The 57,671-nt window shown below is 73.0% G+C and carries 51 protein-coding genes, 2 tRNA genes and 1 pseudogene (2 of these 54 running past the window's edge); 31 read left to right on the top strand and 23 right to left on the bottom strand.

All coding sequences use genetic code 11. The annotated features are described in order from the left end of the window. From AB0F89_RS03620 to AB0F89_RS03595, 6 genes are all read right to left on the bottom strand, one after another. Positions 1–3,178, bottom strand: partial view of a hypothetical protein gene (locus AB0F89_RS03620; RefSeq protein WP_367132510.1) — the 5' portion only. Its footprint begins 284 nt before the window's first position; 3,178 of the gene's 3,462 nt are visible here — the first part of the coding sequence; it begins with the start codon at positions 3,176–3,178; the stop codon falls past the left edge of the window. A 31-nt stretch (positions 3,179–3,209) separates the two neighbouring features. After that, positions 3,210–4,181 (bottom strand): ribose-phosphate diphosphokinase, encoded by a 972-nt coding sequence (locus AB0F89_RS03615; RefSeq protein ID WP_367138684.1) that lies wholly within the window; start codon positions 4,179–4,181, stop codon positions 3,210–3,212. Positions 4,182–4,194: 13 nt separating this feature from the next. Next, a complete protein-coding gene (glmU, locus tag AB0F89_RS03610; protein WP_367132507.1) occupies positions 4,195–5,691 on the bottom strand; it encodes a bifunctional UDP-N-acetylglucosamine diphosphorylase/glucosamine-1-phosphate N-acetyltransferase GlmU in 1,497 nt (498 codons plus the stop codon). Positions 5,692–5,758: 67 nt separating this feature from the next. Next, positions 5,759–7,405, bottom strand: coding sequence for a GGDEF domain-containing protein (locus tag AB0F89_RS03605; protein ID WP_367132505.1), 1,647 nt, complete (start codon positions 7,403–7,405; stop codon positions 5,759–5,761). A gap of 92 nt (positions 7,406–7,497) precedes the next feature. After that, a tRNA-Gln gene (locus AB0F89_RS03600) sits at positions 7,498–7,568 on the bottom strand. A gap of 258 nt (positions 7,569–7,826) precedes the next feature. Continuing rightward, on the bottom strand, positions 7,827–9,011 hold the full coding sequence (locus AB0F89_RS03595; protein WP_367132503.1) for an alpha/beta hydrolase family protein: 1,185 nt from the start codon (positions 9,009–9,011) through the stop codon (positions 7,827–7,829). A 154-nt stretch (positions 9,012–9,165) separates the two neighbouring features. On the opposite strand from AB0F89_RS03595, the gene AB0F89_RS03590 reads away from it, so the two are divergent. Together AB0F89_RS03590 and AB0F89_RS03585 are read left to right on the top strand one after the other, a co-directional pair. Then, complete coding sequence (locus AB0F89_RS03590) at positions 9,166–10,125, top strand: acyl-CoA desaturase (protein WP_367132501.1); 960 nt, start codon at positions 9,166–9,168, stop codon at positions 10,123–10,125. 132 nt (positions 10,126–10,257) lie between these two features. Further along, complete coding sequence (locus AB0F89_RS03585) at positions 10,258–10,851, top strand: TetR/AcrR family transcriptional regulator (protein ID WP_053719425.1); 594 nt, start codon at positions 10,258–10,260, stop codon at positions 10,849–10,851. A gap of 48 nt (positions 10,852–10,899) precedes the next feature. Here AB0F89_RS03585 and AB0F89_RS03580 read toward each other — a convergent pair whose 3' ends face one another. After that, positions 10,900–12,018 (bottom strand): sorbosone dehydrogenase family protein, encoded by a 1,119-nt coding sequence (locus tag AB0F89_RS03580; RefSeq protein ID WP_367132499.1) that lies wholly within the window; start codon positions 12,016–12,018, stop codon positions 10,900–10,902. Between the two features lie 37 nt (positions 12,019–12,055). Continuing rightward, a complete protein-coding gene (locus AB0F89_RS03575) occupies positions 12,056–12,580 on the bottom strand; it encodes a DUF4291 domain-containing protein (RefSeq protein WP_367132497.1) in 525 nt (174 codons plus the stop codon). Positions 12,581–12,724: 144 nt separating this feature from the next. Here AB0F89_RS03575 and mfd point away from each other — a divergent pair, with 144 nt between their 5' ends. The 5 genes from mfd (at position 12,725) to AB0F89_RS03550 (ending at position 22,412) form a co-directional block, all read left to right on the top strand. After that, positions 12,725–16,303, top strand: coding sequence for a transcription-repair coupling factor (mfd, locus tag AB0F89_RS03570; protein ID WP_367132495.1), 3,579 nt, complete (start codon positions 12,725–12,727; stop codon positions 16,301–16,303). A gap of 13 nt (positions 16,304–16,316) precedes the next feature. Then, complete coding sequence (locus AB0F89_RS03565) at positions 16,317–17,267, top strand: SurA N-terminal domain-containing protein (protein ID WP_367132493.1); 951 nt, start codon at positions 16,317–16,319, stop codon at positions 17,265–17,267. Beyond that, a complete protein-coding gene (locus AB0F89_RS03560; RefSeq protein WP_367132491.1) occupies positions 17,264–18,178 on the top strand; it encodes a MazG family protein in 915 nt (304 codons plus the stop codon). Before AB0F89_RS03565 ends, AB0F89_RS03560 begins: the two co-directional genes overlap by 4 nt. Before the next feature lie 108 nt (positions 18,179–18,286). Next, positions 18,287–21,460 carry a PDZ domain-containing protein gene (locus tag AB0F89_RS03555; protein WP_367132489.1) on the top strand — a complete coding sequence of 1,058 codons (3,174 nt, stop codon included), beginning with the start codon at positions 18,287–18,289 and terminating at the stop codon, positions 21,458–21,460. Positions 21,461–21,575: 115 nt separating this feature from the next. Beyond that, a complete protein-coding gene (locus AB0F89_RS03550) occupies positions 21,576–22,412 on the top strand; it encodes a lytic transglycosylase domain-containing protein (protein ID WP_367132487.1) in 837 nt (278 codons plus the stop codon). 38 nt (positions 22,413–22,450) lie between these two features. Here the strand turns inward: AB0F89_RS03550 and AB0F89_RS03545 are convergent, their stop codons facing one another. Together AB0F89_RS03545 and AB0F89_RS03540 are read right to left on the bottom strand one after the other, a co-directional pair. Next, the gene (locus tag AB0F89_RS03545) at positions 22,451–22,828 is read right to left on the bottom strand and encodes a tetratricopeptide repeat protein (RefSeq protein WP_367132485.1); all 378 of its coding nucleotides are present in this window, start codon (positions 22,826–22,828) and stop codon (positions 22,451–22,453) included. Positions 22,829–22,895: 67 nt separating this feature from the next. Then, complete coding sequence (locus AB0F89_RS03540; protein ID WP_367132483.1) at positions 22,896–23,612, bottom strand: alpha/beta fold hydrolase; 717 nt, start codon at positions 23,610–23,612, stop codon at positions 22,896–22,898. A gap of 401 nt (positions 23,613–24,013) precedes the next feature. On the opposite strand from AB0F89_RS03540, the gene eno reads away from it, so the two are divergent. From eno to AB0F89_RS03515, 5 genes and pseudogenes are all read left to right on the top strand, one after another. Then, positions 24,014–25,300, top strand: a complete 1,287-nt coding sequence (eno, locus tag AB0F89_RS03535; protein ID WP_367132481.1) for a phosphopyruvate hydratase — start codon at positions 24,014–24,016, stop codon at positions 25,298–25,300. Next, positions 25,300–25,953 carry a septum formation initiator family protein gene (locus AB0F89_RS03530; protein ID WP_367132479.1) on the top strand — a complete coding sequence of 218 codons (654 nt, stop codon included), beginning with the start codon at positions 25,300–25,302 and terminating at the stop codon, positions 25,951–25,953. The genes eno and AB0F89_RS03530 overlap by 1 nt, the downstream gene beginning before the upstream one ends. Next, positions 25,950–26,441 carry a DUF501 domain-containing protein gene (locus tag AB0F89_RS03525; protein WP_367138682.1) on the top strand — a complete coding sequence of 164 codons (492 nt, stop codon included), beginning with the start codon at positions 25,950–25,952 and terminating at the stop codon, positions 26,439–26,441. The genes AB0F89_RS03530 and AB0F89_RS03525 overlap by 4 nt, the downstream gene beginning before the upstream one ends. Positions 26,442–26,625: 184 nt before the next feature. Further along, positions 26,626–27,975 (top strand): lytic transglycosylase domain-containing protein, encoded by a 1,350-nt coding sequence (locus AB0F89_RS03520; RefSeq protein ID WP_367132477.1) that lies wholly within the window; start codon positions 26,626–26,628, stop codon positions 27,973–27,975. Then, a pseudogene (locus AB0F89_RS03515) lies at positions 27,972–28,229 on the top strand (hypothetical protein); the annotation flags it as partial. The gene AB0F89_RS03520 and the pseudogene AB0F89_RS03515, both read left to right, overlap by 4 nt. Before the next feature lie 46 nt (positions 28,230–28,275). Here AB0F89_RS03515 and AB0F89_RS03510 read toward each other — a convergent pair. Continuing rightward, positions 28,276–28,509: a hypothetical protein gene (locus tag AB0F89_RS03510; protein ID WP_367139195.1), complete on the bottom strand. Its 234-nt coding sequence runs from the start codon at positions 28,507–28,509 to the stop codon at positions 28,276–28,278. Between the two features lie 155 nt (positions 28,510–28,664). Between AB0F89_RS03510 and AB0F89_RS03505 the strand changes: the two genes are divergently transcribed. The 8 genes from AB0F89_RS03505 (at position 28,665) to AB0F89_RS03470 (ending at position 37,190) form a co-directional block, all read left to right on the top strand. Beyond that, positions 28,665–29,615: an exopolyphosphatase gene (locus tag AB0F89_RS03505; protein ID WP_367138680.1), complete on the top strand. Its 951-nt coding sequence runs from the start codon at positions 28,665–28,667 to the stop codon at positions 29,613–29,615. Between the two features lie 170 nt (positions 29,616–29,785). Then, the gene (locus AB0F89_RS03500) at positions 29,786–31,408 is read left to right on the top strand and encodes an ABC transporter substrate-binding protein (protein ID WP_367132475.1); all 1,623 of its coding nucleotides are present in this window, start codon (positions 29,786–29,788) and stop codon (positions 31,406–31,408) included. A 107-nt stretch (positions 31,409–31,515) separates the two neighbouring features. Beyond that, positions 31,516–32,439 carry an ABC transporter permease gene (locus AB0F89_RS03495; protein WP_367132473.1) on the top strand — a complete coding sequence of 308 codons (924 nt, stop codon included), beginning with the start codon at positions 31,516–31,518 and terminating at the stop codon, positions 32,437–32,439. After that, a complete protein-coding gene (locus AB0F89_RS03490; protein ID WP_367132471.1) occupies positions 32,432–33,331 on the top strand; it encodes an ABC transporter permease in 900 nt (299 codons plus the stop codon). Before AB0F89_RS03495 ends, AB0F89_RS03490 begins: the two co-directional genes overlap by 8 nt. A gap of 10 nt (positions 33,332–33,341) precedes the next feature. Then, entirely contained in the window at positions 33,342–34,316 is a 975-nt protein-coding gene (locus tag AB0F89_RS03485) for an ABC transporter ATP-binding protein (protein WP_367132469.1), read from the top strand. Continuing rightward, positions 34,309–35,304 carry an ABC transporter ATP-binding protein gene (locus tag AB0F89_RS03480; RefSeq protein WP_367132467.1) on the top strand — a complete coding sequence of 332 codons (996 nt, stop codon included), beginning with the start codon at positions 34,309–34,311 and terminating at the stop codon, positions 35,302–35,304. Before AB0F89_RS03485 ends, AB0F89_RS03480 begins: the two co-directional genes overlap by 8 nt. Positions 35,305–35,925: 621 nt before the next feature. After that, a complete protein-coding gene (locus AB0F89_RS03475; protein ID WP_367132465.1) occupies positions 35,926–36,417 on the top strand; it encodes a SigE family RNA polymerase sigma factor in 492 nt (163 codons plus the stop codon). Then, on the top strand, positions 36,414–37,190 hold the full coding sequence (locus tag AB0F89_RS03470) for a hypothetical protein (protein WP_367132463.1): 777 nt from the start codon (positions 36,414–36,416) through the stop codon (positions 37,188–37,190). Before AB0F89_RS03475 ends, AB0F89_RS03470 begins: the two co-directional genes overlap by 4 nt. A gap of 45 nt (positions 37,191–37,235) precedes the next feature. Here AB0F89_RS03470 and AB0F89_RS03465 read toward each other — a convergent pair whose 3' ends face one another. Then, positions 37,236–38,723: a S10 family peptidase gene (locus AB0F89_RS03465; protein WP_367132461.1), complete on the bottom strand. Its 1,488-nt coding sequence runs from the start codon at positions 38,721–38,723 to the stop codon at positions 37,236–37,238. A gap of 30 nt (positions 38,724–38,753) precedes the next feature. Here AB0F89_RS03465 and AB0F89_RS03460 point away from each other — a divergent pair, with 30 nt between their 5' ends. From AB0F89_RS03460 to AB0F89_RS03410, 11 genes are all read left to right on the top strand, one after another. Beyond that, on the top strand, positions 38,754–39,467 hold the full coding sequence (locus AB0F89_RS03460; protein WP_367132459.1) for a uracil-DNA glycosylase: 714 nt from the start codon (positions 38,754–38,756) through the stop codon (positions 39,465–39,467). A gap of 45 nt (positions 39,468–39,512) precedes the next feature. Next, positions 39,513–40,175, top strand: coding sequence for a DUF4129 domain-containing protein (locus tag AB0F89_RS03455; RefSeq protein WP_367132457.1), 663 nt, complete (start codon positions 39,513–39,515; stop codon positions 40,173–40,175). Beyond that, entirely contained in the window at positions 40,172–40,639 is a 468-nt protein-coding gene (locus AB0F89_RS03450) for a hypothetical protein (protein WP_367132455.1), read from the top strand. Before AB0F89_RS03455 ends, AB0F89_RS03450 begins: the two co-directional genes overlap by 4 nt. Continuing rightward, positions 40,636–41,616, top strand: a complete 981-nt coding sequence (locus AB0F89_RS03445) for an AAA family ATPase (protein ID WP_367132453.1) — start codon at positions 40,636–40,638, stop codon at positions 41,614–41,616. Before AB0F89_RS03450 ends, AB0F89_RS03445 begins: the two co-directional genes overlap by 4 nt. Further along, a complete protein-coding gene (locus AB0F89_RS03440; RefSeq protein WP_367132451.1) occupies positions 41,613–43,007 on the top strand; it encodes a DUF58 domain-containing protein in 1,395 nt (464 codons plus the stop codon). The genes AB0F89_RS03445 and AB0F89_RS03440 overlap by 4 nt, the downstream gene beginning before the upstream one ends. Positions 43,008–43,224: 217 nt before the next feature. Next, positions 43,225–43,731 (top strand): hypothetical protein, encoded by a 507-nt coding sequence (locus AB0F89_RS03435; RefSeq protein ID WP_367132449.1) that lies wholly within the window; start codon positions 43,225–43,227, stop codon positions 43,729–43,731. Positions 43,732–43,901: 170 nt separating this feature from the next. Further along, a complete protein-coding gene (locus AB0F89_RS03430) occupies positions 43,902–45,227 on the top strand; it encodes an NAD(P)/FAD-dependent oxidoreductase (RefSeq protein WP_367132447.1) in 1,326 nt (441 codons plus the stop codon). A 195-nt stretch (positions 45,228–45,422) separates the two neighbouring features. Continuing rightward, positions 45,423–45,545 (top strand): hypothetical protein, encoded by a 123-nt coding sequence (locus AB0F89_RS03425; protein WP_267935188.1) that lies wholly within the window; start codon positions 45,423–45,425, stop codon positions 45,543–45,545. Positions 45,546–45,548: 3 nt separating this feature from the next. Continuing rightward, on the top strand, positions 45,549–46,667 hold the full coding sequence (locus AB0F89_RS03420; RefSeq protein WP_367132445.1) for a RimK family alpha-L-glutamate ligase: 1,119 nt from the start codon (positions 45,549–45,551) through the stop codon (positions 46,665–46,667). Next, positions 46,648–47,718, top strand: coding sequence for a SagB family peptide dehydrogenase (locus AB0F89_RS03415; protein ID WP_367132443.1), 1,071 nt, complete (start codon positions 46,648–46,650; stop codon positions 47,716–47,718). The genes AB0F89_RS03420 and AB0F89_RS03415 overlap by 20 nt, the downstream gene beginning before the upstream one ends. 87 nt (positions 47,719–47,805) lie before the next feature. Next, positions 47,806–47,879 (top strand) — tRNA-Leu (locus AB0F89_RS03410). 65 nt (positions 47,880–47,944) lie between these two features. Here the strand turns inward: AB0F89_RS03410 and AB0F89_RS03405 are convergent. The 11 genes from AB0F89_RS03405 to AB0F89_RS03355 form a co-directional block, all read right to left on the bottom strand. Further along, positions 47,945–49,582, bottom strand: coding sequence for a DUF885 family protein (locus AB0F89_RS03405; protein ID WP_367132441.1), 1,638 nt, complete (start codon positions 49,580–49,582; stop codon positions 47,945–47,947). Positions 49,583–49,634: 52 nt separating this feature from the next. Further along, on the bottom strand, positions 49,635–50,282 hold the full coding sequence (locus AB0F89_RS03400; RefSeq protein ID WP_367132439.1) for a LuxR C-terminal-related transcriptional regulator: 648 nt from the start codon (positions 50,280–50,282) through the stop codon (positions 49,635–49,637). Next, a complete protein-coding gene (locus tag AB0F89_RS03395; RefSeq protein ID WP_367132437.1) occupies positions 50,234–51,517 on the bottom strand; it encodes a sensor histidine kinase in 1,284 nt (427 codons plus the stop codon). Before AB0F89_RS03395 ends, AB0F89_RS03400 begins: the two co-directional genes overlap by 49 nt. Before the next feature lie 61 nt (positions 51,518–51,578). Next, on the bottom strand, positions 51,579–52,445 hold the full coding sequence (gene pqqB / locus AB0F89_RS03390; protein WP_367132435.1) for a pyrroloquinoline quinone biosynthesis protein PqqB: 867 nt from the start codon (positions 52,443–52,445) through the stop codon (positions 51,579–51,581). A gap of 220 nt (positions 52,446–52,665) precedes the next feature. After that, the gene (gene pqqE / locus AB0F89_RS03385; RefSeq protein ID WP_367132433.1) at positions 52,666–53,721 is read right to left on the bottom strand and encodes a pyrroloquinoline quinone biosynthesis protein PqqE; all 1,056 of its coding nucleotides are present in this window, start codon (positions 53,719–53,721) and stop codon (positions 52,666–52,668) included. Continuing rightward, entirely contained in the window at positions 53,714–53,983 is a 270-nt protein-coding gene (gene pqqD / locus AB0F89_RS03380; RefSeq protein ID WP_367132431.1) for a pyrroloquinoline quinone biosynthesis peptide chaperone PqqD, read from the bottom strand. Before pqqD ends, pqqE begins: the two co-directional genes overlap by 8 nt. 24 nt (positions 53,984–54,007) lie before the next feature. Continuing rightward, positions 54,008–54,697: a pyrroloquinoline-quinone synthase PqqC gene (gene pqqC, locus AB0F89_RS03375; RefSeq protein WP_367138678.1), complete on the bottom strand. Its 690-nt coding sequence runs from the start codon at positions 54,695–54,697 to the stop codon at positions 54,008–54,010. Positions 54,698–54,789: 92 nt separating this feature from the next. Then, positions 54,790–54,885: a pyrroloquinoline quinone precursor peptide PqqA gene (pqqA, locus tag AB0F89_RS03370; protein ID WP_360453379.1), complete on the bottom strand. Its 96-nt coding sequence runs from the start codon at positions 54,883–54,885 to the stop codon at positions 54,790–54,792. 82 nt (positions 54,886–54,967) lie between these two features. Continuing rightward, positions 54,968–56,125 (bottom strand): polysaccharide deacetylase, encoded by a 1,158-nt coding sequence (locus tag AB0F89_RS03365; RefSeq protein WP_367132429.1) that lies wholly within the window; start codon positions 56,123–56,125, stop codon positions 54,968–54,970. Between the two features lie 66 nt (positions 56,126–56,191). Continuing rightward, positions 56,192–56,908: a class F sortase gene (locus AB0F89_RS03360; RefSeq protein WP_367132427.1), complete on the bottom strand. Its 717-nt coding sequence runs from the start codon at positions 56,906–56,908 to the stop codon at positions 56,192–56,194. Further along, positions 56,905–57,671: the 3' portion of a hypothetical protein gene (locus AB0F89_RS03355; RefSeq protein ID WP_367132425.1), read on the bottom strand. 658 nt of this gene lie beyond the right edge of the window; 767 of the gene's 1,425 nt are visible here — the last part of the coding sequence; its start codon lies beyond the right edge, outside the window; it ends in the stop codon at positions 56,905–56,907. The genes AB0F89_RS03360 and AB0F89_RS03355 overlap by 4 nt, the downstream gene beginning before the upstream one ends.

Below are 57,671 nucleotides of genomic sequence, written 5' to 3'. Positions count from 1 at the left end.
GCGCTCCCTCGACCACGCGCCACAGCGCTTGGCTCCGGTTGTCGTGACAAGTCCTGGCGACCTGTTCGGCGAGGTCGAACTCTCCCGCACCCACCAGCGCGTCGACCACGGACATGACGGACATGAGCGTCCAGGGCCGAGCGAGCCGGTTGGCCGACGGGCGATGGCAGATGGTGGTCAGCACCGCGATCTTCTGCGCCCTGTCGCAGGCGTCGGTCGCCACCACGGCCGTCACCAGTGCCTTGATCGCGGTGCCGCGTGCGGACGGGTGTGCGATCGAGGACGTGAGAGCCGCGGCGCGGATCAAGTCACCCAGGGCGATCGCGCTCGTCACCTCGTCAGGTACCACCGGTGAGGGGAGGTGCGGTTCTTCCGCCACCACAGGGGCGGGGGGAGTGGGTGCCGCGTCCGCCTCCTCCACGTCCGAGGCGCGATCGAAGCGGGCGACCGACGACAGGGCCAGCTCATGGAACCGGGATGTGCTCAGTGAGTCCGTCAGGGCCTTGGCTTCGGCCAGATCATCCTGGCCCGCAGCGGCCCGAACTATGGCCACCAGCGCCCGGTCACGTCTCTCGACGTTCGCGGTGGAGCGGGCGGCGGTTGTGGCAGCGGCCCGCAGTCGGCGGGCGGCAGCCGGATCGCGGCGCCGCCAGGCAGCACGGCTGACCGCGGTCAACGCGCCGGCCCGGTCCGCAGGGTCGGCGATGGAACGGGACAGCGCCTCTGCCTGACGCAGGTCACCGGCCCCGGTCACGGTGGTGGCCAGCGAGAGCAGCACGCGGTCCCGCCACGCGGTGTCCCCGTCGCCGCGTGCCGCGACCTCGGTCCGGTGCAGCGCCGCGACCGCCCGGTCTTGCCGGCCGGCCGCGATCAGCGCCGGTATCAGGACTGCCAGCGCGTCACGGCGTCGCCAAGGGTGCGAAACGGCGGAGGTGAGCGAATCGGCCTGGGCGAACTCTCCTATCTCGGCCAACCCTCGGATCACTTGGACGAGGGCCGCCTCGCGGTCCATGAGGCCGGGGATGAGATTCCCCCTCTCACGGGCCCGTTGGAGGTCGCTGGCGGCTGCGGCCGGAGGACGGGGGTCGATGCGGCCGGGCTCCTCGCCCTGCCCCGCGTCGTCGAGGAAGCCCTTCAGCTCGTCGGCGCGGGCCTGATCACCGACCAGGACCGCCAGTTCGCGCACCGCGACCACCGCGTTCCGGTCGGACGTCACCGCACAGCCCGGCCCGGCGAGCCGTGCCAGCACCCTCCGGGCCTGGTCGACGTCCCCCGACTCGCCGAACGCGATCGCGACCTCGGCGGTCACCCGGACGCGCGTGGTCGAGTCGGTGACCTGCTCGGCGAGGGCGAGCGCGCGGTCGAGGTCACCGCCGGCCACGACGGCCAGGGCGATCGAGCCCTGAGCGCGCACGCGCACCGCGTCGTCGGCGATCGACTCGACCAGGGCGGTGGCGCGGTGGAGGTCACCCAAGTGGGCGGTGGAGCGGGCCAAGGCCGCCAGTTCGCGGTCTCGCGTCGACCCGTTCTCGATGAGCCGCACGGCTGCCTCCTGCCGGTCGAGCAGGTCCTCGACGTTCTCGCGCACCGCGCCGATCCGACCCAGCACGGCGAGCGCGCGGTTGCGGTGAACGACGTCGTTGATCTTGTGGGTCAGTTCGACGGCCCGGGTGGTGTGGAGGGACCTGTTCGCGCCGAGCCGGCCGATGGCCCGCACGACTGAGAGGTAGGCGGCGTCCTTCTTGACCGTCTCGGCGAACGACTCGGCCAGCGCCACGGCCCTGGCGACCCGCCCGAGCGACGCCCAGAGCCCCGGCAGGTTGCGCGGCAGCGAGGTGTTGCGGGTGGCGAGGCGGTCGCGGTGGACGGCGAGGCGGCCGATCGCGATCAGGTCCGGCGCCTCCTCGGCCACTAACCAGAACTGCGTGGCGAGGATCTCCGCCAACGCGACGCCGTCACCGCCGAACCGGTCGAGCAGGAGGTGGTGCCGGTCCGGGTCGGTGGCGCACGCGAGCATCCGCGCGACGTCGTCGGTGAGCCTGAGCAGGGCGAAGTAGTCGTGGAGGAGGTACTGAGGAGTGTCGTCCGGCCAGCGGCGGGCCCGGTGGCGGTCCGCCCACTCGTGCAGTCGACCACGATACGCGTCGAGGCGGTGCCCTAGCGCCTCGACGGCCATCCTGTGCAGTTCTTCGTGGCCGAGCGCGTAGGCGTCCGAGTGGTCGCCTTCCCGGCGGCTGAAGCTGCGGCCCGTCACCGTCCGCAGGTGGTCCTCGACGTCCCAGGCGGACAAGCCCGCAAGCTCCGCCAGATCGGTCGCGGTGAGACCGCCGCCGGCCGCGGTGAGCAGGCCGAGCAGGTCCTGTTCGGTCGACGTGCCGCGAAGGAGGCGCTTGAGCTCGCGTTCCAGGCCAGGGCGCTCGGCCTGGGCCGCAGGCGACGGCGTGAGCGGACGGACGACCTCCGCAGCGCGCAGCGGGTGGTGGTCCGGGACGTCGGTGGGGATCGACGGGTTGGGGCGGCCGGCCACGATCACCCTCAGGCCGGCCGGCGGGTCCGCCGGGAGCAACGCCGCGATGCTGTGCGCGTCCGAACCCGTCGTGACGCCCCGGTCCTCGTCCAAGCCGTCCACGAGCAGCACGAAGTGCTCGCCCCGGTCCCGGCAGGCCTCCGCGGCCTCGGCGAGCAGGCTCGACAGGTGCGCTTCCCGCGTCGACTCGGTCAGCAGCGGCGGTGGGGGCTGGTCCAGCAGGGTGACCAACTGCTCCAGCACGTTGTCGATGAAGGCGCTCCGGTCGTTCTGAGCCGCCATGCGTGCCGTGATGAAGAACGACACCATGCGGACGCCTGGGGGCGGGTTCAGCACGAACGTCGACATCAACGCCGACTTGCCCGACCACGCCGCCGCTCGCCACCACCAGTAGGAGCCGGCGGTCGACGGGGCCGTGCAGAACGCCGCCAGTTCGGCCAGTTCGGCTTCGCGGCCGATCAGCGCGCGCGGCGCGATGCGGCGGACCGTCTCCCGGTACCGGGTCCGCACCGGCGCGCCGGTCGTCAGGTTCACGTCGCCGTGCACGACGCCGATCTGGGCGAGGGACCCGTGCACCGTGCCCGACGCGGAGTTGGACGACGAAAGGCCCGGCACGTCACGCGTGCCGGGCCCTTCGGGGTCGAGCGCCATTCGGGGATCATCCCGCACGGCGCGCGAGGTGTCAGGCGTTGCCGTCGAACAGCGACGTCACGGAGCCGTCCTCGAAGACCTCCTGGATCACCCGCGCCAGCAGCGGGGCGATCGACAGCACGGTCATCGCGTCGAACCGCTTCTCGGCCGGGATCGGCAGCGTGTCGGTGAACACGACCTCGCGCGCGCCGCACGACCGCAGCCGCTCGACGGCCGGGCCGGACAGCACCGGGTGGGTGGCCGCGATGACCACGTCCGACGCGCCCTCGGCCAGCAGCTGGTCCACCGCCTTGGTGATGGTGCCGCCGGTGTCGATCATGTCGTCGATGACCACGCACAGCCGGCCCTCGACCTGGCCGACCACCCGGTTCGCGACGACCTCGTTCGGCCGCAGCGGGTCGCGGGTCTTGTGGATGAACGCGATCGGCGCGCCGCCGAGCGTGTCCGCCCACTTCTCGGCCAGCTTGGTGCGGCCGGCGTCCGGCGACACGACGGTCAGCTCGCGGCCCGCGTACTTGTCCCGGATGTGCTCGGCCAGCAGCGGCATGGCCCACAGGTGGTCCACCGGGCCGTCGAAGAACCCCTGGATCTGCGACGTGTGCAGGTCGACCGACACCAGCCGGTCCGCGCCCGCGGTCTTGAACATGTCCGCCACCAGGCGGGCCGAGATCGGCTCGCGGCCGCGGTGCTTCTTGTCCTGCCGCGCGTACGGGTAGAACGGCATGATCACGGTGATCCGCTTCGCGGACGCGCGCTTCAGCGCGTCCACCATGATCAGCTGCTCCATCAGCCACTGGTTGATGGGCGCGCAGTGCGACTGGATGACGAACGCGTCGCAGCCGCGCACGCTCTCCTCGAACCGCACGAAGATCTCGCCGTTGGCGAAGTCGTACGCCGACTGCGGGGTGACCGACACGTTCAGGTGCTTGGCCACCTGCTCGGTCAGCTCGGGGTAGGCCCGCCCGCCGAAGAGCATCAGGTTCTTCTTGGGTGTCCCGGCCATCGTGGGGTTCACGTCAGCGCCCTTCATCGGTTGTGCCTGCATTCTCGGGCGGCAGCGCGCGTCGCGCCGCTTCGGCCGCGGCGGTGCCCTTGCGGCGGGACACCACCCACCCGTCGAGGTTGCGCTGCGGTCCGCCGGACACGGCCAGCGCGCCGGGCGGCACGTCGCGCCGCACCACGGTCCCCGCGCCGGTGTACGCGCCGTCGCCGACGGTGACCGGCGCGACGAACATGTTGTCCGACCCGGTGCGGCAGTAGGACCCGATCGTGGTCCGGTGCTTGTCCACGCCGTCGTAGTTGACCGTGACGCTGGCGGCGCCGATGTTGGAGTGCTCGCCGATGGTCGTGTCGCCGATGTAGCTCAGGTGCGGCACCTTGCTGCCCGCGCCGATGTCGGAGTTCTTGGTCTCCACGAAGGTGCCGATCTTGCCGCCCTCGCCGAGCCGGGTGCCGGGCCGCAGGTAGGCGAACGGCCCGACGGACGCGCCCGCGGCGATCTCCGCGCCGGAGCCGTGCGTGCGCACCACGGTCGCGCCGGGCCCGACGGCGCACGCCGACAGCGTGGTGTCCGGTCCGACGACCGCGCCCTCGCCGACGGTCGTGCCCGCCTTCAGCTGCACGTTCGGCTCGATCCGCGCGTCCCGGTCCAGCCGCACGTCGGCGTCCAGCCACACCGTGGCCGGGTCGACCACGGTCACGCCCGAGCGCATCGCGCGCTCCACGATCCGGCGGTTCAGCTCGGCGCCGAGCCGGGCCAGCTGCACCCGGTCGTTCACGCCCTCGACCAGCCAGCGGTCCGCCGTGACCAGCGCGCCGACCCGCCGCCCGTCGCCGCGCGCGATGGTCAGCACGTCGGTCAGGTACAGCTCGCCCTGCGCGTTGTCGGTGGACAGCCGGGACAGCCCGTCGCGCAGCACGGCCGCGTCGAACGCGTACACCCCCGAGTTGATCTCGGTGATCTCCCGCTGCTCCGGCGTGGCGTCCTTCTGCTCCACGATCCCCTCGACCGAGCCGTCGGCGGACCGCACGATCCGGCCGTAGCCGGTCGGGTCGTCCACCACGGCGGTCAGCACGGTCACGGCGTTGCCGCGCTCGCCGTGCTCGACCAGCAGCCCGCGCAGCGTGTCGGCGTCCAGCAGCGGCACGTCGCCGTAGGTCACCACGACCGTGCCGCCGAGGTCGGCGGGCACGCCCGGGACCTCGGCCAGCGCCGCCAGGCCGCAGCCGACCGCGTGCCCGGTGCCCTTCTGCTCCTCCTGCACCGCGACGGTGACCTTGCGGTCCAGCGCGGCGGACAGGCTGTCGAGGTGGTCGGCGACCGCGGCGCGGCCGTGGCCGACCACGACCGCGAGGTGGTCCGGCTCGGTGCCGGCGGCGGCGCGCACGGCGTGCTCCACCAGGGAACGACCGGCGATGCCGTGCAACACCTTCGGAGTGGCTGAGCGCATGCGGGTGCCTTCACCCGCTGCGAGGACGATCGTGCTGACTGGGGTGGGGACACCCTCGAGCATCAGCGCTCTCCCTAGCTGAGTGCGTGCTTGCGGCGGGAGGGGCCTGGCTTCCCGCCAGGTGCCGATACTAAGCCTCCGAGGGGGGCTCGACTTCCACGGCCGCAACCTGGCAGCCACCTCGCCGCTTCGCCGCGTACATCGCCGAGTCGGCTCGGGCCAGCGCCCCGTGGGCCGACTCGCGGGGTCGCACGGAGATCACCCCGACCGACAGCGTCACGCCCCGGGACAGGTCGGAAGGCAAGGCGGCGACGGCATCCACGGCCCGGCCGAGGGCCGCCTCGGCGGCGTGCAGGGGAGCCCCCGGCAGCAGCACGACGAACTCGTCGCCGCCGTAGCGGGCCACCAGGTCGTCACCGCGCAACGCCTGCCGGAGTGTGCTCGCAATCACGCGCAGGACGTCGTCGCCCTCGGCGTGCGAGTGCCGGTCGTTGACCACCTTGAACCCGTCCAGGTCCACCAGCGCGATGGCCATCGGGTGGGTCTGCGCGTTGATCAGCGCCGCCAGCCGTTCGTCCAGCGCGCGCCGGTTCGGCAGGGTGGTCAACGGGTCCTGGAGCGCCTGCTGCGCGATCGCGCCGTGCGCCCGGGTCAGCCGTTCGTGGTCGCGCCGGGTGAGCAGGGTGGCGGTGCGGGCCTCCTGCATCAGCCACAGCTCCACCTCCAGCGCGTTGGCGTAGGTCTGCAGCGCCGAGATGGTGCGCTCGCCGTGCGGGCCCGACATCCGGGCGTACTCGCGGGTCAGGCACAGCATCAGGGTCGGCTCGGAGGTGTCGTGCTCCAGCCGGTCGCGGGCGTCGTGCAGCACCTGGAGCGCCTGCTGCGGCAGCTCCTCCATCTCCAGGCACCGGGCCAGCGCGATCGACACGATGATCAGCTCGCGGGCGTACATGGCCAGCTCGCGCAGCGTCCACAGCCGCGCGATGTGCTCCGCGCCCGGCTTGGCCAGCGCGTGCGCCGCGCCGATGACCGGCACCTGCTCGGCGGCCGTGCGGTCGCGCCTGCCGGGGTGCAGCGACTCGCGGAACGGCCCCTCGACGGCGGTGGCGATGGCCGACGCGGTGGTGAACCGCTCGACGGCCTCGTCGAAGTTGTCCACCCGCTCCAGCCGCAGGCCCCAGCCGATCAGCAGCCGGGCCCGGTTGACCAGGTGCACGTAGATCTGGTGCGGGTTGGCGCTGTCCCGGATCGCGTTGTGCGCCCGCGCCAGCACCTCGTCCGCCATCTCGTAGACGCCGAGCTGGGTGAGCACGAGCCCGGTGCTCTGCAGCGCGGACGCGAGCAGCCGGTCCCAGGTGCGCTTGTCCAGCATCGGGTCGGGCGCGAGGTCCTCCTCCAGCATCGCCAGCCCGCCGGCGACCTCGGTCAGCGCCTTGTCCTCGAACCCGCCGAGCAGGTAGCGGCGACCGCGCAGGGCGTGCGCCTCGGCCTCCAGCACCAGCAGGCCGTGCCGGCGGCAGTGCGCCAGCATCTCGTCCAGCACGGAGTCGGACAGGTCGACCAGGCCGGGGGTGACGATCCGGACCACGGCCGCCGCGCGCAGCAGCTGGCCGACGATCCGCGGCTCGCCGCGGCCCTGGGCCTCGGCCAGGATGTCGTCGACCTCGTGCGCCGCGTCGAGCTGGTCGGACAGGTGGCTGCTCTGGGCGACGGCCACGAGCTCACTCGCGCGGCCGACCAGCCACGCGTCGGACATCTCGTGGAGCGCCGGCGCCACGTTGTCCTGCTCGTCGACCGCTTCCTCGTGCAGCGACTCACACCCCCATGCAGACGCAGGGCGGCCGGACCCCTCGTGGTCCGGCCTCCTCGCTCCGCCACCAGGATTCGAACCTGGACCATCGGAACCAAAATCCGAGGTGCTGCCTTTACACCATGGCGGAACGGCCGGGTTCGCCCCGACCGCGCGAACACATGTTGTCACGAGTCCCCCGGAAAGGTCAGCACCACCACTCAAGTGGCGGCAACCCCTGGGTAACTCGATCATGACACTGCGTGTTGGTGCAGGTCAAGCGTCCGCGCGATCTCGGCCATCTCACTGTTGGGTGAACTATCAACGGCCTTCGAACGACCCTCGGTGGCCCTCAACGCCGGTCCAGGGACCCCCGCTCGACACGATTTCGGCCGAAACAATCACCCGCTTAACTACCTGGAGTAGTCGAATGGGCACTCGGGGACGCCTCCTCAACGCCGTCGATCGACGCCAGGAAATCGAGCAGCGCGCGTTCGTAGCCCTCGGGGTCGACGTTCCACGACGCCGTGTGCTCCGCCTCGGGCACCTCCACGTACCGGATGGGCCAGGCGAGCCGGTTCGCCGCCACCGCCAGGTCCCGCGACGCCTGCACCGGCACGGTCCCGTCCGCGCCGCCGTGGAACAGCAGCGTCGGCGGCCGGTGCGCGGGCGGGTGGTCGACCAGGTCGAACCGCTCGAAGTCCAGGTCCGCCCGCCAGCCCGAGACCAGCTCCGCGAGCGGCACCAGCCGCTCGGGCAGGCCCCGGTTGCGCGACTGCAGCTCCAGCGTCTTCGTCCAGCTCACCACGGGCGCGTCGAGCACCGCCGCGGCGACGTCGTCGGCCTCGGCCGAGCGGCCCAGGAACTGGCCGACGATCGCGCCGCCCATCGACCACCCGTACAGCACCACGTCCCGCGCGCCGTGGTCCCGGGCGTACCGCACGGCCGCCTCCACGTCCCGCCACTCCGTGTCGCCCAGGTGGTAGAGGCCGTCGGGCGAGCGGGGCGCGCCGTCGTCGTTGCGGTAGGTCACGGCCAGAACGGGTAGCCCCAGGTCGTGCAGCGCAGGTATGACCCGCAGGGCCTCGGCCCTGGTTCCGCCGCGCCCGTGCACCGCGACGACCCACGTGGACGACGCCGCGGGCACCAGCCAGGCGGGCGCGTCACCCAACTCGGTCGGGATTCGCACTTCCGTGTACTCCAGGTCGTGAGCGGTGTCCGGGTCCGTGCTCCACACCGACGTCTCCATGCGCACCTGAGTGCCGTCGGGCGGCGCCGTGCCCTGGAGCTCGCGTACCACCGTGCCCTCGGACCGCTGGGTGATCGGGCCGACCTTCGCGCCGCCGTCCGGCCAGACGAGACCCCACGTGCCCGGGAGCACTGTGACCCTGGACTCCGCCAGCGAGACGGTCCCGGAGGCCGACGACGTGACCGTGTCGCGGTAGCCGGGACGGGCGTTGGCCGGGTCAAGCAGTTCACCGCTGTAGTACCAGCCGAACCCCAGCAGACTGCCGCTGAGCAGCAAGAACACCGCCGCGAACGTGATGAGCGCGATCCGCGGCCGGCGACGTCCGCGGACGTTCGGTGATCCCATTGCCGAATGATGCACCGGCGTTGATCGACACGCCCGACTTCCTGAGAACACGCCGTGACTTCGGCCCTGGCTATGGCGGGACGAGGTCGACCTAACTTACGCTCCCGTAAGTTACGGTTCCGTAGGTAGCCCCGAACACACAAGAGGTACATGTATGACCAGCACCCTGGAGAGCAGGTCCACGCCGCAAGGCCCCGAGGACCGCGGACCCAAGCCGATTCTCGAAGGGCGACGGGGACACGTCGAGCAGTTCAGCGTGTACGTGTTCGTCATCGTGCCGTTCCTGGCTCTGCTCGCGGCCGTTCCGCTCGCCTGGGGCTGGGGGCTGGGCTGGGTCGACGTCGCGCTCTTCGTGGCGTTCTACTACCTGGCCGGCCTCGGCGTGACGATCGGGTACCACCGGTACTTCACGCACGGCTCGTTCAAGGCCAACCGGGCGCTCAAGATCGGCCTGGCCATCGCGGGCAGCATGGCGCTGCAGGGCCCGGTGATCGTCTGGGTCGCCGACCACCGCCGCCACCACGCGTTCTCCGACCGCGAGGGCGACCCGCACTCGCCGTGGCTGTTCGGCAGCGGCCCGGTGGCGCTGGCCAAGGGCTTCTGGCACGCGCACATGGGCTGGCTGTTCGAGCGCGACAAGACCAACGCGCAGCGCTTCGCGCCGGACCTGCTGGCCGACAAGGACCTGGTCCGCATCGACAACCTGTTCTGGCTCTGGACCACGATCAGCCTGCTCGCGCCCGCCGCGATCGGCGGCCTGGTCACCATGTCGTGGGCCGGCGCGCTCTCGGCCTTCTTCTGGGCCGGCCTGGTCCGGGTGGCGTTCCTGCACCACGTGACGTGGTCGGTCAACTCGATCTGCCACATGGTGGGCGACCGCCCGTTCGCCGCGCGCGACCGCTCCGCCAACGTGTGGGCGCTGGCGATCCTGAGCTTCGGCGAGTCGTGGCACAACCTGCACCACGCCGACCCGACCTGCGCGCGCCACGGCGTCAAGCGCGGTCAGATCGACACCTCGGCGCGGCTGATCTGGCTGTTCGAGAAGTTCGGCTGGGCGACGAACGTGCGCTGGCCGAACGAGCAGCGCCTGGCGCGCATCAGCGCGAAGAAGTAGTCCCGCGCCGAGAAGCGGTCACGGGAAGTCGACCTGCCTGCCCCTCGCGGTTGCCGCGGGGGGCAGGTGTTTAGGGTGGTTGGGGTGGCGGGGAGACGGCGCGGGGACCAGGCACCGGTGCCGCGCGTGCGGATGACCGGCAAGGAGCGGCGCGAGCAGCTGCTCGACGTGGCTCGGGCGCTGTTCGCCGAGAAGGGCTTCGAGGTCACCTCCATCGAGGAGATCGCGCACCGGGCGGGCGTGTCCAAGCCGGTCGTCTACGAGCACTTCGGCGGCAAGGAAGGCATCTACGCGGTCGTGGTGGACCGGGAGATGCAGTACCTGATGGACCACATCGTCAACGCGCTGTCCGGCGGGCACCCGCGTGAGCTGCTGGAACAGGCGGCGTGCGCGTTGCTGGACTACATCGAGGGCTCGACCGACGGCTTCCGCATCCTGGTCCGCGACTCGCCGGTGGCGTCGTCCACCGGCACGTTCTCGTCGTTGCTGAACGACATCGCGTCACAGGTGGAGTCGATCCTGGGCCTGCACTTCTCGCGCCAGGGCTACGACCGCAAGCTGGCCGCCCTCTACTCGCAGGCGCTGGTCGGCATGGTCGCCCTCACCGGCCAGTGGTGGCTGGAGGTCCGCAAGCCGAAGAAGGACGAGGTCGCCGCCCACCTCGTCAACCTGGCCTGGAAGGGCCTCTCCCACATGGACCACAAACCCCGCCTCCGCACCCGCTGACCCGCGAGTCGAACCCTCGCGGGACGTGGAGGTTCGACTCGCGGGGGGTCAGGAGTTGGTGATGCGGAGGATCTTGTCGTCGGTGCCGTTCGAGGTGGTGACGTAGAGGGCGCCGTCGGGGGAGAGCTCCGCGCCGCGGAGGCGGCCGTAGGAGCCGTCCAGCTCGGACGGGATGGACACCGAGTGGACGCCGCCGTCCTGGGTGACGGTGAACAGCAGGAGCTTGGCGCCCTTCAGGGCGGTGACGGCCAGCACGCCGTCCAACGCGCCCCACTGCTCGCCGACGAGGAACGCGGCGTCGCAGATCGCCTCCGTCGGGCTGCCGGACGACCACGCGGCGGGCACGGCGTCCGGGAACCGCTCCAGGTCCGTCATCGGCACGCCCTCGTCGTAGCCGTCGGCCGCGCCGCCCCGGGACGGGTCCCACCCGTAGTTGCCGCCGGCGCGCAGCGCGTTCACCTCGTCGTCCACCGACGGCCCGTGCTCGGCGGTGAACACCAGCCCGTCCTGGCGCACGGCGACGCCCTGCACGTTGCGGTGCCCGTACGTGTACACCCGGTCCCCGAACGGGTTGTCCGCCACGCCCTCGCCGGTGGCCAGGTCGACCCGCAGCACCTTCCCGCCGAGGCTCGACCGGTCCTGCGGCACGTCGCCCCGCGCGGTGTCGCCGGTGCCGATGAGCAGGTTGCCGTCGCGGTCGAGCGCCATCCGGCACCCCGAGTGCCGCCCGCTCGGGTTGGACGGCAGCCCCGCCAGCAGCGGGTCGACGACCCTGGTCGCCTTCGCCCCCGCCAGCTCCCACGTCACCAGCCGCACGTCGGCAGCGGTGTTGGAGCACGTGGTGAACCGGCCGCTGGTGGCGAAGTCCGGGTGCACGACCAGGCTCATCAACCCGCCCTCGCCCCGCGCCGCCACGTCGCCCAGGTCGGCCTCGACGTCGGTGACCGACCCCTCGGCGGACACCAGCGCGATCCGCCCCGGCCGCTGCGGCACGAGCATCCGCCCGTCGGGCAGGAACCCCACGTCCCACGGGTGGCTCAGCCCGGACGCCACCACCTCGACCTCGATCCCCTCGGGCGCGGCGGTCGGCGGCGCGGTGCCACCGGGGGACTCCGCCGAACACCCGGCCAGCAGCACCACCGCAGCGAACCCGACAACGCGACGCATGACGCTCAGCATGCCAACCCGGACGTGTGCTCGCCGTTCACACGACCGGGTAAGGCCGCTCCACCGGCAACAACGCCCGCGCGCCGTCGAGGTCACCGGCCCGCACCAGCGCGCGCACCCGGTGCGCCAGCGGCGTCACGTCCGTCAGCCCCACGACCCACTCCTCGACGTACCGGCGCGACGCCTCACCCGCCAGCCCGAGCTGCAACGACCGGTGCGGCAGCGCCTCGAGGCGCAGGCCGCGCTCCGGGTCCCACTGCACCCGCACCTCCGGCTTGCCGGCCCCGGCGACGCTGCTCGACACCGCCGCGCGCACCGCCCAATCAAATCCCGAACGGGTGATTCTCACCGCCAGCACGCACTCCTGATCCGGCTTCGAGCCCCACCCGGACCGGTGCATCATCCACAGGAACGACGGCTTGACCCACGTCATCCGCCCGGCCTTGAACGGCGGCACGAACCGGCCCGCGGCCAGCGCCGGGAGCGCCACCCGCGGCGAGTACGCCTGGTACACCGTGATGTGCCGATCGTCGTAGTCGGCCCTGATCTGCTTCTGCTCCACGCGTCAAGCGTCACGCCGCGGTCAACCGAAATCACGGCGCACCCCGCGCGCGGTGGCCGTAGGCTGGCGGTCGAGAACCCCTCCGGTGGACGTTCGGTCCCGGGCAGGGGTCTGTCCGCGCGTTGATCTCGGGGAGCCATCGCAATGCCCCAGCCCGGCCCGCTGTCCGGCCTGCTGACCGCTGTCCTGCCCGACAAGGCGCTGCGCGCCCTGGCCGACTCGGTCGGCGTGCCCGACCTGGAGCTGGAGGGCCCGCCCGCCGCCCGGCCGCTGGTCGCGGCGGCCGTCGCGACCAGCGCGCCGGTGCTCGCCGTCACCGCGACCGGCCGCGAGGCCGACGACCTCAAGGCCGTGCTGTGCGACCTGATCGGACCGGAGCAGGTCGCCCTGTTCCCGTCCTGGGAGACGCTGCCGCACGAGCGGCTGTCGCCGCGGGCGGACACGGTCGGCGCCCGGTTGCAGGTGCTGCGCCGGCTCGCCCACCCCGGCGACGACCCGCTGAAGGTCGTCATCACCACGGTCCGCAGCCTGATCCAGCCCATGGCCCCCGGCCTGGGCGACCTCGAGCCGGTGCACCTGGCCGTCGGCTCGGAGCACGACTTCGAGGAACTGCTGCTCAACCTGACCGAGATCGCCTACGCCAGGGTCGACATGGTCGAGAAGCGCGGCGAGTTCGCGGTCCGCGGCGGCATCCTCGACCTGTTCCCGCCGACCGCCGAGCACCCGCTGCGGGTCGAGTTCTGGGGCGACGAGGTCAGCGAGATCCGCCCGTTCTCGGTCGCCGACCAGCGCTCGCTGCCGCAGGAGGTGCAGGCGTTCACCGCGCCGCCGTGCCGCGAGCTGCTGCTGACCGCGCAGGTCAGGGCCAGGGCCGCGCTGCTGGCCGAGGAGCACACCGCCGACGCGCACCTGCACGAGCTGCTGACCAAGCTCGCCGAGGGCATCCCGTCGGAGGGCATGGAAGCCCTCATCCCGGCCCTGTGCGAGGGCGAGCTGCAACTGCTGACCGACGTCGTGCCCGAGGGCACGCACGTCGTCCTGAACGACCCCGAGAAGATCCGAGCCCGCGCCCAGGACCTGGTGCGCACCGGCCAGGAGTTCCTGGAGGCGTCCTGGATGGCCGCGGCGGGCGGCGGGCAGGCCCCGATCGACCTCGGCGCGTCGGCCTACCGCGGCCTGGCCGAGGTGGCCGCGTCGGCCAGGGCGCGCAACCGGTCGTGGTGGACGCTCAGCCGGCTCACCACGGAGGGCGCGGACGTCGTCCGGCTGGAGTTCAAGCACGTCGAGGCGTACCAGGGCGACGTCGAACGGGCGTTCGCCGACCTGCGCGCCCACACCGTGTCCGGCGGCACGGCGGTCCTGGTCGTCCCCGGAGCGGGCACCGCCCAGCGCGCCACCGAGCAGCTGCGCGAGGCCGACGTCAACGTCGTCTGCCGCGACACCCTCGACACCGCGCCGGAGCAGGGCCGGGTCACGGTCGTGCGCGGCGCGCTGGAGGACGGCTTCTCGCTGCCCGAGCTGGCCCTGGTGGTGCTCACCGAGACCGACCTCACCGGCGGCAGGCACGGCACGTCCACCAAGGACATGCGCCGGATGCCCAGCCGCCGCCGCAACGCGGTGGACCCGCTGGCGCTCAAGGCCGGCGACTACGTGGTGCACGAGCAGCACGGCATCGGCAAGTACGTCGAGATGGTGCAGCGCACGACCAAGGACACCGCCGGCACCACCGCGACCCGCGAGTACCTGGTGCTGGAGTACGGCTCCAGCAAGCGCGGCCAGCCCGGCGACCGGCTGTTCGTGCCGACCGACCAGCTGGACGAGGTGTCCCGCTACGTCGGCGGCGAGCTGCCCACGCTGAACAAGCTGGGCGGCAGCGACTGGAAGAACACCAAGGCCAAGGCGCGCAAGGCGGTCAAGCAGATCGCCGCCGAGCTGGTCCAGCTCTACGCCGCCCGCCAGGCCGCGCCCGGTCACGCGTTCGCGCCGGACACGCCGTGGCAGCGCGAGCTGGAGGACGCGTTCCCGTTCACCGAGACCGTCGACCAGATGGCGGCGATCGACGAGGTGAAGTCCGACATGGAGCGCTCGGTCCCGATGGACCGGGTGATCTGCGGCGACGTCGGCTACGGCAAGACCGAGATCGCGGTGCGGGCGGCGTTCAAGGCGGTGCAGGACGGCAAGCAGGTGGTGGTGCTGGTGCCGACCACGCTGCTCGCCCAGCAGCACCTGAACACGTTCACCGAGCGGATGCGCGCGTTCCCGGTGAACATCAAGGGCCTGTCCCGGTTCACCGACCCGCACGAGGCCGAGCAGACCGTCTCGGGCCTGGTCGAGGGCGACGTGGACATCGTCATCGGCACCCACCGCCTGCTCCAGAAGAGCCTGCGCTACAAGGACCTCGGCCTGGTGATCGTGGACGAGGAGCAGCGCTTCGGCGTGGAGCACAAGGAGCACATCAAGGCGCTGCGCACGCACGTGGACGTGCTCACCATGTCCGCGACGCCGATCCCGCGCACCCTGGAGATGTCGATGGCGGGCATCCGCGAGATGTCGACCATCCTCACCCCGCCCGAGGAGCGGCACCCGATCCTGACCTACGTCGGCACGTACGACGACAAGCAGGTCGGCGCCGCGATCCGCCGCGAGCTGCTGCGCGACGGCCAGGTCTTCTACGTGCACAACCGCGTGTCCTCGATCGAGCGCGCCGCCCGGCACCTCCGCGAGCTGGTGCCCGAGGCCCGGGTGATCACCGCGCACGGCCAGATGAACGAGGACAAGCTGGAGAAGATCATCCAGGGATTCTGGGAGAACGAGTACGACGTGCTCGTCTGCACCACGATCGTGGAGACCGGCCTGGACATCTCCAACGCCAACACGCTCATCGTCGAGCGCGGCGACCTGCTCGGCCTGGCCCAGCTGCACCAGCTGCGCGGGCGCGTCGGCCGCGGCCGGGAACGCGGCTACGCCTACTTCCTCTACCCGCCCGAGGCGCCGCTGACCGAGACCGCGCACGACCGGCTGGCCACGATCGCGCAGAACACCGAGCTGGGCGCGGGCATGGCGGTGGCGATGAAGGACCTGGAGATCCGCGGCGCGGGCAACATCCTCGGCGCCGAGCAGTCCGGGCACATCGCGGGCGTCGGCTTCGACCTGTACGTGCGGCTGGTCGGCGAGGCCGTCGAGGCGTTCCGCAAGCACGCGGGCGCGGACGGCGAGCCGGAGGAGGACCTGGCCGAGGTCCGGGTCGACCTGCCGGTCGACGCGCACATCCCGCACGACTACGTGCCCGGCGAGCGGCTGCGGCTGGAGGCGTACCGCAAGATCGCCGCCGCCGCGGACGGCGACGCGCTGCGGGCCGCGTGGGACGAGCTGAAGGACCGCTACGGCGCGCCGCCGCTGCCCGTCGAGCGGCTGCTCGCGGTGGCCCGGTTCCGGCAGACGTGCCGCGCGCACGGCGTCACCGAGGTCGCCACCCAGGGCTCCACGATCCGGTTCGCGCCGCTGGAGCTGCGCGACAGCCAGCTGGTCCGGCTGCGCCGGCTGTTCCCGAAGGCCGTCCACAAGCCGGCGAACGGCACGGTCAGCGTGCCCAGGCCGACCGAGGGCGCGGCGGGCGGCCGGATGGGCGCACCGCAGCTGCGCGACCAGGAGCTGCTGGATTGGTGCGCGCACTTCCTGGAATCCTTGGCGGGGACTCCCGTGAGCGGCGTCACGAGGACGTGAGAGGGTACTGGTCGTGAGGACTGTGCAGAGGCGCTTCACCCTGAGGGGCGCGGCTGTCGCCCTGGCTTCGGTGGCACTGCTGGCGGCGGGCTGCGCCACCGGCCCGAGCCACGTCGGCTCGGCCGCGATCGTCGGCGACACCGTGCTGCCGCTGGAGCAGGTCCAGCAGCGGCTGGACGTCGTGCTCAAGAAGGAGCCCGAGGCCCAGAAGCTGCACGACCAGCGCAAGCTCGACACGGTCGCCCGGCAGCTGGTGACCCTGGGCGTGCAGCACGAGCTGATCGAGCAGGCCGCGCGGCGCGAGGGCGTGACGGTGTCCGAGGAGGACGTGACCGAGTCGGTCGAGCAGGCCGGCGGCGCGGACCTGGCCTCGCAGAACACCGTGTACGACGCGGCGACGTTCCGCGAGCGGGCCCGGGACCAGCTGCTGCTGGTCGAGCTGGCGCGCAAGTACGTGGACCGGATGGAAGTCACGTTCGACTACTTCTTCGCCAAGGACAACGCCGAGGCGGTCGAGAAGGCCAAGCAGGTCGCGGCCGACCCGGCGAAGATGGACGAGTTCATCGCCGCCGCGCCGCAGGGCGCCGAGGGCCAGACCCTGTCCAGGCAGGGCCAGCGGGTGCGCTCGGCCGAGTCGCCGCAGGCCGCCCAGTCGCCGCTGTTCGGCGTGCCGGCGGGCACCGTGGTGGCGTTCGCGCCGGACCCGAGCAGCGCGCAGTGGATCGTCGCGCACGTGACCGACCGCAAGACCGACGCGCGGGCGTCCGGCGAGTCGGCGACCGAGCAGCTGACGCCGCAGCTGCTGGAGCAGATCGGGCTGCGGCTCGTGCAGACGCTGGCGGGCGACCCGGAGATCCAGGTCAACCCGCGCTACGGGCTGTGGGACGGCACCGCGATCTCGCTGGCGCCCAGCGAGGGCGAGCTGACCGGCTACCAGGCGACGGTCCGGCAGACGTCCCCGTGACCGTGGTCGTCGTCGGCCCCACCCCCGTCCTGCCCGCCGCCGCGCTGCCCGCACTGCGGGGCGCGGCGGCGGTGTACGCGGGGGAGGGCGTGGACGCCGGGCAGTGGTCGGCGTCGCCGGTGGCCGACCTCGTCCCGGGACCGTCGGTGGTGCTGCTGACCACCGACCCGGACGAGCCCGCCGCGCGGGCGCTGATCGCCGCGGGGTCCGAGGTGATCCGGACGCCGGGCGTGCCGCTGCTGGCCGCGGCGGCCGTGATGGACCGGCTGCGCTCGCCCGGCGGGTGCCCGTGGGACGCCGAGCAGGACCACGGGTCGCTGCGGCAGTACCTGGTCGAGGAGACCTACGAGCTGCTGGAGGCCATCGAGGACGGCGACCGGGCGGCGTTGCGCGAGGAACTGGGCGACGTGCTGCTCCAGGTGCTGTTCCACGCGCGGATCGCGGCGGAGGACGCCGCGGACCCGTTCGGGATCGACGAGGTGGCGGGCGACCTGGTCGCCAAGCTGGTCGGCAGGCACCCGCACGTGTTCGAGGGCGGCGACCCGGCGGTGCGGGACGCGGCGTCGCAGCAGCACCGGTGGGAAGAGCTGAAGCAGGTCGAGAAGCGGCGCGAGTCCAGCGTCGACGGCGTGGCGGGCGGGCAGCCCGCGGTGGCGCTGGCCGGGAAGCTGGCGCAGCGGGTGGCGCGGGCCGGGTTCCCGGTGGACCTGCTGCCCGAGGGCGACGACACCGGGGCGACGCTGTTCGCGGTGGCCGCGCTGGCGAAGCTGGCCGGCGAGGACCCGGAGACGGAGCTGCGCGCGGTGGCCCGCCGGTTCGAGGCGAACGTCCGCGCGGCCGAGCGCTCCGCCCGCGCGGCCGGGATCACCACCCTGGGCGCGGCCGACTGGCGCGCCCACTGGCCCGCCTGACCGAGCCCGTGCCGCGGCGACCCGCCGGTCCGAAGCGATCTGCCCGGTCCGCAGCGACCTTCCCGGTCCGGGGCGGCCGGTGATCGGCGGAGCGCTAACGTCGAAGAGGTGACCGAGGCATACCTCCGCTTCCCGCACCTGCACGGCGACCTGGTGACCTTCGTGGCCGAGGACGACGTGTGGCTCGCACCGCTCGACGGCGGCCGGGCCTGGCGGGTGACCGCCGACCAGGCGCCGGTGTCCAGCCCGCGCTTCGACCCGACCGGCACGTGGCTGGCGTGGACCAGCCGGCGCGACGGCGCGCCCGAGGTGCACCTGGCCCCGGTGGGGGGCGGCGAGTCCACCCGGCTCACCTACTGGGGCGACTACTCCACCGGCGTGCGCGGCTGGACGGCGGGCGGTGACGTCGTCGCGGTCACGGCCACCGGTCAGGCGTCACCCAACCGGCAGTGGGCGCACGCCGTGCCCGTCGACGGCGGTCCGCCGCGCCGGCTGCCCTTCGGCTGGGTGGACGACGTGTCGTTCGGCCCGTCCGGGCAGGTCGTCGTCACCTCCGCCTACCGCCAGGACCCGGCCTGGTGGAAGCGCTACCGGGGCGGCGCGGCGGGCAAGCTCTGGGTCGACGCCGCCGGTGACGGCGAGTTCGCCCGCATCCTGCCCGAGCTGACGTCCTCGCTGACCTCGCCGCTGTGGATCGGCGACCGGATCGCGTTCCTGTCCGACCACGACGGCGTCGGCAGCCTGTACTCGGTGCTCGCCGACGGCTCCGACCTGCGCCGCCACTCCGAGCAGGAGTTCTACGCCCGCGTCGCGGCGAGCGACGGCGAGCGGGTCGTCTGGCAGCACGCCGGCGAGCTGTGGGTCCTGGACGACCTGCGGGGCGCCGAACCGCGCCGGCTGGAGATCGCCCTCGGCGGTCCCCGCACCGGCCGCCGGCCGCGGCACGTGCCACCGCGCCCGGACGACTTCGACCCGGACGCGACCGGCCGGGCGAGCGCGGTCGAGGTGCGCGGCACCGTCCACTGGGTCACCCACCGCGACGGCCCGGTGCGCGCGCTGGCCGAGCAGCCCGGCGTCCGCGCCCGCCTGCCGCGGGTGGTCGGCGACCACGTCGTCTGGGTGACCGACGCCGACGGCGAGGAGGGCCTGGAGTTCGCCCCGACCGGCGGCGTCGAGCCGGGCGACGAACCGCGCCGCGTCGCGGTCGGCGAGCTGGGCCGCGTCCTGGAGCTGGCCGTGTCGCCGGACGCCCGCAAGCTGGCGGTCGCCACCCACGACGGCCGCCTGCTGCTGGTCGACGTCGAGTCCGGCGAGGTCCGCGAAGTCCTCCGCGACGCCAACCCGCACGTCAGCGACCTCGCCTTCGCCCCGGACTCGAACTGGCTGGCCTGGTCGCACCCCGGCCCGCGCCCGCTCCAGCACATCCGGATGACCAACACCACCGACCTGTCCGTGGTGGACGTGACGCCGCTGAGGTTCTCCGACTTCTCGCCGACGTTCACCGAGGACGGCCGCCACCTGGCGTTCCTGTCGGTCCGCAGCTTCGACCCGGTGTACGACGCGCACGTGTTCGACCTGTCCTTCCCGACCGGCTGCCGCCCCCACCTGGTGCCGCTCGCCGCGACCACCCCGTCGCCGTTCGACCCGCTGCGGCTGGGCAGGCCGGTCGGCGACGACCCGTCCGACAAGGACAAGGACAAGGACGACGAGAACCCGATCACGGTGGTCGACCTGGAGGGGCTGGCCGACCGGGTGGTCGCGGTGCCGGTCGCCGCCGCCAGCTACTCGGGCCTGTCCGCCGCCCGGGGCGGGCTGCTGTGGCTGCGCTCGCCGCTGCGCGGGGTGCTCGGCGACAACCTGGCCGACCCGGCCGCCCGGCCGCCGCGGGCCGTGCTGGAGCGGTTCGACCTGACCAAGGCGCGCGCCGAGGTCCTGGTGGACGGCGTGGACGCCTACGCGGTGACCGGCGACGGCCGGCGGCTGGTCGTGCAGGACGGGCACGACCTGCAGGTCGTGCCCGCGGACCGCAAGGTCGACCCGGACGACAGCGACTCGGTGGACGTCGACCTGTCGCGGGTCCGGGTGGTGGTGGACCTGGCCGCCGAGTGGCGGCAGGCGTACGCGGAGGCCGGGCGGCTGATGCGGGACAACTTCTGGCGCACCGACATGGGCGGCGTGGACTGGGCGGGCGTGCTGGAGCGCTACCGGCCGCTGGTGGACCGGCTCGGCAGCTACGGCGACCTGGTCGACCTGCTGTGGGAGGTGCAGGGCGAGCTGGGCACGTCGCACGCGTACGTGATCCCGGCTCGGGGCGCGCGCGGTCGCGCGGTGGGCCTGCTCGGAGCCGACCTGGAGCGGGACGAGGCGGGCGCGTGGCGGGTCGTGCGGGTGATCCCCGGCGAGACGTCGGACCCGGCGGCGCGGTCGCCGCTGGCGGCCCCCGGGGTCGCGGTGCGGGTCGGCGACGCGATCGTGGCGGTCGACGGTCGGCAGGTCGACCCGCTGACCGGGCCCGCGCCGCTGCTGGTCGGCACGGCGGACAAGCCGGTGGAGCTGATCGTGCGGCCGGGTGGCGGCGGCGAGCCGCGCCGGGTCGTGGTGGTGCCGCTGGAGGACGACGAGGCGCTGCGGTACCACGCGTGGGTGGCCGACCGGCGGGCCCGCGTGCGCGAGCTGTCCGACGGTCGGGTCGGCTACCTGCACGTGCCGGACATGATGGGCGCGGGCTGGGCGCAGCTGCACCGCGACCTGCGGGTGGAGCTGGCGCGCGAGGCCGTCGTGCTGGACGTGCGGGAGAACGGCGGCGGGCACACGTCCCAGCTGGTGGTGGAGAAGCTGGGCCGGCGGATCATCGGCTGGTCGGTGGCCCGCGGCTACACCACCGCCGACAGCTACCCCGGTGACGCGCCGCGCGGGCCGGTGGTGGCGATCGCGGACGAGTTCGCCGGTTCCGACGGCGACATCGTGAACGTGGCGATCAAGGAGCTGGGCATCGGGCCGGTCGTCGGCACCCGGACGTGGGGCGGCGTGATCGGCATCGACATGCGGTACCACCTGGTCGACGGGACGCTGGTGACGCAGCCGCGGTACGCGTCGTGGTTCGCCGGGCCGGGTTGGGGCGTGGAGAACCACGGCGTCGACCCGGACGTCGAGGTGGAGATCACGCCGCAGGACCGGGTGGCGGGCCGCGACCCGCAGCTGGACACGGCCGTGCGGCTGGCCCTGGAGGCGTTGGCCGAGCGCCCGGCTGCCGTTCCGCCCCAGCTCCCGCCCCTGGCCTGATCGAGCCCGCCCGGACATGCGACCAACCGGCTCTTACCTGGTGATAGGCGGCAAGCCGGACATGTTGCCGCGTGATCTCGGCCGTCCACCCCCCAAGAGCACGTAGCCTGGGGTCGTGGTCGTCCCGCCGCCGTCCAAGACCGAGCCGCGCCCGTCACGCGGCGGTGCCGGCAACCTCTTCGGACGGCTGGCGCTGGTGCTGCTCCTGCTGGCGTTCGTGGCCGGCGGGGCGTGGGCGCTGAGCACGTTCAACCGGTCGGGTCCCCGGCAGGCGGTCGACCCGCCGTTCCCGGTCCCGTTCCTGGAGGTCCAGCCCGGCGCCGCCGCGCCCGGCACGGCGGGCGAGGTGCCGGCGGACGCGCAGGCCCAGGCGTCCACGAGCGAACCGCTCACCGCGTGGGCTGCGGCGCTGTCCGACAAGACCGACGTCCCGGCCCGCGCCCTGCGCGCCTACGCCGCCGCCGACCTGGCGATGCGCGCCCAGGACCCGGCCTGCCGGGTGTCGTGGGCGACGCTGGCGGGCATCGGCCGCATCGAGTCGCACCACGGCACCTTCGGCGGCCTGCGGCTGGGCGAGGACGGCCGGCCGTCGCGGCCGATCATCGGCATCCCGCTGGACGGCTCGCCGGGCGTCAAGGCCATCGCCGACAGCGACGGCGGCGTGCTCGACGGCGACACCACGTGGGACCGGGCGGTCGGCCCGATGCAGTTCATCCCGACCACCTGGGCCCGCTACGCGGCCCGCGCGAACGGCGACGGCCAGGCCCCCGACCCGCAGAACATCGACGACGCCGCCCTCGCCGCCGCCCGCTACCTGTGCTCCGACGGCCGTGACCTGGGCACGGGCGCGGGCTGGTGGGCCGCCGTGCTGGCGTACAACAACTCGACCGAGTACGGCCAGAACGTCTACAGCGGCGCCGACGCCTACGCGCGCGCCAGCCTCGGCGGCTGACCGGCGTTCCGCCTGCTCGGGCGGTTCCGCCGCGCGGGTCAGCGGTCGCGTTCGACCGCGAGGCGGGCGCTGAGCTCGCCCAGCGCCTCCTGGTACTCCGGTGACGGGTTCATCGCCGCCGCCATCCGCAGCTGCGTCAACGCCTCGGTCAACCGGCTCTGGCGCTGCAGGGTGCGGCCGAGGGCGAAGCGGGCGTAGTGGTCGCTGGGGTCCAGCTCCAGCACCTTGCGGAACGCCTCTTCGGCGCGCTTGAGCTGGGCCGAACCCAGGTAGGCCCGACCCGCGAGCAGCTGCACGCCCACCTGGTCCGGTGCTGCTTCGAGCACGACTTCGAGCTCGCGCAGCGCCTCCAGCGGTCGGCGGTTCGCGAGCAGCGCCTCGGCCCGGCGGAACGCCTCGAAGGTGCTGTCGGTCATGGTTCGATCAACGCTACCCGCGCATCCGGCCGCTGTACGACAGCCGACCGGATGACGGGACGGCGTGTCACCCCGTCAACGCGCCGTGCAGCCGGTCCAGCAGGGGACCGATCGCCGCCGGTTGTTCCACGTGGGCGTTGTGACCCACGCCAGGCAGCACCACCCCGCCCGGCTGGGCCGCCCGGAGGTGGTCCGGCGGGCACATGTGGTCCGACTCGCCCGCCGCCAGCACGACGGGCGCCTTCGCCACCGCGAGCAGCCCCTCCACGTCCGGCTCGCCGACCCCGAACGCCGCCGGGTCCAGCGCCGCCCGCCACCCGCCGTCGGCCTGCGCGACGCCCGAGTCGTCCAGGGGCACCCCGGCCAACCGCGCCGCCCACCCGGCCGCCTCCTCCCGGGTCGGGAACACCCGAGCCGGCCGCGCCGCCACGGCGGCGGCCTTGTCCAGCTCCTCCGGCGTCCACCGGACCTTGACGCCCAGCCCGCCGGCGGCCCGCACGTCCACCCCGAACCACCCGCTGGCCAACGTCAACGCCACCACGCCGCCCAACGAGTGCCCGAGCACCGCCACCGGCCCGGCCGGGACCACCGACGCCACCGAGGCCGCCAACGCCCCGAACGAGTACCGCCGCAACCCCTCGGACCGCCCGTGGCCGGGCAGGTCCACCGCCAACCAGGCCCCGGGCCAGTGCCGCGCCGCCTCCCGCCACACCTCGCCGGTCGCGCCGAGCCCGTGCAGCAGCACCAGCAACGGCCCATCCCCACCACGCGTCACGTGAACCACCGGTGCACGGTAGCTCGCGCAAGGCGAACAGCCACCGAACAGTCACCGAACAGCCACTGGACGAACGCCGATCAGCCACCCGATCCGCGCCGGCGCAGGCAAGCGATTGCCTGGCCGGGCGCGGGGCCGCCGGGCCGTGGGTCGGTTGGGTCGCGGGGTGCGGTGTCCGGCGGGTGGTGGTGCCGGTGGACGGGTCGTGATTCCGGTGGTGGGGCACGTCAATTGTCGAACTGGTGTTCGGGCTGTGGCAAGATCACTTTCGGGTGAAAGTGATCGATTCACCCCGCCGCCCCGTCCGGGTGACGCGCCACGCGCCCCCGACGAGCGAGCCGGGGCCGTCCCAAACCTTGCACCAACTAGGCTCGGCACCGATACACGAATGGTCTGACGAGGGAGCGCACGTGGCGGTCATCGAGCAGGTCGGCGCCCGCGAGATCCTGGACTCGCGAGGCAACCCGACCGTCGAGGTAGAGGTGGCGTTGGACGACGGCACGCTGGAGCGTGCCGCGGTTCCGTCCGGCGCGTCGACCGGCGAGCACGAGGCGGTCGAGCTGAGGGACGGCGACGCCAAGCGCTACCTGGGCAAGGGCGTGGAGCGCGCGGTCACCGCGGTGCTCGACGAGATCGGTCCCGAGCTGGTCGGCATCGAGGCCGTCGAGCAGCGGGTGGTGGACCAGAAGCTGGTCGACCTGGACGGCACCCCGGACAAGTCCCGCCTGGGCGCGAACGCCATCCTCGGCGTCTCGCTCGCGGTGGCGAAGGCGGCGGCGGCGTCGAGCGGGCTGGAGCTGTTCCGGTACGTCGGCGGCCCGAACGCGCACGTCCTGCCGGTGCCGATGCTGAACATCCTGAACGGTGGCGCGCACGCCGACACCGACGTGGACATCCAGGAGTTCATGATCGCGCCGATCGGCGCGGAGAGCTTCCGGGAGGCCCTGCGCTGGGGCGCGGAGACCTACCACGCGCTGAAGTCGGTGCTGAAGTCCAAGGGCCTCGGCACGGGCCTGGGCGACGAGGGCGGCTTCGCGCCGTCCCTGTCGAGCAACCGCGACGCGCTGGACCTGATCCTGGTCGCGATCGAGAAGGCCGGCTTCACCCCCGGCCGCGACATCGCGCTCGCGCTGGACGTGGCGGCGACCGAGTTCTTCGCCGACGGCGCCTACACGTTCGAGAAGACCAAGCGCAGCGCCGAGCAGATGACCGGCTACTACACCGAGCTGGTCAACTCCTACCCGATGGTGTCGATCGAGGACCCGCTGTCCGAGGACGACTGGGACGGCTGGGTGCAGATGACGGCCGAGCTGGGCGAGCGCGTGCAGATCGTCGGCGACGACCTGTTCGTGACCAACCCGGAGCGGCTGGAGGAGGGCATCTCCCGCCGCGCGGCCAACGCGCTGCTGGTGAAGGTCAATCAGATCGGCACGCTGTCGGAGACGCTGGACGCGGTCGCGCTGGCCACCTCCTACGGCTACAAGTCGATGATGTCGCACCGGTCCGGCGAGACCGAGGACACCACGATCGCCGACCTCGCGGTGGCCGTCGGCGCGGGCCAGATCAAGACCGGCGCGCCCGCCCGCGGTGAGCGCACGGCGAAGTACAACCAGCTCCTGCGCATCGAGGAGGCCCTGGGCGACGCCGCGCGCTACGCCGGCGACCTGGCCTTCCCGCGGTACACGCCGGAGAGCTGATGGCACGACGGGAACGGGACCCCCGGCGCGGCCGCGACGCCACGCCGGGGTCCCGCCCTGCGCGGGCACGGGGGCGTGGCGCGGACGCCCGCCGGGCCGAGCCGAAGAAGGCCGAGCCGAAGAGGGTCGACCCGAAGAGGGCCGAGCCGAAGAAGGCCGACCCCCGCAGGGCCCAACCGCGCAAGGCCGAGCCGGGGAAGACCCCGCCGCGCACCCGCCCGACCACCCGCAAGCCGCAGTCCAGGGCCAGGACCAGGGCGGGCGCGGGCACCGGCGGCGCGTTCGGCATGACCGGCACGCGGCGGGCCGCGCTGCTGGCGATGGTGGTGTGCGCGCTGGCGCTGAGCATCGCCGTGCCGCTGCGCACGTACCTCGAACAGCGCGAGGAGCTGCGCGGCGTCACCGCCTCGCAGGAGACCCTGCGCGCCGAGGTGGACCGGCTGGAGCGGCGCAAGGGGGAACTGGCGGACCCGGCGCACGTGGAGGCCGAGGCGCGACGCCGGCTGCACTACGTGCGGCCCGGTGAGACGCCCTACATCGTGCAGCTCCCCGGCGACGCGGAGCGCGAACTGGAAGAGCGGCGACCGGCGACCAAGCCGGCCGAGGACAAGGCGTGGTACGAGCAGTTGTGGGATTCGGCGGCGGCGCGATGACGGTGGGCGACGAGGACCGGGCGGCGGTCGCGGCGCAGTTGGGGCGCGCCCCGCGGGGCATGCGCGAGGTCGCCGCGAGGTGCCCGAGCGGGCACCCGGCGGTCGTGCAGACCAACCCCCGGTTGGAGGACGGCACGCCGTTCCCGACCCTGTACTACCTGACGTGCTCGAAGCTGAACTCCTACGTCAGCAGGCTCGAAGGGGCCGGGCTGATGAAGGAGATGACCGACCGGCTGGCGGCGGACGGGGAGCTGGCGGCCCGCTACCTGCGGGCGCACGAGCTGTACCTGGCCGAGCGGGACGCGATCGAGCCGCTGGGCACGACCGTCACCGCGGGCGGCATGCCGACCAGGGTCAAGTGCCTGCACGTGCACGTGGCGCACTCGCTGGCCGCGGGCCGCGGCGTGAACCCGTTCGGCGACGAGGCCCTCGACCTGCTCGCCGAGTGGTGGCCGAGCGGGGAGTGCGCGTCAACGGTGAAAAACTGACCGCCGGGTGGGTTCTTCGGGCACAAAGCAGGTCTCCGGGCACAAAGCGGGCGATCGGCCGTGACACCGCCGATCGGATCAGGCAGGCTGGTCTGCGGGCCGGATGACGAGGCGATGGGGAGTTCGTGGCGTGCCTAGGTCGAAGCGTCGGGTGCGGAAGAGGACCAGGGTCCACCCGGGCACGATGACGCCTCGGCAATGGGGCTTCGCCGCCACCGCGACCGCCGCGATGCTGGTGCCCGCGCTGCTGCACACCGCGAACCCGGTCGACTGGATCAACCTCGCGGCCCGCTCCGACGTGGAAATCGTGCCGCCCGGCTCCGGCGACGTGCTGGGCACCCTCGCGCTGAACGGCAGGGGCCAGCTGGGCGCGACCGGCAAGCTGCCGGAGGCCGACGAGGTGAGCGCCGCGCTGCTGGCCGACGCGGACGACCCGTCGGAGTTCGAGGACGACCTGCCCCCGCTGGAGGGCGGTTTCCTGCGCGAGGGCCAGCACGGCATCCCCGGCGTGATGCTCGACGCCTACATGCGGGCGGCGGACCGGCTGGCGCAGACCACCCCCGGCTGCAACCTCGACTGGCCGCTGCTGGCGAGCATCGGCCGGATCGAGTCCGGGCACGCCCGGGGCGGCCGGGTCGCCGAGAACGGCACCACGGTCAACCCGATCCTGGGCCCGGTGCTCGACGGCGGGCCCGGCATGGCCGCCATCCGGGACACCGACGGCGGCCGGTTCGACGGCGACCGCACGTGGGACCGGGCGGTCGGCCCGATGCAGTTCATCCCGTCCACCTGGGCCGGTTACGCGGCCGACGGCAACGGCGACGGCGACCGGGACCCGAACAACATCTACGACGCCACCATCGGCGCGGGCAACTACCTGTGCGCGAACGGCGCGGACGTGAGCGACCCGGAGCAGCGCGCGCGCTCGGTGTTCCGCTACAACCACTCGAACGAGTACGTGGCCACGGTGCTGTACTGGGCGGACATCTACGCCAGCGGCGTGCCCGTGCTGCCGGACATGGTCGGCTCGGACGACGACTTCGGGCAGGACCAGGACCAGGACCCGTCGAACGGCACCCCGCCGAACGACAACGGCACCGCGCCGCCCGGCAACACCACGCCGCCGTCCTCGGGCACGCCGAACCCGACGACGACCACGACGACGTCGCGGCCCGGTGTGACGATCACCCTGTCGCCGACGGGCAGCACCACCACGACGACGACCACCACGCCGACGTGCCCCACGGACACGCCGACCAGCACCAGCACGACCACCAGCACCACGGCGCCGACGTCGACCACCACGCCCCCGGTCCCGCCGAGCTGCGTGACGACGACGACCACCACCACGACGACGACCACGACCGCCGCGGAGCCTGCCGTCACCACGACCCCCGAGGGCACGACGCCCGGCGGCACCACGGGCGGCAGCTCCAGCAGCTCCGGCAGCTCCGTCGGTTCCAGCAGCTCCGGCGGCTCGTCCTCGTCGTCCGGCGACCGCCCGTCGGTGACGTCGTCCATGAGGGCCACCTGAGCCGTCCCCGGGAAATCGGGACGTCGCCTTTCCGCGACCTGGTAACACCTCCCGGGAGGCGGCACACCCATGCGCAGGCACAGGAACCTCTTAACGGCCGCGGTCGTCGCCGCACCGGGCTGCGGCGTCACCTACGCGATCGCGACCCAGCGGCAGGGCGGCTTCACCGCGAACGTGAACATCACCAACCTGGGCGACCGATCGGCTCGTGGACGCTGACGTGGAGCTTCGCCTCCGGCCAGCGGGTCACCCAGGCGTGGAACGCCAGGTCGACCTCTGCTACGAGGGCATCCGCGGCGACTACTGCGACGCGGCCCGGCGGATCACCGACCGGACCGGCCGGCGGGTGGCGTGGGACGACCCGCGCTCGCCGTTCAAGGGCACGCTGCGCGAGTTCCGCGCGGGCGGCTTCAAGGTGCGCAACTCCGGCCCCACCGCGGTCTGCGCCGACGTGTGCGGCCGCAACGCGTCCACCACGCCGTTCAACGGCTCGATCCAGCAGCACTTCTCCGGCGACCACGCCGAGCAGGACATGTTCGTGCGCGGCGCGACCAGGGACTACGCGGCGAACGCCGCCGACCGGTCCACGCGCCCAACTGACCGCGTCGAGGGGGACCCGGGCCCTCGGGTCCCCCTCGCCCGGCCGACTACCCTGCTGGCAGCACCCACCGGCAGGGAGGAACCACGGCATGGCACGCGTGGCCGCGATCGACTGCGGGACCAACTCGATCCGCCTGCTGGTCGCCGACGTGACCACTTCGGACGGTGGCGAGCGGTGGCTGCGCGACGTGCACCGCGAGATGCGGGTCGTCCGGCTCGGCCAGGGCGTCGACGCCACCGGGCAGCTGCACCCCGACGCCATCGCCCGCACCCGCGCCGCGCTCGCCGACTACGCGAACGCCCTGCGCCGCAAGGGCGCCGAGCGGGTCCGCATGGTCGCCACCTCCGCCACCCGCGACGCCGCCAACAAGGACGCGTTCTTCGCCATGACCCGGGACGTCCTGGGCGTCGAGGCCGAGGTCATCACCGGCGACGAGGAAGCCCGGCTGTCGTTCACCGGCGCGGTGTCCGACCTGGACGCCGCCGAGGGCCCGTTCCTCGTCTCCGACATCGGCGGCGGCTCCACCGAACTCGTCCTCGGCGCCTGGGACGGCGTGCGCGGCGACGTCTCCGCCGCCCGGTCCGTCGACATCGGCTGCGTCCGGCTCACCGAGCGCTGCCTGCACGGCGACCCGCCCACCGAGGCCGAGGTCGAGGAGGCGGTGCGGGTGGCGCGGGACGTCCTCGCCGAGGCGTTCGACGCCGTCCCGGTGTCCCGGGCCCGCACCTGGATCGGGGTGGCCGGCACCGTCACCACGCTCGTCGCCCTGGCCAAGGAGCTGCCCCGGTACGAGCCGGACGAGATCCACCTCGCCCGGCTCAGCCTCGACGCCATCCGCGAGACCACCTCGAAGCTGCTCACCGCGAGTCACGACGAACGCGCCGCGCTCGGCCCGATGCACCCCGGCCGGGTGGACGTGATCTGCGGCGGCGCGCTGATCGTCCGCACGCTGGCCGACCACCTCGAAGCGCGGGGGATCACCGAACTCGTCGCGAGCGAGCACGACATCCTCGACGGCATCGCGTTCTCCCTGGCCTAGGCGCTGCCGGACCGGTCGGCACGGTTATTCCGCTGTCAACTGGGATTGTTCGTGACGAGGTTGTGACGCCTCACCCTCGTGGCTCGCGTCACCTGACCCTCTAGGTTCACTCCCACGCTGTGCAACGCGGTCGACTCCGCTCGGTCACGCGCGAACAGGTGGGAGGACCCATGTCACTTGCCCGATTAGCCGCCGCGGCCGCGGTGGTCGCCCTGGCGGCCACGGCCTGCGGTTCGGCGGACACGCCGGCCGGCTCGAACACCGACGCCGCCATCACCATCTTCAACACCGAGCCGGAGAACCCGCTCGTCCCGGGCAACACCACCGAGGCGGGCGGCAGCCGCGTCCTCGACCCGCTGTTCACCGGCCTGATCGAGTACAGCGCGCAGGACGCGCAGCCGAGGAACGCGATGGCCGAGTCCATCGAGACCTCCGACTCCAAGGTCTTCACCGTCAAGATCAAGCAGGGTTGGCAGTTCCACGACGGCAGCCCCGTCACCGCGAAGAGCTTCGTCGACGCCTGGAACTGGACCGCCTACGGCCCCAACGCCACCCAGGGCGCCAGCTTCTTCTCCCAGATCGAGGGCTACGAGGTCGTCCACCCCAAGGACCCCGACGGCCCCGACGGCGAGCAGAAGGCGCCGACCCCGACCACCGACACCATGTCCGGGCTGGAGGTCGTGGACGACCACACGTTCACCATCACCCTGTCCGAACCGTTCTCGGTGTTCCCGGTGACCGTCGGCTACGAGGTGTTCTCGCCCCTGCCGGAGGCGTTCTTCACCGACCGCCAGGCGTTCGAGGCCAACCCGATCGGCAACGGCCCGTTCAAGTTCGTCTCGCGCAGCGTCGGCACCGACATCAAGCTGACCCGCAACGACGACTACAAGGGCGCCGACAAGCCGAAGTTCAAGGACCTGACGCTCAAGGTCTACCAGAGCCGCGAGTCCGCCTACGCCGACCTCGTCGCGAACAACCTCGACTTCATGGAGGAACTGCCGCCCAACGCGCTGGCCGGCAGGCAGTACGAGACCGACCTCGGCGACCGGGTCGTGCAGCGCGAGACGCTGAACAACCAGACCATCGCGTTCCCGCTCTACCTGCCGCCCTACGACAACGTCGAGCTGCGCCGCGCGATCTCCATGTCGATCAACCGCGAGGAGATCACCCAGCGGATCTTCGAGGGCACCCGCAAACCCGCCGACGGCTGGGTGCACCCGCTGATGAAGGGCTACCGGCCCGGCCAGTGCGGCGACTACTGCGCGTTCGACCCGGACAAGGCCAAGGCCGCGTACGCCAAGTCCGGCCACACCGGCGAGATCCTGCTGCTGTCCAACACCGACGGCGGCCACCAGGAGTGGGCCGAAGCGGTCGTCAACAGCATCAAGAACACCCTCGGCGTCGAAACCAGGTTCCTGCCGACGACCAGCTTCGGCGAGTTCCGGCAGAAGGTGAACGCGCACGAGATGACCGGCATGTACCGGGCCGGCTGGATCGCCGACTACCCGTCGATCGAGAACTGGCTCACGCCGCTGTTCCGCACCGGCGCGTCCTCCAACGACGGGCTGTACTCCAACCCGGCGTTCGACGCCAAGCTCGCCGAGGCCGACCGGGCGTCCAGCGAGGACGAGGCCATCGAGCTGTACCTCGAAGCCGAGCGGATGCTGGCCGAGGACCTGCCGTCCGTCCCGCTGTGGACGCAGAACACCATCGGCGGCCGGTCCGACCGGCTCAAGGTGGCCAACCTCGACCCGTTCCGCACGCTCGACCTGTACACGGTCGAAGTGGCCTAGCGACCGGCGCGGGGCCGGCCCGGACCACCTCCGGGCCGGCCCCGACCCGGTCCCCGCGCCGGTCCGGCGCCGGTCCCGATCCCGGTCTCGTGTCGAAGGGGTGCTCGTTGGGGCGCTACGTGCTGCGCAGGCTGTTGCAGATGGTGCCGGTGTTCGTCGGCACCACGTTCCTGATCTACGTGCTGGTGTGGGCGGTGCCCGGCGACCCGTTCGAGGGCAAGTGCGGCGAGCGCGACTGCCCCGAGTCCTACGTGTCGATGATGCGCGACCGGTTCAACCTCGACGACCCGCTGCTCCTGCAGTACTGGAAGTACCTCGTCAACCTGCTGCAGGGCGACTTCGGCGTCACGTCGTCCGGCGTGCAGGTGGTCGACCGGATCGCGGCGACGTTCCCGGTGACCCTGCGCCTGGCGCTGGTGGCCCTGCTGGTCGAGGCCGTCATCGGCATCACCGCGGGCGTCGTGTCCGGGCTGCGCAACCGCGGCTTCCTGGACAGCCTGGTGCTGGTCTCGACGCTGTTCCTGATCTCCATCCCGGTGTTCGTCACCGGGTACGTCGTGCAGCTGGTCTTCGGCCTGCAGCTCGGGTGGATCGCGCCGACGGTCACCACGCCGTCGTTCGGCAACCTGCTCGTGCCCGGCTTCGTGCTGGCCAGCCTGTCGATGGCCTACGTGGCCCGGCTGTCCCGGGCGAGCATCGCCGAGAACCGGCGCGCCGACTACGTGCGCACCGCCGCGGCGAAGGGGCTGCCGCCGCGGCGCATCGTCGGCGTGCACCTGCTGCGGAACTCGCTGATCCCGGTGATCACGTTCCTCGGCACCGACCTGGGCGCGTTCCTGGGCGGCGCGATCGTCACCGAGGGCATCTTCAACGTGCCCGGCGTCGGCGGGCTGGTGTTCCGCTCCATCCTGACCAAGGACGGCGCCATGGTGACCGGCGTGGTCACCGTGCTGGTGCTGGTGTACCTGCTGATGACGTTGCTGGTCGACCTGCTGTACGCGGTCTTGGACCCGAGGATCCGCTATGAGTGACCAACTCGCCGCGCTCGTGGTGGAACGGCCGCGCGGGCTGTTCGGCGACGCCTGGCACGCGCTGCGGCGGCGACCCCTGTTCTGGGTGTCGATGTCGCTGATCCTGCTCGTGGTGCTGATGGCGGCGTTCCCCGGCCTGTTCACCTCCGGCGACCCGAACGAGGCCGTGCTGTCGCGGTCCCGCGGCGCGCCCTCCTCGGCCGCCTGGTTCGGGTACGACAACCAGGGCTACGACATCTACACGCGAGTCGTCCACGGCACGCGCGCGTCGCTGGTGGTGGGGTTGTTGGCCACCATCGGCGTCGTGCTGGTCGGCGCGTCCATCGGCATGCTGGCCGGCTTCTACGGCGGGTGGCTGGACGCCGTGGTGTCCCGGATCGCCGACGTGTTCGTCGGCGTGCCGTTCGTGCTCGGCGCGATCGTCATCCTCACCACGCTGAACGCGGGCGGCGACGCCGGACCGACGCGGATCGTCGCGCAGGTCGTGCTGTCCATCTCGGTGCTGTCCTGGCCGGTCGCGATGCGGATCATGCGGTCCACCGCGATCGCGGCCAAGCAGCAGGACTACGTCAAGGCGGCGCGGGCGCTCGGCGCGTCGTCCGGGCGGATCATCGGCAAGCACCTGCTGCCCAACTGCGTCGCGCCCGTGCTGGTGTACTCCACGATCGCGCTCGGCGCGTTCATCGGCGCCGAAGCCACCCTGTCCTACCTGGGCATCGGGCTGCGGCCACCGGTCGTGTCGTGGGGCGTGATGATCAACAGCGCCAAGGACTACCTGCGCGTCGCACCGCACGCCCTGCTGTTCCCGGCCGGTTTCCTGACCGCCACCGTGCTCGCGTTCGTGATGCTGGGCGACGCCGTGCGCGAAGCCCTCGACCCGAAGCTCCGCTAGGAGGGGTGTCGTGCTGCTGGAGGTCGAGGACCTGCACGTCGAGTTCCGGACCCGCGACGGGGTGGCCCGCGTGCTCAACGGCGTGAGCTACCACGTGTCCGCGGGCGAGACGCTGGCCGTGCTCGGCGAGTCCGGGTCGGGCAAGAGCGTCACCGCCCAGGCGATCATGGGCATCCTGGACACCCCGCCCGCGTTCGTCACGAGCGGGTCCGTCCGGTTCCACGGCGAGGAACTGCTCACCGCCACCGCCGAACGCCGCCGCGCCGTCCGCGCCGAGGGCGTCGCGATGATCTTCCAGGACGCGCTGTCCGCGCTGAACCCCGTCTTCACGGTCGGGTTCCAGATCGAGGAGCAGCTGCGGGTGCGGCGCGGCATGAGCCGGGCCGACGCCAGGGCGCGGGCCGTCGAACTGCTCGACCTGGTCCGGATACCCGCCGCCCGGCAACGCGTCCGCGAGTACCCGCACCAGTTCTCCGGCGGCATGCGGCAGCGGGCGATGATCGCGATGTCGCTGGCGCTCGACCCCGAGGTGCTGATCGCCGACGAGCCGACCACGGCGCTCGACGTCACCGTGCAGGCGCAGATCATGGACCTGCTGGCGGAGATCCAGCGGGAACGCCGGATGGGGCTCGTGCTGATCACCCACGACCTGGGCGTCGTCGCCGAGGTGGCCGACCGGATCGTGGTGATGTACGCGGGGCGGATCGTGGAGCAGGCCGACGCGGCCTCGCTGTTCCGGTCGCCCGGCCACCCCTACACGGCGGCGCTGATGCGGTCGCTGCCCAGGCTGGACGCCAAGGGGACGGCGCTGGAGACGATCCGCGGGCTGCCGCCGAACCTGCTGCGCATCCCGTCCGGCTGCCCGTTCCACCCCCGGTGCCCGCGGGCGGAGGACGTGTGCGCCGCGCACCTGCCGTCCCCCGTCGGGCTCGGGGCGGGGCGGACCAGCGCGTGCCACTTCGCGGAGGAGGTCGTCGGTGGTTGAGCTGCTGGAGGTCCGGGACCTGGTCAAGCACTTCCCGGTGACGCGCGGGGTGGCGTTCCGGCGGACCGTCGGGCAGGTGCGGGCGGTGGACGGGGTGTCGTTCACGCTGCGGGCCGGCGAGACGCTGGGCGTGGTCGGCGAGTCGGGGTGCGGGAAGTCGACGCTGGCGCAGGTGCTGATGCGGCTGGAGCCGCCCACGTCCGGGACGGCGCTGTTCGAGGGCACGTCGGTGTTCGGGTTGAGGGGCGCCGCGCTGCGCCGGTGGCGGCGCGAGATGCAGATCGTGCTGCAGGACCCGTACACGTCGCTGAACCCGCGGATGACGGTCGGCGACATCATCGGCGAACCGTTCGAGATCCACCCCGAAGTCGCGCCCAGGGCGTCGCGGGCGGGGCGGGTGCGGGAGCTGCTGGAGGTCGTCGGGCTGAACCCGGAGCACATCAACCGGTACCCGCACCAGTTCTCCGGCGGGCAGCGGCAGCGGATCGGGATCGCGCGGGCGCTGGCGCTGCGGCCGAAGGTGATCGTGTGCGACGAGCCGGTGTCGGCGCTGGACGTGTCGATCCAGGCGCAGGTGATGAACCTGCTGGGCGAGCTGCAGGGCGAGTTCGGGCTGTCGTACGTGTTCATCGCGCACGACCTGTCGGTGGTGCGGCACCTGTCGGACCGGGTGGCGGTCATGTACCTGGGGAAGATCGTCGAGATCGGGACGGAGGAGGAGATCTACGGGCACCCCACGCACCCGTACACGCAGGCCCTGCTGTCCGCCGTCCCGGTGCCGGACCCGGCCCTGCGGGGCCACCGCGACGTCATCCGCCTGACCGGCGACGTGCCGTCACCGGTCAACCCCCCATCCGGCTGCCGGTTCCGGACGCGGTGCTGGAAGGCGCAGGACGTGTGCGCGACAGAGGAACCGGCCCTGGTGACCCGCGTCGGCAACCACCCGAGCGCGTGCCACTTCGCCGAGGAGCGCTCCGTCGTCCCCTAACCACCCCCGCACTAACCACTCACGCGCCTGCCCACCCCCGCACCTGCCCACGCCCGCCCACACGTCACCCACGCCACGCGCCACGCCCGCCCACACCATCCACCTTGCACTGCGCCCGCCCTCGCGCCCGTCCCGTGTCCATGGGCGGGCTCGGGCGCGGCTCGCCTACGGCCGCGTGCCCGTTCTCGCGTCCCTCGCCTACCGACCGGCCGCCCGCCTCGCCTACCGCGTGCCCGTCGCGCGGCTGCCCGTGCACTTGACCTGAGCCCGCCACGAGCCACTGCGCTTCAGCCCACAGCGGGTGGTCCGGCAGTCCGGATGCCTCGGGCTGCCTACGGGTCCTACCGTGTGTGCCGCCTCCTTGTTCCCGGCAACGAAATCGGCGATGACATCGATCCCGCTCCGCCCCTCTTTCGCTCGTCCGGGTGATCTTGCTGAAGTCCATTCACATCCCAGCCGACCGCCGAAGCCGCGTGCCGGCCAGCAAGTATAGGGATCAGCGGCCCTACCGGCACGGGTCGACGGCTCTCGGCAGCTGTCGAGAGACCGAATGCAACGAAAGGGGCCCCTCCCGCATTAGGGGTGCGGAATCGAGGCCGGGTCGACGATCGGGAGTGGCCGATGGAGTTCGCTGAGTACGTGGCAAGGCAGCGTCCCGCGCTGATGCGGTTCGCCACGGTCCTGACCTGCCGGACGTGGCTGGCCGAGGACCTGGTCAGCGACGTGCTGGGCCGGGCGTTCGAGCGCTGGGAGCGGATCTCGGGGATGGCCGAGCCGAACGCCTACGTGCGGCGGATGATCGTCAACGAGTACCTGTCCTGGCGCAGGAGGCTGACCCGCACGTCCCCGCGCGCCGAGGTCGAGCCGAAGGTGATCTCCGACGGCGCGGACGAGCGGGCCGAGCGGGACGCGATGGTCCGCCGCCTCGCGGGCCTGCCCAGGAAGCAGCGCGCGGCCGTGGTCCTGCGCTACTACGCGGGACTGTCCGACGGGGAGATCGCCACGCAGCTGGGGTGCCGGGAACCGACCGTGCGCAGCCAGATCCACCGGGCCCTCAACACCCTGCGCGTCGACCTCACCGCCAGCGCCCCCCACTTCCAGGAGACCTCATGAGCGACCTGCGCACCCTCCACGACGCCTTCGCCGAGCTGGAGCGGCGCGCCGACGCCGCGACCCCGGCTGCGGCCCCGGTCGTGCTGCCGCGTCGGGCCGTGCGGCCGGCGGCCGTCCTGGCCACCGCCGCGGCGGTGGCGGGCCTGGTCGCGGGTGCGGTGTGGCTGGCGCCGGGCGACTCCGGCACGCGCGCCGCCGACCCGCTGACCACCACCTCGTCGTCCGCGACCACGACGCGCGGCCCGGTCCCCACCTCGCCGGACGACCTGATCGCCCGGTTCCGGGTGGTGCTCGGCGACACCGCGACGTTCGAGGCGACCCAGAAGCTCACCGTGCCGGGGGCTTCCCCGTCCGCGCAACCGGGGCCGGGAACGGTCGTGACGCGGCTGGACGACCCGACCGCCCCCGGCAACGCGCTCATCAGCGGGACCCTGACCTCCGCGGGCGTCACCGGGAGCTTCGCCCTGACGATCTACCCCACCGAGTCCGAGCCCGGCGAGTGGTGCGACCTCTCCCGCGTGCAGGACTGCGTCGTCAGCACGCTGCCCGACGGCTCCCGGCTGGCGACCGGGACCGCGCGGCCCGCTCCCGGCGCGCTGTCGCACATGGCGTGCCTCAAGCGGCCCGACGGGACGGTGGTCCTGCTGCACGTCGGCAACCAGGAGGACCCCATGGGCGCCGCGACCAACTCGCCGGGCGGTGCGTTCCACGCGCCCCAGCCGCCGCTGACCCCCGACCAGCTGAAGGCGATCGTCACCTCCGACAAGTGGTGACGACGTTCGCGGTGGCCGGCCACCCGGGTGGCCGGCCACCGTCCCCTAGCGGTTCGAAGCGGACTGCACGAACTCGGCCAGGTCCTTCGACTGCTGCACCCGTGATTCGTTGTGGACGTACATCATGTGTCCGGCCGGGTAGTACGCCGCCTCGATGTTCTCGTGCAGTTCCTCCGGAATCCGCAGGTGCGCCACCACGTGCTCCGCCGCGTAGTAAGGCGTCGCCCCGTCCAAGTACCCGTACGCGATGTGCACCCGCAGGTGCGGGTTGGCGCGCATCGCCGACGACAGCTTGTCCGCCACCGTCACGTGCGTCCCCTCGAACTCCTTGTACGACCAGGGCCGCACGTTCATCGTCAGGATCTCGTACGGCAAGTCGTTCTCGTACCCCAACTCCGCCCGCACGTAGTGGTTCAACGCCGCCGTGTACGGCCCGAGGATCGCCGTGTACGACGGGTCCTCGCTGAAGTGCTCCCGCCCGTAGTCCACGTCCGGCCCGGTGAACCGGGAGTCCAACCGGCCGACGACCTTGCGCTCCGACCGCAGCACCTCGGTGAAGAACCGCACGTGCTCGACCCGCAGGTTCACCCGGTCCACGTAGTCCTCGCCCAGCCCGGTCAACCCGGCCAGCCGCGCCACCGCCGCCGCGCGCTCCTCAGTGGACAGCCGGTTGCCGCGCGCCAGCGCCCACGGGTAGTCCCGGGACGCGAAGTCCTCCGCGTCGGCCAGCACGTCCTCCAACGACCGCGTCCCGTGCAACCCGTGGTAGTGCGCGATCGCCGCGTACGTCGGCAGGAACAGCGTGTGCGGCAGGTCGTTGCCCTCGCTGAAGTCCAGCGTGGCGAAGTCGAGCACCGACGAGATCAGCATCAGCCCGTTGAGGTACATGCCGTACCGCGACTGCAGGTAGTCCGCCAACCCGGCCGCGCGCGTCGTGCCGTACGACTCGCCCGCCAGGAACTTCGGCGACATCCACCGCCCGTTGCGCGACGTCCACAGCCGGATCACCTCGCCGACCGACTCCAGGTCGCCCTGGAACCCGTGGTACTGGCCGGGCTTCTCGCCCTTCACCGCCCGCGAGTACCCGGTCGACACCGGGTCGATGAACACCAGGTCGCTGTGCGCGAGCAGCGTCTCGGGGTTGTCGACCAGGTCGTACGGGGGCGGCGCGAGGGCGTCGACGTCGCCGGACACCACCCGGCGCGGCCCGAGCAGCCCCAGGTGCAGCCACACGCTGGACGAGCCGGGCCCGCCGTTGAACGCGAACGTCACCGGCCGCTTCGCCGGGTCGGCCCCGTCCAGGGTGTACGCCGTCACGAACACCTCGGCCTTCGGCAGGTGCCCGTCGAACTTGCCCTCGGTCAGCACCTCCTGGCGCAGCACCACTCGACCGGTGGTCGAGGTGTAGTTCAGCTTGCGCCGCTTTACGGTGATGCTGTGCCTGCTGGTGACGAGGTCGTCGACGGGGAGGTCCTGCCCGTCGGCGGCAGCGTCCTTGACGGCCTGCTCGTCGCCGTTGTCCTTGTCGGTCATGGTCGAACTCTACGATCGGAGTAGCCGCGCGTGCTCCCGCTTTCGGCTCTCGACGAACGGGTTACCCGTTGCCGGGCGTGCCCGCGGCTGGTGGCGTGGCGCGAGGAGGTGGCCCGGGTCAAGCGGGCGGCGTTCCGGGACCAGGAGTACTGGGGGCGGCCGGTGCCCGGGTTCGGCCCGGCCGACGCGGCGCTGGCGATCATCGGCCTGGCGCCCGCCGCGCACGGCGCGAACCGCACCGGCCGGATGTTCACCGGCGACCGCTCCGGCGACTTCCTGTACGCGGCGATGCACGCGGTGGGGTTGGCGACCCAGCCGACGGCGTCGCACGTCGGCGACGGCCTGGAGCTGGTCGGGGCCCGGATCACGGCGCCGGTGAAGTGCGCGCCGCCGGCGAACAAGCCGACGCCGCAGGAGCGCGACAACTGCCGGCCGTGGCTGGTCCGGGAGCTGGAACTGCTCCGGCCGACGTTGCGGGCGGTGCTCGTGCTCGGCGGGTTCGGCTGGCAGGCGGCGCTGCCGGTGCTGGCCTCGCACTGGCGGGTGCCGCGCCCCCGGCCGGTGTTCGGGCACGGCGCGCACGTGGTGCTGCCCGCGCTGGACGGCGGCGTGCCGCTGCACCTGTTCGGCTGCTACCACGTGAGCCAGCAGAACACGTTCACCGGCACGCTCACCCAGCCGATGCTCCAGGACGTGCTGCGCGCGGCGGCCGGTGCGGCGGGGTTGTCGAACGGGCCGTTCTGACGCAAACCGCACGCGCCGCGCCAGGCAGGCGGGCATCCTGGGTCCATGAAGCCCCGGCTCGCGCTCGTCCTCGCGGTGGGGTCCCTGCTCGTGCTCGTCGCGCTCGCGGCCCGCGGCACGTCGCCCGTGCGGTACGCGGAGCGGCCCGCGGGTGACGACGAGCCGACACCGACGACGACCGAGTCGGCCGGGTCCCTGGACACCGAGGTGGGCGGCTCCACGGCGGCGGGGTCGTTCCTGGTCTTCGTGATCGTCTTCAGCGCCATCGCGGTGGTCGCGGTGCTCTGGCTGCTGATCTCGCTCGGCCTGTTCCGCCGCCAGCGGCGCCCGCGCGGGGTCGGCGCGGCGGTCGACGCGCCGGACCTGGTCGACGAGCGCGCGAACCCGCCGGAAGTCCTGGTCCGCCGCGCCGGCGAGGCCCTGGCCGAGCTGCGCGACCGGGCGGACGGCCCGCCGGGCGACGCCGTGATCGCCGCCTGGCTCGCCCTCGAACGGGCCGCCGAGGACAGCGGCGCGCCGCGCCTGGGCCACCAGACCGCCACCGAGTTCACCGGCGACCTGCTGCGCCGCTACCGGGTGGACGAGGGCGCGACCGGCGCGCTGCGGCGCGCCTACCAGCGGGCCAGGTTCGGCACGGCCGAGGTGACCAGGGCCGACGCGGTCGCCGCCACCGAGGCGTTGGCGCAGATCGTGCGGGACCTGCGGTGAACCCGCTGGTCGGCAGCATGGCCCGGGCCGCGGCGCTGGCCGCCGTCGTGGCCGCGATCAGCGCGTTCGTGCTGGTCCGCGTCGGCGCGCCGTGGGGGTGGGCGGTGCTGCTGGCGTTGCCGCTGGGCGCGCTGGCCCTGCTCGTCTCACGCCTGCCGCGCGCCACCGACGTGGTGTGGGCGCCGCAGCCCGCGCACGTCGCCACCGCCACGTCCGCGCAGGCCGGCACGCTGGCCGGCCGGCTGGCCGAGGCCGCGGTCGACCAGGACCGGTTCGCCAACCGGGTCCAGCCGCGGCTGCGCCGGCTGGCCGAGGCCCGGTTGCGGCAGCTGCACGGCGTGCCCGACCTGCTGGACCCGCGGGCCCGCGAGGTGCTGGGCGACGAACTGCACCGCCTGCTCACCGACCCGAAAGCGCCGATGCCCGGGCCGTCGCGGCTCGCCGAACTCTTGGAGCACCTGTGACCTCACTCGACCGGGACCGGATGGGCGTCGGGACGATCGCGGCCGAGGCGGAGGCGGTGCTGTCCGCCGTCGGCACGGTCGTCGTCGGCCGGGAGCGGTCGCTGCGGCTGGCGCTGGCGGCGATCCTGGCCGGCGGGCACGTGCTGCTGGAGGACGTGCCGGGGCTGGGCAAGACGCTGATGGCCCGGTCGCTGGCGCAGGCGTTGAAGCTGGACTTCAAGCGCCTGCAGTGCACGCCCGACCTGCTGCCCGCCGACGTCACCGGCTCGTTCCTGTACAACCCGGGCGACCGCGACTTCACCTTCCGCGAGGGGCCGCTGTTCACCGGCCTGCTGCTGGCCGACGAGATCAACCGCACCCCGCCGAAGACGCAGTCCGCGCTGCTGGAGGCCATGCAGGAGCGCCAGGTCACGGTGGAGGGCCGCACGTTCCCGCTGCCGCGCCCGTTCCACGTGCTGGCGACCGCGAACCCGGTCGAGTACGAGGGCACCTACCCGCTGCCGGAGGCGCAGCTGGACCGGTTCCTGCTCCGGCTGGACATCGGCTACCCGCCGCCCGCCGAGGAGGTCGAGGTGCTGCGCCGGAGGCTGGTCCGGCAGCGCGAGGAGACCGAGGTGGCGGCGGTGCTGGACGCGGACCGGCTGCGCCTGCTCCAGCACGGCGTGGAGCAGGTGTCGGTAGACGACGACGTGCTGCGGTACTGCGTGGACCTGGCGTCGGCGACCCGGTCGCACAGCGCCGTCGAGGTCGGCGCGTCACCGCGCGGCGCGCAGGCGTTGGTGCTGGTGGGGCGGGCGCTGGCGGTGCTGGACGGCCGGGACTTCGTGCTGCCGGAGGACGTCAAGGCGTGCGCGGTGCCCGCGTTGGCGCACCGGCTCACGCTGCGCCCGGAGACGTGGACGTCCGGCGTGACCGGCGTGGAGGTGGTGACCGAGCTGCTGGGCAGGGTGGCCGGTCCGGCGAGCAGCCGGTCGTGAGCCGGGCGGAGCGGTTGCGCGAGGCGTTCACGAGCGGGCGCGGCGCGCACTGGCACCCCACCGACGCGCTGGTGCGCGGCCTGGTGCTCGGCGTCGGGATGGTGGTGCTGGGCGGCCTGCTGCACGAGGTGGCGCTGGTCCTGCTCGGCGCGCCGCTGCTGCTCTCGACGTTGCTCGCGCTGGTCACACCGGTCGTCGGCACGCCGCAGGTCCGGGTGCGCGGGCTGCCGCGCACCGGCGAGGTCGGCGCGGCCAAGTCGGTGGTGGCGGTCGACCCCGGGCTCGGCGCGGAGGTGGTGGCGATCCGGCTGCCGGGTCACGGCGCCGGGATCGGGCCGGTGCACCTGCTGCCCGCGTCGGCGCGGGAGATCGAGGTCGTGCTGCGCCGTGACGCGTGGGGTGAGGGCGTCGACCTGCGGCCGGACCACCTGGTCGCCGGGCCGGACGCGTTGTTCGTGCACGGTCCGGTGACCGCGGCCGAGCGGGGGCGGGTGATCCTGCCGCCGGTGGAGGCGCTGCCCGCCGGCCTGCTGCCCGCGCGGGCCGTCGGGCTGGTCGGCGCGCACCGGGCGCGGCGGCCGGGTGACTCGGTCGAGCTGCGCGACATCCGGGCGTTCCAGCCGGGCGACCGGCTGCGGCGGATCGACTGGCGGGTGTCGCTGCGCAGCAGCGCGGGGTCGCCGGAGGGCACGAACCTGCACGTCCGCGAGCACCACGCGGAGGCGGACGCGGACGTGGTGCTGGCGCTCGACACGCGGTACGACGTCGGCGCGGAGGTCGGCGACTGGGCGGTGCCGGCGCGGGCGACGCGGGGCGGGGCGTTCGGGCTCTCGTTCGGCGAGTGGTCGCCGGCGTCGCGCGGCACGACGGTCCGGCCGGGCGGCAGCCTCGACCTGGCGGTGCGGGCGGCGGCGTCGTTGGCGGCGGGGTACCTGCGGCAGGGCGACCGGGTGGGGTTGGCCGACCTCGGGCGGCCGCGGTTGGGCGCGCGGGCCGGTGCGGGGCGGCGGCAGCTGCTGCGGCTGCGCAACCAGCTGGTGGTGTGCGCGCGGTCGGCGGGGTGGGGTCAGCGGCCCGTGCTGCGGGCGGAGCAGGTGCCGCACGGCGCGCTGGTGGTCGTGCTGTCGCCGTTCCTGGACGCCGAGGTGGTGGAGCTGACCGTGCACGCGGCGCGGCGGGGGAACCTCGTGCTGGCGGTGGACGTGCTGCCGGACCGGCTGGTGCCGGACCCGGAGACGCCGTGGGGGGAGAGCGCGGTGAAGGTGCTGCGGCTGGAGCACGACGTGCGGCTGGAGGCGATGCGCCGGCACGGCGTGGCCGTGCTGCCGTGGGGCGCGCCGATCGCGGGCGCGCTGCGGCAGGCCCGGACCGGCAGGAGGGTCTTCCGATGACACCCCCACCGACGACCCCACCGACGAACTCGGGGTCCGCGACCGTTCGACTCGCGGGCCCTGGGCGTTCGACTCGCGGGACGCGGAGGTTCGACTCGCGGGTCCTGGGTGTTCGACTCGCGAGAGCTGGACGTAGGACTCTCGCGCGAGTCGTACGTCCAGGTGCGGTGAGTCGTACGTCCAGGACCCCCGAGTTCTGCGTTCGGGGCGGGGTGCGGTGAGGGTGGAGCTGGGCGCCGGGCTGCCGGGGTGGGTGCTGCGGGTGGCGGTGGGGGTGGTGGGGGTCGCGGTGGCCGCGGTGCTGGCCGGCAGCGGGGTCGACTGGCCCGCCATCGCGCTGTACGGGCTGCTGGTGGTGGTCGCGGCGGCGATCCCCGCGTCGGCCGCGGTCGCGCTGGTGATCGGCTACCCGGCGGCTGCGGTGGTGGTCGCCGACGGCGGGACGTCGTGGCCGAGCGTGCTCGCGTTGATGGTGCTGCTGCACCTGATGCACGTTTTGTCCGCTTATTCGGCGGTGCTGCCGGTCGGGTCCCGCTTTCACCTGAACGCGCTAAAGGCGCCGGCGAAGAGGTTCGCCGCGGTTCAACTCTGCGTGTTCGCCCTCGCCGGCCTCGTCCTCCTGTTGCCGGACGGCCGAACGGATGAGCCGGTCGAGGTGATCGGCCTCGTCGGCGCGGTCGGCCTGGTGCTCGGCGTGGTCCTGCTGATGCGCCGCAAGGGCTGAGGAACCGGGCCCGCCGGCTCAGCCCGAGCTGAGCCTCTGGATCGTTCCTCTCAGCACGTTCACCTCCGAGCGCAGGTCAGCGGCTGCGTGTCGGCAATCACCCGGCGACTGTGGTCACAACGGGCCCGCTCGATGCGCCGGAACGGCCCGCCCGGTGCGACCATGTGTGTATGGCTGCTGTGAAGTCGCAACCCACACGGATCGTGATCGTCGGCGGTGGGTACGTCGGCATGTACACCGCGCTGGGGTTGCAGAAGAAGCTGCGTTCCGGCGAGGCGTCCGTCACGGTGATCGACCCCCAGCCCCACATGACCTACCAGCCGTTCCTCCCCGAGGCGGCGGCCGGCTCCATCGAGCCCCGGCACGTCGTGGTGCCGCTGCGCAAGGTCCTCAAGCGCTGCCACGTCGTCACCGGTCGCGCCACCCGGATCGAGCACGAGCGCAAGGCCGTCACGGTCGAGCTCGCCGACGGCCACGTCGAGGAGTACGAGTACGACGTGCTGGTCTCGGCCCTCGGCGCGATCTCGCGCACGCTGCCCATCCCGGGCCTGCCCGAGGTCGGCATCGGCATGAAGACCATCGGCGAGGCGATCTACCTGCGCAACCACGTGCTGTCGCGGCTCGACCAGGCCGCCAGCACGAACGACCCGGAGCTGCGCAAGCGCCTGCTGAGCTTCGTCGTCATCGGCGGCGGCTTCGCGGGCATCGAGACGCTGGCGGAGCTGGAGGACATGGCCCGCTACGCGCTGCGCTACTACGAGGGCCTGAAGCAGTCGGACATGCACTGGGTGCTGGTCGAGGCCACCGGCCGGATCATGCCCGAGGTGAGCGCCCGGCTCGGCGTCTACACCGTCGAGCAGCTGGAGAAGCGCGGCATCAAGTGCTACCTCGACACCCGCGTCAAGAGCATGGAGGGCGGCCACGTCGTCCTGGACGACGGCACCGAGTTCGACTCGGACACCATCATCTGGACCGCGGGCATGAAGGCCAACCCGATGCTGCGCGACACCGACCTGCCGCTGGACGAGCGCGGCCGGGTCCGCTGCACGGCCGCGATGCAGGTCGTCGGCCTGCCGGGGGTGTGGGCCGCGGGTGACTGCTCGGCCGTGCCGGACCTCTCGCGCACCGAGGAGGACCCGACGGCGACCTGCGTGCCCAACGCGCAGCACGCCATCCGCCAGTCCAAGCTGCTGGCCCGCAACATCGTGGCCACGCTGCGCGGTCGCCAGCCCAAGGACTACGAGCACAAGTACCTGGGCTCGGTCGCGGGCCTCGGCCTGTACAAGGGCGTGGCCGACGTGTTCGGCCTGCGGTTCAAGGGCGTCGTCGCCTGGTTCATGCACCGCAGCTACCACGTGATGTTCATGCCGACGGTCAACCGCAAGTTCCGGGTGTTCGTGGACTGGACGCAGGCGCTGTTCTCGGGCCGCGAGGTCGTCGCCCTCGGCCAGATCCACGAGCCGAAGGCGGAGTTCGACCGGGCCACCAAGAGCTGACCGCGAACGGTCCCGCGCCCGCTGCGCCGTTCGGTGGTGGCGGGCGCGGGGCCGTCCGGAGCATCATCCCGACTTGAGCCCCCGTACGGGCTAACGTGCCGCCAGTCGCCTTGACATTGCGTAACGTGAACCCGAGAATACAGCTGGTGTATCGCCTGAATGTGTGATGCATCAGTGGGGAGAGAGGTGACCGCGATGTCTCTCGAGGAGCTGGCCGCACAGCTTCGCCGCGGTGAGATCGAGGATCGTGCGCTGGCGGAGTACTCCGCGGAGTACGCCACCGCCGAAAAGCGTTTTTGCAGCAAGAAAGACGACTGAGCCATGACCGTCTCCGGGTGGGGGAACGAGACCGTTCCCCCACCCGAGGCCGCCAGACCGGCGAAACCGCCCCCGCTGTTGCTCCAAGGCCAGGACTACCTCTTCCGGTCGCAGCCCAAGTGCCTGGACTTCCAGGAGCAGGTGCACCGCCTCGGCATGGTGGACGAGGGCGACGGCAGCCCCGTGCCCTGCGTGCTGGTCCTCGCCCGCGCCGCCGACATGGAGATGAACGAGCTCTCCATCGCCCTGGCCGAGCGCGGCATCCGGATGGCCCGCATCGACGCCGACCGCTCCGCCGACCTGCCGCTGACCGTCTACACCGACCAGCCGCTGCTGGAGCTGGACCGCTGGCTGCTGCGCCCCCTGCTGGTGTGGCGCAGGCACTTCGAGCTCTCCGCGCTGCCGCACGAGCCTGGCACGCTGGCCGGCGCGTACGCCGTCGACCAGTGGGGCGCGGTCGCCGACTGGCTGTCCAGCCGGTCCGACTGGTCGCACGTGAACCCCAGCCGCAACACCTCCCACCTCAACCGGCTCACGCAGCTCGCCGACGCGGCCGCGTTCGGCCTGCGGGTGCCGCGCACCACCGTCACCACCCGGCCCGGTCGCACCCGGCCCGGCGGTGGGCGGTGCATCGTCAAGACCTCCGGCCGGCACCTGCTGGAACCGCGACCCGGCATGCAGCACGGCCTGTTCCCGCGCCCGCTGGAGACCAGCCGGTCCGGTGACGTGCCCGAGTCCGCGCCGGTGATCGTGCAGGAGTACGTGCCGTCCGACACCGAGCTGCGGGTGTTCGTGGTCGGCGAGCGGTGCCTGGCGTTCCAGGTGGACAAGCTCGACCCGGCGCAGCTGTGGGTGGACCCGGAGGCGGTCCGGGTCACGCCCGTCGACGTGCCCGCCGGGCTGACCGACCGGCTGCTCGCGCTGGCCCGGCACTGGCGGTTGCAGGTGGCCGCGTTCGACCTGCTGGTCACGGGCGGCGACCACGTGTTCCTGGAGGTCAACGTCAACTGCGACTGGCGCTGGTTCGAGCACCGGGCGCGGGACTCGCGGGTGTCGGAGGCCGTGCACGAGTGGGTGGCGGCGCGCTTCAAGGAGCTCCTGGGTGCGGGCAAAGGTCGCTGAGCACGCGACGCTGTTCTACCAGGACGGCGCCGTGGTCTGGGACGACTACCTGCACCACCGCCAGTTCGCGATCAGCGAGACCGCCGAGCTGCTGTGCCGCAAGTTCACCGAGTTCACCGACGTGGACGAGATGCTGGCGCCGCTGGCCGAGCCGGACCGGGTGGCGCTGCGCGGGGTGCTGGACGAGCTGGTCGAGGCGGGCGTGCTGATCGTCGAGGGCTCGCCCGAGCACGAGCGGGAGCGCAGGCTGCTGGCCGGCTGGCGCGACTGGGGCACGTCGGCGCGGCACTTCCACTTCGCCAGCCGCACCCTCGCCGACGCGCCGTACCAGGCGTCGGCCGAGCACGACGCGGCCCTGGACGCCAAGCTGGTCGCCGAACCGCCGCCCGCGCCGTTCCGCAGCCTCGGCCGCACCGCCGTGCTGCTGCCGCGCCTGGACGGCTCCTCGAAGTGGGCCGGGGCGGGCCTGCTCGACGTGCTGCTGTCCCGCCGCACGACCCGCGAGTTCGGCCCCGGGCCCCTGCCGCTGACCAAGGTCGCCGAGCTGCTGGCCGTGCTGGGCGGCCCCTCGCCGGTGCGGTCGCGGATCGGGCGGTCCGGCACGGTGTTCAAGACCAGCCCGTCCGGCGGCGGGCGGCACCCGGTGGAGCTGTACGCGCACGTGCGCGGCGTCGAGCCGCTGGAGCACGGCTGGTACCACTACAACGGGCTCGCGCACGCGCTTGAGCCCATAGGGGTGACGTGGACACCGGCCGAGATGGCCGCGGCGGCCGGTGACCAGGAGTGGGTGGGACAGGCTCCGTTGGTCCTCGCGTACACCGGCGTCCTCGAACGGACCAGGTGGCGTTACGACACGTCACGTGCTTACCGCGTTGTGCAAATGGACGTGGGCCACCTGTCCCAAACGGCTTATCTGGTTGCTACGGCAATGGGTTTTGGTATCGGCTTCACCGCAGCATTGCGGGATGAGCTGGTCGAACAAGCACTCGGCTGTGACGCTTATCACGAAGTTGTACTTGGCCTGAGCGCCTTGGGTCCATTACCCGAATGAGCGCAATAGCGGATCGCATTGAGCCGTGCGGGGGACTTCTTGTGAACCGGCCCCACGAACGCTCGGTAACGGCTTAGGCTCCCCGCTGCCCCCGTAGCCCAACCGGTAGAGGCAGGCTCCTTAAAAGAGTCACAGTACGGGTTCGAATCCCGTCGGGGGCACGTTCGGCGCGCCGCAATGACTTCACCCATCCGCTGGGTGAACACGACGCGCGCGCCCGTGCCGGTTATCGCCTGGTCACCCGGTCGGTCCATTCCGAGACGACTTCGTTCAGCACCGCGAGCGGCAGCGGCCCGCCACCCAGCAGCACGTCGTGGAACTCGCGGATGTCGAAGCGGTCGCCCAGCGCCTCCTGCGCCGCCGACCGGATCCGCAGGATCTCCAACCGGCCGACCATGTACGCCAGCGCCTGGCCCGGCGCGGCGATGTACCGGTCGACCTCGTTCTCCACCTCGACCAGCGCCATCGGCGTGTTCTCGCGCAGGTACGCCACGCCCTGCTCGCGGCTCCAGCCGTGCGCGTGCAGCCCGGTGTCCACCACCAGCCGCCCGGCGCGCAGCGAGTCCAGCGCGAGCATCCCCAGCCGGGCCACGTCGTCGGAGTACAGGCCCATCTCGTCGGCCAGCCGCTCGGTGTAGAGCCCCCAGCCCTCCAGGTACGAGGTCACCTGCGCGACCCGGCGCAGCATCGGCAGCTCGGTGAGCTGCTGCGCCAGCGTGATCTGGAAGTGGTGGCCGGGCACGGCCTCGTGGAACGCGATCGCCTCGGCCTGGTACCGGAACCGCTCCTGCACCCGGTGCGTGTTCGCGTAGTAGGTGCCGGGCCGCAGCCCGTCCGCCGACGGCGGCGAGTAGTAGGCGATCGGCGCGCCCGGCGCGTCGGCCGCGGGCACCGGCTCCACCTCGCAGTGCCCCTCGGGCAACCGGCCGAACCAGCTCGGCGCGGCCTGCTCGGCCCTGGTCACGGCCTCGCGGGCGGCCGAGATCAGCTCGTCTTCGGTGGTCCAGCGCAGCGCCGGGTCGGTGCGCATCCGCTCCAGCACCTCGGCCACGTCGGACGTGCCGAACACCCGCCGGCCCAGCTCGGCGTACTCCTCGGTGAGCGCGGCCATCACGTCCAGGCCGGTCCGGTGCAGCTCCTCGGGCGTGCGGTCGGTGGTGGTGTAGACGCGGGCCAGCGCCGCGTACGCGTCCGCGCCGCCGGGCAGCCCGCCCAGGCCCGCCCGGTCGTCCGGCCTGCCCTCGATGCCCGCGATGACGTCGCGGTAGGAGGCGAACGCGGGCCGCACCACTTCGGCCAGCAGCCGCTCCCGCTCGGCGGTGAACTCCTCGCCGCCCGCCGGTCGGGCCAGCGGGTCCTCGTCGGCGGCCAGGTAGCGGTCCAGGTGCGCCACGGCGGCCTCGACCAGCCTGCGCACCGGCGTGCGGCCCGCCGCCGAGCCCGCGAGGTGCCGCTCGGCGACCCGGCGCAGGAACTCGGGGATCGCGGCCAGCCGGTCCAGGTAGGCCCGCTCGGCCTCCGGGCCGGACAGCACGACCGTCGGCATGATCGACAGCAGCTCGCCCGCCGGCGCGAAGAACGAGTCGGTGATCGTGTACTCGACGCCGAGCGAGTCGATCCGGTCCACCACCGCGCCGGCCTGCTGGACGATCACCGCGCGCGTCACCGGGTCGTCGTCCGCGGGCAGGGCGCGCGCCCGTTCGGCGATGTCCAGGGCCCGCGCCCGGGCCGCCTCGTCGGTGGTGGCCCGGTGGTCGGTGAGCAGGTGGTCGTACCCCGGGACGCCGTAGATCGTCGCGCCCAACGGCTGCAGCGAGAACATCAGGTCGAGCAGTTCGTCGGCCAACTCCGCCGTCGTGCCCATGCGCACCCCCTGGTAGTGGTGAACCAAGATGGTACTTAGGCTAAGAAACGATTTACACCCGGTCCAAATACGCCAGCACCGCGAGCACCCGCCGGTTGTCGTCCTCGGACAACGGCAGGTCCAACTTGCCGAAGATGTTCGCGATGTGTTTGCCGACGGCTTTCTCGGTGACGAACAGCCTGCCCGCGATCGCGCCGTTCGACCGGCCCTCCGCCATCAGCGACAGCACTTCCCGCTCGCGCGGCGTCAACGTCGTCAGCGGCCGGTCCCGCGCGCCGCGGGCGAGCAGCTGGGTGATGACCTCGGGGTCCATCGCGGTGCCGCCCGCGGCGACCCGGCGAATGGCGTCCACGAACTGCCGCACGTCCGACACGCGGTCCTTGAGCAGGTAGCCGACCGCGCCGCCCCGGTCCGACAGCAGCTCGCGGGCGTACAGCTGCTCGACGTACTGCGAGAGCACCAGGACCGGCAGGCCGGGCACCCGCTTGCGGGCCTCGATCGCGGCCCGCAACCCCTCGTCGGTGAACGTCGGCGGCAACCGGACGTCGACCACCGCCACGTCCGGGCGGTGGTCGACCAGGGCCTCGAGCAGGGCGGGACCGCTGTCGACCGCCTCCACCACGTCGAAGTCGTAGGCGCGCAGCAGCCGGATCAGGCCGTCCCGGAGGAGGACGAGGTCTTCACCGAGGACAACTCGCACGGCAGCTCCACGGTCACGATGGTCGGCCCGCCGACCGGGCTCGCGACGACCAGTGTGCCGTCGAACGCCGCCAGCCTGCGCTCGATCCCGCGCAACCCGCCACCCTCGGCCGCCTCCGCGCCGCCGCGCCCGTTGTCGCCGACCATCAGCGCCAGCCGGCCGCCGTCGTGCCGGACCCGGACCCACGCGCTGGTCGCGCCGCTGTGCTTGGCGACGTTCGTCAGCGTCTCGGCCACCGCGAAGTAGGCCGCCGACTCGACCGGCGCCTCCGGCCGCCCGGCCAGCTCCAGGTCCACGTCGACCGGCAGCGGGTGCGCCAGCGCCAACGCGCGCAGCGCGCCGTCCAGCCCCCGGTCGGCCAGCACCGGCGGGTGGATGCCGCGCACCAGGTCCCGCAGCTCGGCCAGCGCCTGGGTGGACGACTGGCGCGCCTCGGCCAGCAGCTCCTGCGCCGCCAGCGGGTCGCGGGCCAGCAGCTCCTCGGCCATGCCGAGGTTCAGGCCCAGCGCGACCAGCCTGGCCTGCGCGCCGTCGTGCAGGTCCCGCTCGATCCGGCGCAGCTCGGCGGCCTGCGCGTCGACCGTGTCGGCCCGCGAGTCGGAGAGCACCCGGACCCGGTCGGTCAGCGCGGCGGTGGCGCTCGGCGCGAGCAGCCACCTGGCGACGGTGGCGTGCAGCCGGGCGGCGCGGGGTATCGCCCACCAGGCCGCGGCCAGGTAGAGCACGGCGACCAGCGGCGCGAGCACGTAGCTGCCGGGGAAGTCGCGTTCGACGAGGGTGTACTCCAGGCCCTCGGCCTCGCCGGACAGCCAGAGCAGCGGGACCAGGAACCCCATCACGCCGCCGACCAGCAGCGCCACCGGCAGGATGCCGAGGAAGACGCCGGTGACCGCGTTGACCGGCAGGAACGCCAGGTCGCGCCACGTCGCCGGGTCGGTGGCGATGGTGCGCACCCTGGTCATCGGGCCGCGGTTGGCGGGCAGCCGGTGGGGCGCCGGGATCTCCACGTCGAGCACGCCGGCCGCCCAGTCGCGGAAGAAGCCGGTGTACCGGCGGGCCAGCGCGGTGGACAGCAGCAGCAGCGGCACGCCGACGGTCACCAGGATCAGCGGGTAGGCGTAGAGCTGGAGCACTACCAGGGGCAGCCCCACCAGGCAGAGCGGCACGCGCGCCAGGCCGAGCGCGGCTTGGATCAACCGAGCGCGGGCCCCGCGCACCAGGTCGTGGTCGGTCATGGCGGCGATTCTTCCGGTCGGCCGGAGGGGGAGGCAGTGGGCTTAACCCCCCAATGCGGCCTCAGACGTCGATCACCGTGCCGTCCGCGACGACCTCGACGCCCGCCGCGGTGATCCCGGCGCGCTCCGGCGACGTCGGGTCCAGCACCGGGTTGGTGTTGTTGAGGTGGGTGTAGATCCGCCGGGTCGACGGGTGGGCGCGCAGCTCGGCCAGGCTGTCGGTGATCGGCAGGTGGCCCATCGCGGCCTGACCGAGCTGTTTGCCGGTGGCCGCGCCCATCTCCGAGGGGGCGTGGAACGTGCCGTCCAGCAGCACCACGTCGGCTTCGTCGACCAGTGCGCTGAAGTTCGAAGGCCAGGACGCCAGGCACGGCGCGTACAGCAGCACGCCGTTGGTGGCCGGGTCGCGGAACCGGTAGGCGACCACCCAGGGGCCGGGTGACGCGGTGGCGTAGCGGGGGTGCTTGCCGCTGATCGGGAAGGCGGTGATCTCCAGGCCGGTGAGGTGGAACGGTTGACGGGGTTGGACCTGGTGCCAGGACCACTCGCCGTAGGTGTCGAGGGTGGCGCGGGTGGGGGAGAGGGCGCGCAGGGCGTTGGCGGGGGCGTGGACCTGGAGTGTCGGCGCGTTGCGGAGGATCGGGAGGCCGAGCGTGTGGTCGAGTTCGGCGTCGGTGAGCAGGACGCCGCGGATCGGGGTGTCGCGCGGGCCGGGACCGGGCGCCAGGGCGGGGGTGGCGGTGAGCTGTGCGCCGAGGTCGGGTGAGGCGTTGACCAGCCACCAGTTCGCGTTGTCGGCGGTGATGGCCAGCGCGTCCTGGGTGCGCGCGAGCAGGACACCGGCGCGCACGGCCTCGCAGGGCCCGCACGCGCAGTTCCACTGCGGCACCCCACCACCGGCAGCCGTGCCGAGCACGATCACCTTCACCGCGCCACCCCCGCTGCCGGCGCTGTCACTGCTATCAGCCCTATCGGCGCTCTGGTTACCAGCATTGCTAGCTTCACCACGCTCCCGGTCACCGCCACCGCCACCGCCGCTGTCGGTGCTCTGATTGCTAGCGCTGCTAGATTTTCTTTCGGCTCTAGCGATGCTGTCTTCGCTACTGAGCCCGCAACAGCAGCCCGGACAGCAGCCCGGTCAGCGGCACTCACCGCACCACGGCCCGGTGCTCGACCTCCGCACCCGCCCCGGCCAGGATCGCCTCCACCAACCCGTGGTCCGGCGACAGCGTGCACACCGGGTCGGTCGCCGCCGCGTCACCCGTCAGCTGGAACGCCTGGCACCGGCACCCCCCGAAGTCCACCTCCCTCCGCGCACAAGACCGGCACGGGTCGCGCATCCACTCGAAGCCCCGGAAGGCGTTGAACGCGGCCGACGAGTGCCAGATGTCCGCCAACGACCGCTCCTTCACGTTCTCCACCCCCAACCCCTCGATCACCCCCGCCGCCGGGCACGGCAGCACGTCGCCGTTCGGCGCCACGGTCAACTGCCGCGCACCCCACCCGTGCATGCACGGCTTCGGGTGGGCCTCGTGGTAGTCCGCGATCACGTACACGATCTCCATCCCCGACCGCGCCTGCGCCGCCGCCACCACCTCCCCCGCCCGCGCCAGCTGCTCCCGGGTCGGCAGCAGCGCCGCCCGGTTGCGCAGCGCCCAGCCGTAGTACTGGGTGTTGGCCAGCTCCAACCGGTCCGCCCCCAACCGCTCCGCCAGCGCGACGACCTCCTCCACCCGGTCGAGGTTGAGCCGGTGCAGCACCACGTTCACGGTCAGCGGCAGCCCGGCGTCCCGGACCGCCCGCGCGGCCCGCAGCTTCGGCTCGAACGCCCTCACCCCGGCGATCAGGTCCGCGCCCGCCTCGTCCGCGCCCTGCACGGACAGCTGCACGTGGTCGACCCCCGCCAGCGACGCCAGCCGGTCGGGCGTCAACCCGAGCCCGCTGGTCACCAGGTTCACGTAGCACCCCAACCCGGACGCGTGCGCGACCAGCTCCGGCAGGTCCCTGCGCACCAGCGGCTCACCGCCGGACAGGTGGACCTGCAGCACCCCCAGCGCCCGCGCCTCGTCGAACACCGAGCACCACCGCGCCGTGCCCAGCTCGTCGGCCCGCGCGGCCAGCTCCACCGGATTGGAGCAGTACCCGCAGCGCAGCGGGCACCGGTGGGTCAGCTCGGCCAGCAACCCGAACGGCGCGTCAGCCATCGACGTCCACCACCCGCCGCGCCACCAGCCGCCCGACCAGCTCGGCCACGTCGTCCGCCTCCACCCCGTCGAAGGACTCGGCCAGCCGGCGCGCGATGCCCTCGACGGACGTCCGCCCGTCGCACAGCCCGACCACCGCCGCCGCGGTCTCGTTCAGCACCAGCACCCCTTCCGGGAACAGCACCACGTGGCTGTCCCGGGTCCGGTCGTAGGTCGTCTTCACGCCCCGGCGCAGGCGCGGCACCGCGTTCAGCCCTGTCATGAGCGACCTGTCATGAGCGACCCGTCACGAGTAGTAGTCCACGGCGTCCAGCACCGCCCGCAGCACGTCGCACTTGAACGCCAGCGCGGCGACCGCCGCCTCCTGCTGCTCGCGCGTGCGGCAGTGGCCGACCACGATGTCCAACGTGGACCTCCCCTCGTCGGCGATCACCCGGAGCCTGGCGGTGAAGTAGGCGAAGCCCTCCTCGGCGATCCACGGGTAGTGCTCGCGCATGTCCACCAGCCGGCGCGCCATCAGGCCGCGGGAGAACATCTCGGTCAGCCCGGACGCCACCGCCTCCACCCACGGCCGGGTGCGGGCGAACGTCACGTAGGCGTCCACGGCGAACCGCGTGCCCGGCAGCACGTGCCGCTCGTCCAGCACCTCGTCGCGGGTCAGCCCGACGGCCTCGGCCAGCCGCAGCCAGTCCTCCGCGCCGCCCTCGCCCGGCCCGCTGCCGTCGTGCCAGACGATCCGCTCCCGCCACGCCCGGCGGACCTCGACGTCGGCGCAGTTGGCCAGGATCGCGGCGTCCTTGCGCGGGATGGCCTGCTGGTAGTACCAGCGGTTGGCCGCCCACAGCCGGAGCTCGTCCTTGCCCAGCCCGCCCTCGTGCAGCCGCAGGTGGAACGGGTGGCGGTCCCAGTAGCGGTGCGCCAGCCCGCGCAGCCGCGCGGTGAACTCGGACGGGGTCAACAGCGGGTGGGTGAGCACCACGGGCAGGGCACCTCTCGGTTCGCGGGCGCCGCGCCCGGCCCGCACCCGGCCGCACCGGCGCGGGACCTCGGCCGAGCGCGGCGGGGTGGCTAGCCGCGAGCCGCGTAGGCGGTGACTTCCATCGGGGTGTCGACGTCCCGGAAATCCGGCTTGACCCAGGGGCGCTTCTCGGGCTCGGTGGTCATGCGCTACTCCTCGGACGAGTGGTGATTCTCCGTGGGGCGGCGGTAACCCACCGTAGAGCTCGCGGTGGCCGCCGCGCTAGTTTCAGTTCCTGGCCGCGGGCATGCGCCTCAACTGTTCCAGCACCACCGGATCCTGCAACTGCATCCACTGGATCACCTCCGTATAGGTGGCGCACACCGTCTCCGGCTCGGCGCACACCTCCCCGAGGAACCCCTCCACCGCGTTGGTGAACGCGCCGCCCGCCCAGTCGTTGAAGTGGTTGCCGATCACCATCGGCGCGCGGTTGCCGTTGAACGCCGCCTGGTACACCGACCGGTACGTGTCCAGCACGATCCGCGTGTAGTCACCGGCCCGGTCGGGCTCGTCCTTCGCGCCGTTGAGCGCGTACCAGAGGTTGAAGTCCATCATCACGACCTGCTTGCCCAGCGCGGGCACCCGCACCTCGGGCATGGGGAACTCCCACACCCCGCCCTGCACGGACGGCCACACCACGCCCAGGCTGACGTGGCTGGTGTCGTAGGCCAGGCCGTGGCCGCGCATCGCCGGGAACGCCTGCTCCCACACGCCCTCCAGGCACGGCGTCCGCCCGCCGCGCACGGCCGCCGGGTCCAGCTTGAACCCCTGCTGCCTGGCCTTCTCCACGATCGCGAAGAACTGGTCCAGCTCCGCGTTCCACTGGGCGGTGTCCCAGGCGCCGACGTTCGGCTCGTCACCGACGCAGAAGTGCCCGTTGTAGTGGGTGCCGATCTCGTGGCCCGCGTCGATGGCCGCGTTCAGGTACTCGATCCGCAGCGCCACGTCCGCCCGCGTGCCGCCGAACCCGATGGACGACAGGCCCCGGCCGTGACCCGGCCCGGTGTAGTCCGACCGGTCCGCGTCGGCCACCAGGTAGACGCCCGACAGCAGGCCGGTGACGTGCGCGCCCACCCGCTCGGCCAGCGGCATGATCCGGTCCCAGTGCGGTTTGGACGCGGCGCCGTCGAACGAGAAGAGGACGAACTGGGGCGGCTTCTCGCCGGGCTGCATCCGGCGCATCCACGACGGCGGCGAGGCGGCGGCGGGCACGGTCAGCGCGGGTTCGCCGCCGGTGCTGCTCGTCGTGCGCGGCGCCATCGGCAGCGGCGCGGCCACGTCGCCCACGTCGAAGCCCGGTTCGGGTTCACGGGCGCCCAGCACGGCCAGCACCACGAGGGTGAGTGCCAGCGCGACGCCCGTGCTCAGCCAGCCCCATCGCTTCACACAAGGAGGACGACCCGGGGTAGCCGGAGGTTGCCTCTTCGTGACGTGACTACGCGCGGTGACCGCTCATGGCACGGGGGTGGCGACCACGACCTGGTTCTCCTCGTAGCCGGTCTCGCCGCCGACCCACCGCCCGCCGCACGTCACCAGCACCAGCCGGTGCTCGCCGCGCGGCCCGAACAGCTCCACCGCGCGCGCGGGCAGGGCGTCCTTGCGCACCGCCTCGACCCGGCCGACCTCGAACCGGAACTCCCGGCCGCCGGTGTCGACCACGGTCACCCGCTGCCCGACCGCCGCCCGCCACAGCTCGTCGAACGGCCCGGTCACGCCCTTCCAGTTCACGTGCCCGGCCAGCACCGTCGCGCCCTCGGCCGCGCCGAGGTCGACGCCCCACCAGGTGGCCTCGCCGACGCCCTCCGGGACCGGCAGCACGCCGTCCGCGGTGACCTCCTCGCGCACCAGCGTCGCCAGCCCGCCCTCGGGCAGCCGCACGGTCCCCGGCCGCTGCTCGGGCGGCGTCGCGGGCGGCGGGGGAGCGGGTTCGGTGGTGGTCACCGGCGGCGGCGCGGCGGGCGGGTTCGCGCCGACCGGCATGCCGGCCAGGTCGGCGCCGCGCCCGGTGCGCGCGCTGTCGCCCAGCGGGTGCGGCACGACGGCGTCACCGGGCGCGGCCCTGCCGCCCAGCACGTCGTCCGGCGCCCGGGTGGCGACGAGCGCGGCGGAGGCGAGCAACGCCGCCACCGCCACGCCCGTCAGCAGTGCCCTCGCGGAAGTGGACCTCACCGGCGGGCGGTCGCCCGTCGCCGGGCCACCAGGCCGAGCAGCGCCGCGCCCAGCAGCACCACGCCGCCGAACCCGACCAGCGCGCCGGTGGCCGGCCGGGTGGTGTACGCCGCCCGGGCGACCACGCCGCCGCCCTCGGAACCGGCGTGGATGGTGATCGGCACGACGGGCTTGTCCGGCTTGTTCTCCAGGGCCAGCGCCAGCACCTGCCCCGCGTCGACGGTCCCGCACGCCTTGGGCGGCGAGCCGGGGTCGAAGAACTCCTCGTAGCCCTTGGCCGGCGCGACCTCGATCACGCAGATCTCCTGCGGCGTGCGCAGGTCCGGCACCTCGGCGGTGCCGTCGGCGGTGGTCTGGAGCACGACCGCGGTGCCCTCGGGGCCGGCCAGCGGGGTGTCGTCCTGCCGCTTCGCGGGCGTGACGCCGTCCGCCGCGGTGATCCTCAGCGCCACCCCGGAGATCGCCTTGCCGGTCTCGGCGTCGGTCTTGGCGACCTTCACCGCGCCGGGCGCGGTCTTCGCGGTCGTGGACGCGTTCGCGGTCAGCTTCTTCTCGCCGCCCGTGGTGACGATCCGCTGCATGTTCACGTCCGCCGGGACGCGCACCTTCGGCCGGTCCGCCGGGCTGTCCAGCCGGACCGTGAGCGACGGGTTCGGCCCGGTCGGCACCACCTTGACGGCCAGCGCGTCGCCGCCGTCCGGCGTGGCCAGCTCGCCGGCCGCCGCGCCGGACTCCAGCGTCGCGTCGGTCAGCTCCACCGCGA

The sequence above is a fragment of the Saccharothrix sp. HUAS TT1 genome (assembly GCF_040744945.1).
Taxonomy (GTDB): domain Bacteria; phylum Actinomycetota; class Actinomycetes; order Mycobacteriales; family Pseudonocardiaceae; genus Actinosynnema.
The sequence above is the reverse complement of the archived record's forward strand: the minus strand, read 5'-3'. Positions and strand labels throughout refer to the sequence as shown.

Coding starts and splice junctions, on each gene's coding strand:
- AB0F89_RS03475 (WP_367132465.1), top strand. CDS start 35,926: ATGGAGTTCGCTGAGTACGTGGCAAGGCAGCGTCCCGCGCTGATGCGG.
- AB0F89_RS03525 (WP_367138682.1), top strand. CDS start 25,950: ATGACGGTGGGCGACGAGGACCGGGCGGCGGTCGCGGCGCAGTTGGGG.
- AB0F89_RS03545 (WP_367132485.1), bottom strand. CDS start 22,828: ATGACCGACAGCACCTTCGAGGCGTTCCGCCGGGCCGAGGCGCTGCTC.
- AB0F89_RS03585 (WP_053719425.1), top strand. CDS start 10,258: ATGACCGGCAAGGAGCGGCGCGAGCAGCTGCTCGACGTGGCTCGGGCG.
- AB0F89_RS03520 (WP_367132477.1), top strand. CDS start 26,626: ATGACGCCTCGGCAATGGGGCTTCGCCGCCACCGCGACCGCCGCGATG.
- AB0F89_RS03465 (WP_367132461.1), bottom strand. CDS start 38,723: ATGACCGACAAGGACAACGGCGACGAGCAGGCCGTCAAGGACGCTGCC.
- pqqA (WP_360453379.1), bottom strand. CDS start 54,885: ATGACCACCGAGCCCGAGAAGCGCCCCTGGGTCAAGCCGGATTTCCGG.
- AB0F89_RS03595 (WP_367132503.1), bottom strand. CDS start 9,011: ATGGGATCACCGAACGTCCGCGGACGTCGCCGGCCGCGGATCGCGCTC.
- AB0F89_RS03490 (WP_367132471.1), top strand. CDS start 32,432: ATGAGTGACCAACTCGCCGCGCTCGTGGTGGAACGGCCGCGCGGGCTG.
- AB0F89_RS03530 (WP_367132479.1), top strand. CDS start 25,300: ATGGCACGACGGGAACGGGACCCCCGGCGCGGCCGCGACGCCACGCCG.
- AB0F89_RS03470 (WP_367132463.1), top strand. CDS start 36,414: ATGAGCGACCTGCGCACCCTCCACGACGCCTTCGCCGAGCTGGAGCGG.
- AB0F89_RS03580 (WP_367132499.1), bottom strand. CDS start 12,018: ATGCGTCGCGTTGTCGGGTTCGCTGCGGTGGTGCTGCTGGCCGGGTGT.
- AB0F89_RS03500 (WP_367132475.1), top strand. CDS start 29,786: ATGTCACTTGCCCGATTAGCCGCCGCGGCCGCGGTGGTCGCCCTGGCG.
- AB0F89_RS03420 (WP_367132445.1), top strand. CDS start 45,549: ATGACCGTCTCCGGGTGGGGGAACGAGACCGTTCCCCCACCCGAGGCC.
- glmU (WP_367132507.1), bottom strand. CDS start 5,691: ATGCTCGAGGGTGTCCCCACCCCAGTCAGCACGATCGTCCTCGCAGCG.
- mfd (WP_367132495.1), top strand. CDS start 12,725: ATGCCCCAGCCCGGCCCGCTGTCCGGCCTGCTGACCGCTGTCCTGCCC.
- AB0F89_RS03505 (WP_367138680.1), top strand. CDS start 28,665: ATGGCACGCGTGGCCGCGATCGACTGCGGGACCAACTCGATCCGCCTG.
- AB0F89_RS03425 (WP_267935188.1), top strand. CDS start 45,423: ATGTCTCTCGAGGAGCTGGCCGCACAGCTTCGCCGCGGTGAGATCGAG.
- AB0F89_RS03405 (WP_367132441.1), bottom strand. CDS start 49,582: ATGGGCACGACGGCGGAGTTGGCCGACGAACTGCTCGACCTGATGTTC.
- pqqD (WP_367132431.1), bottom strand. CDS start 53,983: ATGACAGGGCTGAACGCGGTGCCGCGCCTGCGCCGGGGCGTGAAGACG.
- pqqE (WP_367132433.1), bottom strand. CDS start 53,721: ATGGCTGACGCGCCGTTCGGGTTGCTGGCCGAGCTGACCCACCGGTGC.
- AB0F89_RS03430 (WP_367132447.1), top strand. CDS start 43,902: ATGGCTGCTGTGAAGTCGCAACCCACACGGATCGTGATCGTCGGCGGT.
- AB0F89_RS03615 (WP_367138684.1), bottom strand. CDS start 4,181: ATGGCCGGGACACCCAAGAAGAACCTGATGCTCTTCGGCGGGCGGGCC.
- AB0F89_RS03395 (WP_367132437.1), bottom strand. CDS start 51,517: ATGACCGACCACGACCTGGTGCGCGGGGCCCGCGCTCGGTTGATCCAA.
- AB0F89_RS03455 (WP_367132457.1), top strand. CDS start 39,513: ATGAAGCCCCGGCTCGCGCTCGTCCTCGCGGTGGGGTCCCTGCTCGTG.
- AB0F89_RS03510 (WP_367139195.1), bottom strand. CDS start 28,509: ATGTCCTGCTCGGCGTGGTCGCCGGAGAAGTGCTGCTGGATCGAGCCG.
- AB0F89_RS03590 (WP_367132501.1), top strand. CDS start 9,166: ATGACCAGCACCCTGGAGAGCAGGTCCACGCCGCAAGGCCCCGAGGAC.